This is a genomic window from Salmonella sp. NW177, from assembly GCF_051811585.1.
GTDB classification, from domain to species: Bacteria; Pseudomonadota; Gammaproteobacteria; order Enterobacterales; family Enterobacteriaceae; genus Salmonella; species Salmonella enterica.
Map to the genome: position 1 here is coordinate 99,021 of NZ_JAMMZV010000002.1, position 57,671 is coordinate 156,691.

54 protein-coding genes, 1 tRNA gene, 1 pseudogene and 1 riboswitch (1 of these 57 only partly in view) are annotated in these 57,671 nt (G+C 52.5%); of the genes and pseudogenes, 23 read left to right on the forward strand and 33 right to left on the reverse strand.

Annotated elements, in window-relative coordinates:
• Positions 1-873 precede the first annotated feature (873 nt).
• From tdcA to NA986_RS07180, 8 genes are all read left to right on the forward strand, one after another.
• Positions 874-1,812 carry a transcriptional regulator TdcA gene (gene tdcA, locus NA986_RS07145; protein ID WP_001094907.1) on the forward strand — a complete coding sequence of 313 codons (939 nt, stop codon included), beginning with the start codon at positions 874-876 and terminating at the stop codon, positions 1,810-1,812.
• Positions 1,813-1,909: 97 nt separating this feature from the next.
• Positions 1,910-2,899: a bifunctional threonine ammonia-lyase/L-serine ammonia-lyase TdcB gene (gene tdcB / locus NA986_RS07150; RefSeq protein WP_000548368.1), complete on the forward strand. Its 990-nt coding sequence runs from the start codon at positions 1,910-1,912 to the stop codon at positions 2,897-2,899.
• A gap of 20 nt (positions 2,900-2,919) precedes the next feature.
• Positions 2,920-4,251, forward strand: coding sequence for a threonine/serine transporter TdcC (gene tdcC, locus NA986_RS07155; RefSeq protein WP_000108129.1), 1,332 nt, complete (start codon positions 2,920-2,922; stop codon positions 4,249-4,251).
• Positions 4,252-4,317: 66 nt separating this feature from the next.
• Positions 4,318-5,526, forward strand: coding sequence for a propionate kinase (tdcD, locus tag NA986_RS07160; RefSeq protein ID WP_023205496.1), 1,209 nt, complete (start codon positions 4,318-4,320; stop codon positions 5,524-5,526).
• Positions 5,527-5,559: 33 nt separating this feature from the next.
• Positions 5,560-7,854, forward strand: coding sequence for a formate C-acetyltransferase (pflB, locus tag NA986_RS07165; protein ID WP_023215707.1), 2,295 nt, complete (start codon positions 5,560-5,562; stop codon positions 7,852-7,854).
• Positions 7,855-7,923: 69 nt separating this feature from the next.
• Positions 7,924-9,288 carry an L-serine ammonia-lyase gene (gene tdcG, locus NA986_RS07170; protein ID WP_023138716.1) on the forward strand — a complete coding sequence of 455 codons (1,365 nt, stop codon included), beginning with the start codon at positions 7,924-7,926 and terminating at the stop codon, positions 9,286-9,288.
• A 314-nt stretch (positions 9,289-9,602) separates the two neighbouring features.
• Complete coding sequence (locus NA986_RS07175; RefSeq protein WP_000443189.1) at positions 9,603-10,934, forward strand: amino acid permease; 1,332 nt, start codon at positions 9,603-9,605, stop codon at positions 10,932-10,934.
• Between the two features lie 25 nt (positions 10,935-10,959).
• Positions 10,960-12,270 (forward strand): L-cysteine desulfidase family protein, encoded by a 1,311-nt coding sequence (locus tag NA986_RS07180; protein WP_023215706.1) that lies wholly within the window; start codon positions 10,960-10,962, stop codon positions 12,268-12,270.
• Between the two features lie 112 nt (positions 12,271-12,382).
• On the opposite strand, the gene NA986_RS07185 is transcribed toward NA986_RS07180, so the two are convergent.
• Together NA986_RS07185 and NA986_RS07190 are read right to left on the reverse strand one after the other, a co-directional pair.
• A complete protein-coding gene (locus NA986_RS07185) occupies positions 12,383-12,547 on the reverse strand; it encodes a hypothetical protein (RefSeq protein ID WP_000039326.1) in 165 nt (54 codons plus the stop codon).
• 23 nt (positions 12,548-12,570) lie between these two features.
• A complete protein-coding gene (locus NA986_RS07190) occupies positions 12,571-13,272 on the reverse strand; it encodes a pirin family protein (RefSeq protein ID WP_000633554.1) in 702 nt (233 codons plus the stop codon).
• Between the two features lie 104 nt (positions 13,273-13,376).
• Here NA986_RS07190 and yhaJ point away from each other — a divergent pair, with 104 nt between their 5' ends.
• Positions 13,377-14,273 (forward strand): DNA-binding transcriptional regulator YhaJ, encoded by an 897-nt coding sequence (yhaJ, locus tag NA986_RS07195; protein ID WP_001041026.1) that lies wholly within the window; start codon positions 13,377-13,379, stop codon positions 14,271-14,273.
• Between the two features lie 38 nt (positions 14,274-14,311).
• On the opposite strand, the gene NA986_RS07200 is transcribed toward yhaJ, so the two are convergent.
• From NA986_RS07200 to NA986_RS07265, 14 genes are all read right to left on the reverse strand, one after another.
• On the reverse strand, positions 14,312-14,677 hold the full coding sequence (locus NA986_RS07200; RefSeq protein WP_000384139.1) for a DUF805 domain-containing protein: 366 nt from the start codon (positions 14,675-14,677) through the stop codon (positions 14,312-14,314).
• 123 nt (positions 14,678-14,800) lie between these two features.
• Complete coding sequence (locus NA986_RS07205) at positions 14,801-15,787, reverse strand: glutathione S-transferase family protein (protein ID WP_198889116.1); 987 nt, start codon at positions 15,785-15,787, stop codon at positions 14,801-14,803.
• Positions 15,788-15,854: 67 nt separating this feature from the next.
• A complete protein-coding gene (locus NA986_RS07210; protein ID WP_001592732.1) occupies positions 15,855-16,247 on the reverse strand; it encodes a DoxX family protein in 393 nt (130 codons plus the stop codon).
• 247 nt (positions 16,248-16,494) lie between these two features.
• Complete coding sequence (locus NA986_RS07215; protein ID WP_000095496.1) at positions 16,495-16,794, reverse strand: YqjK-like family protein; 300 nt, start codon at positions 16,792-16,794, stop codon at positions 16,495-16,497.
• Positions 16,791-17,189 carry a phage holin family protein gene (locus NA986_RS07220; protein ID WP_000785623.1) on the reverse strand — a complete coding sequence of 133 codons (399 nt, stop codon included), beginning with the start codon at positions 17,187-17,189 and terminating at the stop codon, positions 16,791-16,793. The genes NA986_RS07215 and NA986_RS07220 overlap by 4 nt, the downstream gene beginning before the upstream one ends.
• Before the next feature lie 2 nt (positions 17,190-17,191).
• The gene (locus NA986_RS07225; RefSeq protein ID WP_000031219.1) at positions 17,192-17,497 is read right to left on the reverse strand and encodes a DUF883 family protein; all 306 of its coding nucleotides are present in this window, start codon (positions 17,495-17,497) and stop codon (positions 17,192-17,194) included.
• Between the two features lie 41 nt (positions 17,498-17,538).
• The gene (locus tag NA986_RS07230; protein ID WP_000877297.1) at positions 17,539-17,907 is read right to left on the reverse strand and encodes a DUF1090 domain-containing protein; all 369 of its coding nucleotides are present in this window, start codon (positions 17,905-17,907) and stop codon (positions 17,539-17,541) included.
• 144 nt (positions 17,908-18,051) lie between these two features.
• Positions 18,052-18,435, reverse strand: a complete 384-nt coding sequence (gene mzrA / locus NA986_RS07235; protein ID WP_000917516.1) for an EnvZ/OmpR regulon moderator MzrA — start codon at positions 18,433-18,435, stop codon at positions 18,052-18,054.
• Between the two features lie 3 nt (positions 18,436-18,438).
• A complete protein-coding gene (yqjA, locus tag NA986_RS07240; RefSeq protein WP_000422143.1) occupies positions 18,439-19,101 on the reverse strand; it encodes a DedA family general envelope maintenance protein YqjA in 663 nt (220 codons plus the stop codon).
• 449 nt (positions 19,102-19,550) lie between these two features.
• Positions 19,551-20,795, reverse strand: coding sequence for a serine/threonine transporter SstT (gene sstT, locus NA986_RS07245; RefSeq protein WP_000235363.1), 1,245 nt, complete (start codon positions 20,793-20,795; stop codon positions 19,551-19,553).
• A gap of 254 nt (positions 20,796-21,049) precedes the next feature.
• A complete protein-coding gene (locus NA986_RS07250) occupies positions 21,050-22,018 on the reverse strand; it encodes a TerC family protein (protein ID WP_001098833.1) in 969 nt (322 codons plus the stop codon).
• Between the two features lie 269 nt (positions 22,019-22,287).
• Positions 22,288-23,286, reverse strand: coding sequence for a Gfo/Idh/MocA family protein (locus NA986_RS07255; protein WP_023215704.1), 999 nt, complete (start codon positions 23,284-23,286; stop codon positions 22,288-22,290).
• Positions 23,287-23,374: 88 nt separating this feature from the next.
• Positions 23,375-24,067 (reverse strand): SanA/YdcF family protein, encoded by a 693-nt coding sequence (locus NA986_RS07260; RefSeq protein ID WP_000937454.1) that lies wholly within the window; start codon positions 24,065-24,067, stop codon positions 23,375-23,377.
• Between the two features lie 151 nt (positions 24,068-24,218).
• Positions 24,219-24,716, reverse strand: a complete 498-nt coding sequence (locus tag NA986_RS07265) for a M48 metallopeptidase family protein (protein WP_000202966.1) — start codon at positions 24,714-24,716, stop codon at positions 24,219-24,221.
• Positions 24,717-24,801: 85 nt separating this feature from the next.
• Between NA986_RS07265 and rlmG the strand changes: the two genes are divergently transcribed.
• Complete coding sequence (gene rlmG, locus NA986_RS07270) at positions 24,802-25,938, forward strand: 23S rRNA (guanine(1835)-N(2))-methyltransferase RlmG (RefSeq protein ID WP_023215703.1); 1,137 nt, start codon at positions 24,802-24,804, stop codon at positions 25,936-25,938.
• Positions 25,939-26,018: 80 nt separating this feature from the next.
• Here the strand turns inward: rlmG and NA986_RS07275 are convergent, their stop codons facing one another.
• Together NA986_RS07275 and ygjG are read right to left on the reverse strand one after the other, a co-directional pair.
• Positions 26,019-28,037, reverse strand: a complete 2,019-nt coding sequence (locus NA986_RS07275; protein ID WP_000121522.1) for an NADPH-dependent 2,4-dienoyl-CoA reductase — start codon at positions 28,035-28,037, stop codon at positions 26,019-26,021.
• 170 nt (positions 28,038-28,207) lie between these two features.
• Entirely contained in the window at positions 28,208-29,587 is a 1,380-nt protein-coding gene (ygjG, locus tag NA986_RS07280) for a putrescine aminotransferase (RefSeq protein ID WP_001520281.1), read from the reverse strand.
• A 429-nt stretch (positions 29,588-30,016) separates the two neighbouring features.
• On the opposite strand from ygjG, the gene NA986_RS07285 reads away from it, so the two are divergent.
• Positions 30,017-31,537, forward strand: coding sequence for a methyl-accepting chemotaxis protein (locus NA986_RS07285; RefSeq protein WP_000094645.1), 1,521 nt, complete (start codon positions 30,017-30,019; stop codon positions 31,535-31,537).
• A 387-nt stretch (positions 31,538-31,924) separates the two neighbouring features.
• Complete coding sequence (locus NA986_RS07290) at positions 31,925-33,493, forward strand: methyl-accepting chemotaxis protein (RefSeq protein WP_000478462.1); 1,569 nt, start codon at positions 31,925-31,927, stop codon at positions 33,491-33,493.
• On the opposite strand, the gene NA986_RS07295 is transcribed toward NA986_RS07290, so the two are convergent.
• Entirely contained in the window at positions 33,490-34,137 is a 648-nt protein-coding gene (locus NA986_RS07295) for a PadR family transcriptional regulator (protein WP_086011941.1), read from the reverse strand. The genes NA986_RS07290 and NA986_RS07295 overlap by 4 nt on opposite strands.
• A gap of 231 nt (positions 34,138-34,368) precedes the next feature.
• On the opposite strand from NA986_RS07295, the gene NA986_RS07300 reads away from it, so the two are divergent.
• Positions 34,369-35,136 carry a siderophore-interacting protein gene (locus tag NA986_RS07300; RefSeq protein ID WP_079940862.1) on the forward strand — a complete coding sequence of 256 codons (768 nt, stop codon included), beginning with the start codon at positions 34,369-34,371 and terminating at the stop codon, positions 35,134-35,136.
• Positions 35,137-35,215: 79 nt separating this feature from the next.
• Here NA986_RS07300 and NA986_RS07305 read toward each other — a convergent pair.
• A tRNA-Ile gene (locus NA986_RS07305) sits at positions 35,216-35,291 on the reverse strand.
• 125 nt (positions 35,292-35,416) lie between these two features.
• On the opposite strand from NA986_RS07305, the gene mug reads away from it, so the two are divergent.
• Positions 35,417-35,923 carry a G/U mismatch-specific DNA glycosylase gene (gene mug, locus NA986_RS07310; RefSeq protein ID WP_000237776.1) on the forward strand — a complete coding sequence of 169 codons (507 nt, stop codon included), beginning with the start codon at positions 35,417-35,419 and terminating at the stop codon, positions 35,921-35,923.
• Between the two features lie 123 nt (positions 35,924-36,046).
• Here mug and rpoD read toward each other — a convergent pair whose 3' ends face one another.
• The 3 genes from rpoD to rpsU all read right to left on the reverse strand — a co-directional run bounded on the left by rpoD (position 36,047) and on the right by rpsU (position 40,240).
• On the reverse strand, positions 36,047-38,029 hold the full coding sequence (rpoD, locus tag NA986_RS07315; RefSeq protein WP_001120159.1) for an RNA polymerase sigma factor RpoD: 1,983 nt from the start codon (positions 38,027-38,029) through the stop codon (positions 36,047-36,049).
• 14 nt (positions 38,030-38,043) lie between these two features.
• Positions 38,044-39,789: a DNA primase gene (dnaG, locus tag NA986_RS07320; RefSeq protein ID WP_000918865.1), complete on the reverse strand. Its 1,746-nt coding sequence runs from the start codon at positions 39,787-39,789 to the stop codon at positions 38,044-38,046.
• Between the two features lie 235 nt (positions 39,790-40,024).
• Complete coding sequence (rpsU, locus tag NA986_RS07325; RefSeq protein ID WP_001144069.1) at positions 40,025-40,240, reverse strand: 30S ribosomal protein S21; 216 nt, start codon at positions 40,238-40,240, stop codon at positions 40,025-40,027.
• Positions 40,241-40,467: 227 nt separating this feature from the next.
• On the opposite strand from rpsU, the gene tsaD reads away from it, so the two are divergent.
• Positions 40,468-41,481 carry a tRNA (adenosine(37)-N6)-threonylcarbamoyltransferase complex transferase subunit TsaD gene (gene tsaD / locus NA986_RS07330; protein ID WP_001264391.1) on the forward strand — a complete coding sequence of 338 codons (1,014 nt, stop codon included), beginning with the start codon at positions 40,468-40,470 and terminating at the stop codon, positions 41,479-41,481.
• Positions 41,482-41,504: 23 nt separating this feature from the next.
• Positions 41,505-41,648 carry a hypothetical protein gene (locus tag NA986_RS07335; RefSeq protein ID WP_012219240.1) on the forward strand — a complete coding sequence of 48 codons (144 nt, stop codon included), beginning with the start codon at positions 41,505-41,507 and terminating at the stop codon, positions 41,646-41,648.
• On the opposite strand, the pseudogene NA986_RS07340 reads toward NA986_RS07335, so the two are convergent.
• Together NA986_RS07340 and plsY are read right to left on the reverse strand one after the other, a co-directional pair.
• Positions 41,604-41,747, reverse strand: a pseudogene (locus tag NA986_RS07340) (fumarate hydratase); the annotation flags it as partial. The gene NA986_RS07335 and the pseudogene NA986_RS07340 sit on opposite strands and share 45 nt — an antisense overlap.
• On the reverse strand, positions 41,731-42,342 hold the full coding sequence (gene plsY, locus NA986_RS07345) for a glycerol-3-phosphate 1-O-acyltransferase PlsY (RefSeq protein WP_001272784.1): 612 nt from the start codon (positions 42,340-42,342) through the stop codon (positions 41,731-41,733). The gene plsY and the pseudogene NA986_RS07340, both read right to left, overlap by 17 nt.
• 106 nt (positions 42,343-42,448) lie before the next feature.
• Here plsY and folB point away from each other — a divergent pair, with 106 nt between their 5' ends.
• Positions 42,449-42,808, forward strand: a complete 360-nt coding sequence (gene folB / locus NA986_RS07350; protein ID WP_000355776.1) for a bifunctional dihydroneopterin aldolase/7,8-dihydroneopterin epimerase — start codon at positions 42,449-42,451, stop codon at positions 42,806-42,808.
• 97 nt (positions 42,809-42,905) lie between these two features.
• Complete coding sequence (gene bacA / locus NA986_RS07355) at positions 42,906-43,727, forward strand: undecaprenyl-diphosphate phosphatase (RefSeq protein ID WP_001281933.1); 822 nt, start codon at positions 42,906-42,908, stop codon at positions 43,725-43,727.
• Between the two features lie 104 nt (positions 43,728-43,831).
• On the opposite strand, the gene NA986_RS07360 is transcribed toward bacA, so the two are convergent.
• Positions 43,832-45,073: a multifunctional CCA addition/repair protein gene (locus NA986_RS07360; RefSeq protein ID WP_000708449.1), complete on the reverse strand. Its 1,242-nt coding sequence runs from the start codon at positions 45,071-45,073 to the stop codon at positions 43,832-43,834.
• Between the two features lie 62 nt (positions 45,074-45,135).
• A complete protein-coding gene (locus NA986_RS07365; protein WP_001125344.1) occupies positions 45,136-45,750 on the reverse strand; it encodes a TIGR04211 family SH3 domain-containing protein in 615 nt (204 codons plus the stop codon).
• Positions 45,751-45,991: 241 nt separating this feature from the next.
• On the opposite strand from NA986_RS07365, the gene NA986_RS07370 reads away from it, so the two are divergent.
• The 3 genes from NA986_RS07370 to hldE all read left to right on the forward strand — a co-directional run bounded on the left by NA986_RS07370 (position 45,992) and on the right by hldE (position 51,735).
• Positions 45,992-47,293: a CYTH domain-containing protein gene (locus NA986_RS07370; protein WP_000046216.1), complete on the forward strand. Its 1,302-nt coding sequence runs from the start codon at positions 45,992-45,994 to the stop codon at positions 47,291-47,293.
• Positions 47,294-47,410: 117 nt separating this feature from the next.
• Complete coding sequence (gene glnE / locus NA986_RS07375) at positions 47,411-50,254, forward strand: bifunctional [glutamate--ammonia ligase]-adenylyl-L-tyrosine phosphorylase/[glutamate--ammonia-ligase] adenylyltransferase (protein ID WP_023215697.1); 2,844 nt, start codon at positions 47,411-47,413, stop codon at positions 50,252-50,254.
• A gap of 47 nt (positions 50,255-50,301) precedes the next feature.
• On the forward strand, positions 50,302-51,735 hold the full coding sequence (gene hldE / locus NA986_RS07380) for a bifunctional D-glycero-beta-D-manno-heptose-7-phosphate kinase/D-glycero-beta-D-manno-heptose 1-phosphate adenylyltransferase HldE (RefSeq protein ID WP_000867682.1): 1,434 nt from the start codon (positions 50,302-50,304) through the stop codon (positions 51,733-51,735).
• A gap of 159 nt (positions 51,736-51,894) precedes the next feature.
• On the opposite strand, the gene NA986_RS07385 is transcribed toward hldE, so the two are convergent.
• From NA986_RS07385 to NA986_RS07395, 3 genes are all read right to left on the reverse strand, one after another.
• On the reverse strand, positions 51,895-51,954 hold the full coding sequence (locus NA986_RS07385) for a type I toxin-antitoxin system Ibs family toxin (protein WP_111754053.1): 60 nt from the start codon (positions 51,952-51,954) through the stop codon (positions 51,895-51,897).
• A gap of 239 nt (positions 51,955-52,193) precedes the next feature.
• Positions 52,194-53,873 carry a flotillin family protein gene (locus NA986_RS07390; RefSeq protein WP_000342879.1) on the reverse strand — a complete coding sequence of 560 codons (1,680 nt, stop codon included), beginning with the start codon at positions 53,871-53,873 and terminating at the stop codon, positions 52,194-52,196.
• Between the two features lie 18 nt (positions 53,874-53,891).
• A complete protein-coding gene (locus NA986_RS07395; RefSeq protein ID WP_000171739.1) occupies positions 53,892-54,512 on the reverse strand; it encodes an OB-fold-containig protein in 621 nt (206 codons plus the stop codon).
• A 257-nt stretch (positions 54,513-54,769) separates the two neighbouring features.
• Here NA986_RS07395 and glgS point away from each other — a divergent pair, with 257 nt between their 5' ends.
• Entirely contained in the window at positions 54,770-54,979 is a 210-nt protein-coding gene (gene glgS / locus NA986_RS07400; RefSeq protein WP_000928927.1) for a cell surface composition regulator GlgS, read from the forward strand.
• Between the two features lie 73 nt (positions 54,980-55,052).
• Here glgS and ubiK read toward each other — a convergent pair whose 3' ends face one another.
• The gene (ubiK, locus tag NA986_RS07405; RefSeq protein ID WP_000566824.1) at positions 55,053-55,349 is read right to left on the reverse strand and encodes a ubiquinone biosynthesis accessory factor UbiK; all 297 of its coding nucleotides are present in this window, start codon (positions 55,347-55,349) and stop codon (positions 55,053-55,055) included.
• Between the two features lie 132 nt (positions 55,350-55,481).
• A riboswitch (FMN riboswitch) is annotated at positions 55,482-55,680 on the forward strand.
• Between the two features lie 105 nt (positions 55,681-55,785).
• Between ubiK and ribB the strand changes: the two genes are divergently transcribed.
• Positions 55,786-56,439, forward strand: a complete 654-nt coding sequence (gene ribB, locus NA986_RS07410; protein ID WP_001076978.1) for a 3,4-dihydroxy-2-butanone-4-phosphate synthase — start codon at positions 55,786-55,788, stop codon at positions 56,437-56,439.
• A 170-nt stretch (positions 56,440-56,609) separates the two neighbouring features.
• Here ribB and dsbI read toward each other — a convergent pair whose 3' ends face one another.
• Together dsbI and NA986_RS07420 are read right to left on the reverse strand one after the other, a co-directional pair.
• On the reverse strand, positions 56,610-57,287 hold the full coding sequence (gene dsbI, locus NA986_RS07415; protein ID WP_000345576.1) for a protein-disulfide oxidoreductase DsbI: 678 nt from the start codon (positions 57,285-57,287) through the stop codon (positions 56,610-56,612).
• A gap of 14 nt (positions 57,288-57,301) precedes the next feature.
• A protein-coding gene (locus NA986_RS07420; protein WP_000096230.1) for a thiol:disulfide interchange protein DsbA/DsbL crosses the window boundary here: on the reverse strand, positions 57,302-57,671 show its 3' portion. 302 nt of this gene lie beyond the right edge of the window; 370 of the gene's 672 nt are visible here — the last part of the coding sequence; the start codon falls outside the window, past its right edge; its stop codon occupies positions 57,302-57,304.

Below are 57,671 nucleotides of genomic sequence, written 5' to 3' on the forward strand. Positions count from 1 at the left end.
ACTGTCCACGACGCTATACCCAAAAGAAAGCGGCTTATCGGTCAGTTTCACCTCTTCATAAAACCCGCTTCGGCGGGTTTATGCTTTTACCGGGCGACAGGATGAATGACTGTCCACGACGCTATACCCAAAAGAAAGCGGCTTATCGGTCAGTTTCACCTCTTCATAAAACCCGCTTCGGCGGGTTTTTGCTTATCAGGCCGGTGAAGGGTATAGAGGGTTGCAGAAGACGCCAGCGTCACCATCCGGCAATTAATTGACAGCCGTGGTGACATAATATTATTCGTTTTTGTGATGAGAAACACAAAACGCTATAGACTGCGCTCTTTTTAGTTGAAGTGAAAAGCAATCGATTTCTTTCACAAAATTACATTCTGAAAAACAGCAAGAAAGCGGTGTAAATTATTTGTTGTAAATGAAAATTAAATGTATGAAATATTTTGGTTAAAATTTTATTAAATGTTTCTTTACAAACAAATAAGGTAAAAAAATGTGACGCGTAACGGTTTTTAAGCGCATTTACCTTCGGTTTATACTTAAATTTGAGAAATTACGCTTTAAATTTAACGCTGGAATTGCCGATAAAATGTCCCGTAATTGATTGAAATATCGTCTTCATGGGATGTCGAAAATAGGAGATAAAATAGGCTGGTTATCGCCATAATATATCGTTATCCCGACCCTATTTTTTGATTGAAATCAGGCTAAGTTACCGCCTTATTTTTGTAATCTATTGAAATAACAGGTTTTATTTATTTAATAAAGACCATTTAAAAATTGTGGTAAGTTAATTTGTGAGTGGTCGCACATAACCTTTAAGATTTAATTTGCTACACTTCCTGCCGTTCACAATGTTATTTCAGAGCGGTAGATATGAATACTCTTGTTCTCCCTAAAACACAGCATTTGGTGGTCTTTCAGGAAGTCATTAGAAGTGGTTCTATCGGTTCTGCCGCAAAATCGTTAGGGTTAACCCAGCCCGCCGTCAGTAAAATCATTAGCGATGTTGAGGCCTATTTTGGCGTTGAGCTAATTGTACGCAAAAATACCGGCGTTACGTTGACCGAAGCGGGACAGGTACTGCTTTCCTGGTCTGAATCTATCACCCGCGAAATGAAAAACATGATCAACGAGATGAACAGTATGACGTGCAATACCGTTGTCGACGTCTCGTTTGGCTTTCCTTCGCTGATTGGCTTTACCTTCATGTCCGATATGATTCATAAGTTCAAAGAGGTCTTTCCAAAAGCGCAGGTATCCATGTACGAAGCCCAGCTCTCTTCATTCCTGCCGGCCCTGCGCGACGGGCGGCTGGACTTTGCTATCGGTACGCTCAGTAATGAAATGCAGCTACAGGATCTGCATGTCGAGCCGCTGTTTGAATCAGAGTTTGTCCTGGTAGCCAGCAAGTCCCGAACATGCACCGGCACCATCACACTGGAATCGTTAAAAGACGAACAGTGGGTGTTGCCGCAAACGAATATGGGCTACTACAGCGAATTACTCACCACTCTACAACGAAATGGCATCAGCATCGAAAACATTGTTAAAACAGATTCCGTAGTCACAATATATAATCTTGTTCTCAATGCTGATTTCTTAACTGTTATTCCCTGCGATATGACCACGCCTTTTGGCTCTAATCAATTTATCACGATACCAATCAAAGACACATTACCCGTCGCACGTTATGCGGCGGTATGGTCTAAAAATTATCGTATCAAAAAAGCCGCTTCAGTATTAGTAGAATTGGCTAAACAATATTCATCATATAATGGATGCAGACGCAGGCAGTTAATAGAAATTGAATGATATGGAATAAACATATTTAGCGAAATTGACGTCACCTGTTTCTTTTGAACAGTGGGCAACGGTAACTTATTTTTAATACCCAGGTTAAGAGGTTATAATGCACATTACATACGATCTCCCGGTTGCAATTGAAGATATCCTCGAAGCGAAAAAAAGACTGGCGGGGAAGATATATAAAACGGGAATGCCTCGCTCTAACTATTTTAGTGAACGTTGCAAAGGCGAAATATTTCTCAAGTTTGAAAATATGCAGCGTACGGGTTCATTTAAAATTCGTGGCGCTTTTAACAAACTTAGCTCGTTAACGGAGGCGGAAAAACGTAAAGGCGTCGTGGCCTGTTCCGCAGGTAATCATGCACAGGGCGTTTCTCTTTCTTGCGCAATGCTGGGTATTGACGGCAAAGTCGTGATGCCGAAGGGCGCGCCAAAGTCAAAAGTGGCAGCCACCTGTGATTATTCGGCGGAAGTGGTGCTCCACGGTGACAACTTCAATGACACCATTGCTAAGGTGAGTGAAATTGTCGAAACCGAAGGCCGCATTTTTATTCCGCCTTACGACGATCCAAAAGTCATTGCCGGACAGGGCACTATTGGTCTGGAAATTATGGAAGATCTGTACGATGTCGATAATGTCATCGTGCCTATTGGCGGCGGCGGTTTAATTGCAGGTATTGCCATTGCGATTAAATCGATTAACCCGACTATTAAAGTTATCGGCGTACAGGCCGAAAATGTTCACGGTATGGCGGCGTCTTATTACGCTGGCGAAATAACCACGCACCGAACGACCGGCACCCTGGCGGATGGTTGTGATGTCTCCCGCCCGGGTAATTTAACCTATGAAATCGTTCGTGAATTAGTCGATGACATTGTTCTGGTTAGCGAAGATGAAATTCGTAACAGCATGATCGCTTTAATTCAGCGCAATAAGGTTATTACTGAAGGCGCTGGCGCTCTGGCCTGCGCCGCACTATTAAGCGGGAAATTAGATAGCCATATTCAGAACAGAAAAACGGTCAGTATTATTTCTGGCGGCAATATCGATCTTTCTCGTGTATCACAAATTACGGGTTTAGTTGACGCTTAATCTTTTCGTGAGGATAGGATATGAGTACTACTGATAGCATTGTATCCAGCCAGGCAAAACAGTCGTCATGGCGTAAATCGGACACGACGTGGACGCTGGGTTTATTTGGTACCGCCATTGGCGCCGGGGTGCTGTTTTTCCCTATCCGCGCCGGGTTTGGCGGGCTTATCCCCATTCTGCTGATGCTGGTTTTAGCTTACCCCATTGCGTTCTATTGTCACCGGGCGCTGGCGCGTCTGTGTTTATCCGGATCTAATCCGTCCGGCAATATTACGGAAACGGTCGAAGAGCACTTTGGTAAAACGGGCGGGGTAGTTATCACGTTCCTTTACTTCTTTGCGATTTGTCCGCTGCTGTGGATTTATGGCGTCACCATCACTAACACGTTCATGACGTTTTGGGAAAACCAGTTGCAGATGCCAGCGTTGAACCGCGGTTTCGTGGCGCTGTTCTTGCTGCTGCTGATGGCCTTTGTGATCTGGTTTGGTAAAGATCTGATGGTTAAGGTGATGAGTTACCTGGTATGGCCGTTTATCGCCAGCCTGGTGCTAATCTCATTATCGCTGATTCCTTACTGGAACTCGGCGGTTATCGATCAGGTTGATCTCAGTAATATCGCGCTGACCGGGCACGATGGCATACTGGTTACGGTGTGGCTGGGCATCTCTATCATGGTGTTCTCCTTTAACTTTTCGCCCATCGTCTCTTCCTTCGTGGTGTCTAAGCGGGAAGAGTATGAGAAAGAGTTTGGTCGCGAATTTACCGAGCGTAAATGTTCACAGATCATCTCGCGCGCCAGTATGCTGATGGTCGCCGTGGTGATGTTCTTCGCCTTTAGCTGCCTGTTTACGCTCTCTCCGCAGAACATGGCGGATGCGAAAGCGCAGAACATTCCGGTACTTTCCTACCTGGCCAACCATTTCGCCTCTTTGTCGGGGACAAAATCTACTTTTGCAACGGTGCTGGAGTATGGCGCGTCTATCATCGCGCTGGTTGCTATTTTCAAATCTTTCTTCGGTCACTACCTGGGGACGCTGGAAGGGCTGAACGGCCTGGTGCTGAAATTCGGTTATAAAGGCGATAAAACCAAAGTCTCTATGGGCAAGCTTAACACCATCAGCATGATCTTCATTATGGGGTCTACCTGGGTCGTAGCTTACGCAAACCCGAACATTCTGGACCTGATTGAAGCGATGGGCGCGCCGATTATCGCCTCGCTGTTATGCCTGCTGCCGATGTACGCCATTCGTAAAGCGCCGTCGCTGGCGAAGTACCGTGGTCGTCTGGATAACGTGTTCGTCACCCTGATTGGTCTGCTGACCATCCTGAATATTGTCTACAAATTGTTCTAATCCTCACGTTTAGCCTGCGTTCCGCCCCAGGGCGCGGACGCAGGCTGACATCGACGGAGGCACTACATGAATGAATTTCCGGTCGTTCTGGTCATTAATTGCGGATCATCTTCTATCAAATTCTCTGTACTGGATGTCGCTACCTGTGATGTTTTAATGGCAGGAATAGCAGATGGAATGAATACTGAAAACGCCTTTTTATCTATTAATGGCGATAAGCCGATAAACCTCGCGCACTCTAATTATGAGGACGCGTTAAAAGCCATTGCCTTTGAGCTGGAAAAACGTGATTTAACGGATAGCGTGGCATTAATTGGCCACCGTATCGCGCACGGCGGAGAGCTATTTACGCAGTCCGTCATTATTACCGATGAGATTATCGATAATATTCGTCGGGTATCGCCTTTAGCGCCGCTGCATAATTACGCTAATTTAAGCGGCATTGACGCGGCGCGGCACCTTTTCCCGGCCGTGTGTCAGGTGGCGGTATTTGATACCAGTTTCCACCAGACGCTGGCGCCGGAAGCCTATTTATACGGATTGCCGTGGGAATATTTTTCCAGCCTGGGTGTGCGTCGCTACGGCTTTCACGGTACGTCGCATCGCTATGTTTCGCGGCGCGCGTATGAACTGCTTGACCTCGATGAAAAAAACTCGGGTCTGATTGTCGCGCATCTGGGCAATGGGGCGTCTATCTGCGCGGTACGCAATGGTCAGAGCGTGGATACCTCAATGGGGATGACGCCGCTTGAGGGGCTGATGATGGGCACTCGCAGCGGCGACGTTGATTTCGGCGCGATGGCGTGGATAGCCAAAGAAACCGGGCAGACGTTGAGCGATCTGGAGCGAGTGGTGAATAAAGAGTCCGGTTTGCTCGGCATCTCCGGGTTGTCATCCGACCTTAGAGTCCTGGAAAAAGCCTGGCACGAAGGACATGAGCGCGCCCGGTTAGCGATAAAAACATTTGTCCACCGTATCGCCCGTCATATTGCCGGACACGCGGCATCGTTACATCGGCTGGATGGCATTATTTTTACCGGCGGTATTGGTGAAAATTCAGTATTAATTCGCCAGTTGGTAATTGAACATTTGGGCGTACTGGGGCTTACGTTAGACGTTGAAATGAATAAGCAGCCGAATTCTCACGGCGAGCGCATTATTTCCGCTAACCCTTCTCAGGTTATTTGCGCTGTTATTCCCACGAATGAAGAGAAAATGATTGCCCTTGATGCCATTCATTTAGGCAACGTGAAAGCACCAGTGGAATTTGCATAACTTAACGGCTGTTCTGTAGAGAGATTATTTTTCATGAAGGTAAATATCGATACCAGCGATATGCTGTATGCCGAAGCATGGCGTGATTTTAAAGGTACGGACTGGAAAGAAGAAATTAATGTCCGTGATTTTATTCAGCATAACTATACGCCCTATGAGGGGGATGAATCTTTTCTCGCCGACGCGACGCCAGCGACCACGGCGTTGTGGGAAAAGGTGATGGCGGGAATACGTATCGAGAACGCGACCCATGCGCCGGTGGATTTCGATACCAACATCGCGACGACGATTACCGCGCACGATGCGGGGTATATTGAAAAAGAGCTGGAAAAAATCGTCGGTTTACAAACGGATAAGCCGCTTAAACGCGCTTTGCATCCGTTTGGCGGCGTTAACATGATCAAAAGTTCATTCCACGCTTATGGCCGCGAAATGGACGCCGATTTTGAATATACCTTTACCGACCTGCGGAAAACCCATAATCAGGGCGTATTCGATGTTTACTCGCCGGATATGCTGCGCTGCCGTAAATCCGGCGTATTAACCGGTTTGCCGGATGGTTATGGTCGCGGGCGCATTATTGGCGATTATCGTCGTGTCGCGCTGTATGGCATCCGTTATCTGGTGCGCGAACGCGAGCTGCAATTCGCCGATCTGCAGTCGAATCTGGAGCAGGGACAGAATCTTGAGGCGACGATTCGCCTGCGTGAGGAGTTGGCGGAGCATCGTCGCGCGCTGCTGCAAATGCAGGAGATGGCGGCGAAATACGGCTACGATATCTCCCGCCCGGCGCGGAACGCGCAGGAAGCGGTACAGTGGCTCTACTTCGCTTATCTGGCGGCGGTAAAATCGCAAAATGGCGGTGCAATGTCGCTGGGAAGAACCGCCTCGTTCCTTGATATCTACATTGAGCGCGATTTCAACGCGGGTCTTCTGACAGAGCAGCAGGCGCAGGAACTGATCGACCATTTCATCATGAAGATCCGCATGGTGCGCTTCCTGCGCACGCCGGAATTTGATTCGCTCTTTTCCGGCGATCCGATCTGGGCCACCGAAGTTATTGGCGGGATGGGGCTCGATGGCCGCACGCTGGTGACGAAGAACTCCTTCCGTTATCTGCATACCCTGCACACGATGGGGCCAGCGCCGGAGCCGAACCTGACCATACTGTGGTCTGAAGCGTTGCCGGTGGCATTCAAAAAATATGCTGCGCAGGTCTCCATCGTGACCTCATCTTTGCAGTATGAAAACGACGATTTAATGCGTACCGACTTTAACAGCGACGATTACGCCATCGCTTGTTGCGTCAGCCCGATGGTCATCGGTAAGCAGATGCAGTTCTTCGGAGCGCGCGCCAACCTTGCCAAAACGTTGCTGTACGCTATCAATGGCGGCGTTGATGAGAAACTGAAAATCCAGGTTGGGCCGAAAACCGCGCCGTTAACGGATGAGGTGCTGGATTACGACACGGTAATGGAGAGCCTCGACCATTTTATGGACTGGCTGGCGGTGCAGTACATTAGCGCGCTGAACGTCATTCACTACATGCACGATAAGTACAGCTATGAAGCTTCGCTGATGGCGCTGCACGACCGTGATGTGTATCGGACGATGGCGTGCGGCATCGCCGGACTGTCGGTGGCGGCGGATTCCCTGTCCGCCATCAGGTACGCTCAGGTGAAACCGATTCGCGACGAAAATGGCCTTGCCATCGACTTCGCTATTGAAGGCGAGTATCCGCAGTACGGCAACAACGATGAGCGCGTGGACAGCATCGCCTGCGACCTGGTGAAACGCTTTATGCAAAAAATTAGCGTGTTGCCGACGTATCGCAATGCGGTGCCGACGCAGTCCATTTTGACCATCACCTCGAACGTCGTGTACGGGCAGAAGACTGGCAATACGCCGGATGGACGCCGCGCCGGAACGCCGTTCGCGCCGGGGGCGAACCCGATGCACGGTCGTGACCGCAAAGGAGCGGTAGCCTCGCTGACGTCGGTGGCGAAACTGCCGTTTACCTACGCCAAAGACGGTATTTCGTACACCTTCTCGATTGTGCCTGCGGCGCTCGGGAAAGAAGATGCGGTGCGGAAAACCAATCTTGTCGGCCTGCTGGACGGCTATTTCCATCATGAAGCACAGGTAGAAGGCGGGCAGCATCTGAACGTCAATGTCATGAACCGTGAAATGTTGCTGGATGCGATTGAACATCCGGAAAACTACCCGAACCTGACGATCCGCGTTTCCGGCTATGCCGTGCGCTTCAATGCGCTGACTCGTGAGCAGCAACAGGACGTTATTTCGCGCACCTTTACTCAGGCGATGTAACGTGAACGGGGCGATCGTGTGGATCGCCCCGCGACGGATCTTCACTGAACGGTAATCTTAGGGGGAGATATGATTAGCGCATTTGATATTTTTAAGATTGGCATTGGACCTTCAAGCTCCCATACCGTAGGGCCAATGAATGCAGGAAAATGTTTTATCGATCGGCTGATCGACAGCGGCGACCTGCCGCGAACGACGCGCATCACGGTTGATCTTTACGGATCGCTATCGCTGACGGGCAAAGGCCACGCGACCGATACCGCCGTCATTATGGGCCTGGCGGGCAATACGCCGCAGGATGTCAATATTGATAGCATTCCGGCGTTTATCCAGGAGGTTGCCCGCAGCAGCCGTTTATCGGTGGCGGGTGGCGCGCATGTGGTGGATTTTCCCGTCGCCGACAGTATTTTCTTTCACGCTGAAACCCTGGCGCGCCATGAAAACGGTATGCGTATTACCGCCTGGCACGGACAAACGCCGCTTTTACACAAAACGTATTACTCTATTGGCGGCGGCTTTATTGTCGAAGAGGAACGCTTTGGCCAGTCGCACGACGTAGAAAAATCGGTGCCGTATGATTTTCATTCCGCCAGCGAACTGTTGACGCTGTGTGAAAGACAGGGGTTCTCGGTTTCCGGCCTGATGATGCAAAATGAACTGGCGTTGCGGAGCAAAGAGCAGATTGACGCTGGCTTTGCCCGCATCTGGCAGGTGATGGCGACCGGAATTGAACGTGGCATGAATACTGAGGGCGTGCTGCCGGGGCCGCTGAACGTTCCACGCCGAGCGGTAGCGTTACGGCGTCTGCTGGTCTCCAGCGATAATCTTTCCCGCGATCCGATGAACGTCATCGACTGGATTAACATGTTCGCCCTGGCCGTGAGCGAAGAGAACGCGGCGGGCGGGCGAGTGGTCACCGCGCCGACCAACGGCGCGTGCGGCATTATTCCTGCGGTGCTGGCCTATTACGACAAATTCCGTCGTCCGGTCAATGCCAACTCTATCGCCCGCTATCTGCTGTCGGCGGGGGCGATTGGCATGCTGTACAAGATGAACGCCTCGATATCCGGCGCGGAAGTGGGGTGTCAGGGCGAGGTTGGCGTCGCGTGTTCGATGGCGGCGGCGGGGCTGACAGAACTGCTGGGCGGCAGCCCGGCGCAGGTCTGTATTGCGGCGGAAATTGCGATGGAGCATAACCTTGGCCTCACCTGTGACCCGGTGGCGGGTCAGGTACAAATCCCTTGTATTGAACGTAATGCGATTAACGCCGTTAAAGCGGTAAATGCGGCGCGAATGGCGCTACGCCGTACCTCTGAGCCGCGGGTTTCGCTCGATAAAGTGATCGAAACCATGTACGAAACGGGTAAAGACATGAACGACAAATATCGCGAGACGTCGCGCGGCGGTCTGGCGATTAAAGTCGTTTGTGGATAGGCCCGACAGGCGCAGAGTAAGCAGGCTATGGGATAACGCAGAAGACAGAAGCTGAGAAAAGGGCGCACCAACGTGCGCCCTTTTTTGTTGTGATATGCGTCAAATAGAGAAAATAACAACATTAAACCAATAGTAAATAGAAAAAAATTCTTAACCCACAAGAAATGCAGGCGTTTTATTGGTAAGTTTTTCTCTTATCGTGCGCGTATGATTTTCTTATTACAAGAAAGTACCTGCACCTCACGTTCTGCATATCGCCTTGCTGCGGCACGAAAAATAAAAAAACCTCTACCTACACATTGAGCGAGAATTCTATGGAATCGGCTAGTAATACCAGCGTAATCCTCGACGCATCAGCCCCGGCGCGTCGGGCAGGGATGACAGAAAGCGAATGGCGTGAAGCCATCAAATTTGATAGTACCGACACCGGTTGGGTCATTATGAGTATCGGGATGGCGATCGGCGCAGGGATCGTTTTTCTTCCTGTCCAGGTTGGCCTGATGGGACTTTGGGTCTTTTTACTCTCTTCTATTATTGGCTATCCGGCCATGTACCTGTTCCAGCGGCTGTTTATTAATACGCTGGCGGAATCCCCGGAATGTAAAGACTACCCCAGCGTGATCAGCGGCTATCTGGGCAAAAACTGGGGTATTTTATTAGGCGCGCTGTACTTTGTGATGCTCGTCATCTGGATGTTCGTCTATTCTACGGCGATTACTAACGACAGCGCCTCTTATCTGCATACTTTCGGCGTAACGGAAGGATTACTTTCCGATAGTCCATTTTATGGTCTGGTGCTGATCTGCATCCTGGTAGCGATTTCCTCACGCGGTGAAAAATTACTGTTCAAAATCTCCACCGGCATGGTGCTGACCAAGCTACTGGTAGTGGCGGCGCTGGGCGTCTCTATGGTGGGTATGTGGCATCTGTATAACATTGGCGCGCTGCCGCCGATGGCCCTGCTGATTAAAAACGCCATTATTACCCTGCCATTTACGCTGACCTCGATTTTATTTATCCAGACGTTAAGCCCAATGGTGATCTCTTACCGTTCACGCGAAAAATCTATTGAGGTCGCACGTCATAAAGCGCTGCGCGCCATGAATATCGCGTTTGGCGTCCTGTTCGTTACCGTCTTTTTCTATGCGGTTTCCTTTACCCTGGCGATGGGGCATGACGAAGCGGTGAAAGCCTATGAGCAGAATATTTCCGCCCTGGCGATCGCCGCGCAATTTATTAGCGGCGATGGCGCAGGCTGGGTCAAAGTGGTTAGCGTAATTCTGAACATCTTTGCCGTCATGACCGCCTTCTTTGGCGTTTACTTAGGATTCCGCGAAGCGACGCAAGGCATTGTGATGAATATCCTGCGCCGCAAAATGCCCGCCGAGAAGATTAAGGAAAATCTGGTACAGCGCGGCATTATGATTTTCGCTATTTTGCTGGCCTGGAGCGCCATTGTGCTCAACGCGCCGGTACTGAGCTTCACCTCTATTTGTAGCCCTATCTTCGGTATGGTGGGCTGTTTAATTCCGGCATGGTTGGTCTACAAGGTTCCCGCATTGCACAAATATAAAGGCGCTTCGTTGTACCTGATTATTATTACCGGTCTGCTGCTATGCGTTTCTCCGTTCCTGGCATTCTCTTGATATACCTGAGATTAAGGTTGTTGTTATGTTTGAATCTAAAATAAATCCATTGTGGCAAAGTTTTATCCTGGCCGTACAGGAAGAAGTAAAACCGGCGCTGGGGTGTACTGAGCCAATTTCACTGGCGCTGGCGGCAGCGGCGGCGGCGGCTGAACTTGACGGCACAGTTGAACGCATTGACGCGTGGGTTTCGCCTAATCTGATGAAAAATGGTATGGGCGTTACCGTTCCAGGAACGGGAATGGTAGGGCTGCCGATCGCCGCGGCGCTTGGCGCGTTGGGCGGTGATGCGAAAGCCGGGTTGGAGGTGTTAAAAGACGCTTCCGCTAAAGCCGTTGCCGATGCAAAAGCGATGCTGGCCGCCGGACATGTCGCAGTGATGTTGCAGGAGCCATGTAACGATATCCTGTTTTCACGGGCGAAAGTGTATAGCGGCGATAGCTGGGCATGTGTCACGATCGTCGGCGATCATACAAACATTGTGCGGATAGAAACCGACAAGGGCGTGGTATTTACCCAAGCCGATAATGCGCAGGAAGAAGAAAAAACCTCGCCGCTGGGAGTGCTGTCTCATACCTCGCTGGAAGAGATCCTGGCGTTTGTGAATGCGGTGCCCTTTGACGCTATTCGCTTTATTCTCGATGCGGCCAGGCTAAACGGCGCGTTGTCGCAGGAGGGACTGCGTGGTTCCTGGGGGCTGCATATCGGTTCGACGCTGGCCAAACAGTGCGATCGCGGTCTGCTGGCGAAAGATCTCTCCACGGCGATTTTGATCCGTACCAGCGCGGCGTCAGACGCCAGAATGGGCGGCGCCACGTTGCCCGCGATGAGCAACTCCGGTTCCGGCAACCAGGGGATTACCGCCACGGTGCCAGTCATGGTGGTTGCTGAACATGTCGGCGCCGATGACGAGCGCCTGGCGCGCGCGCTAATGTTATCGCATTTGAGCGCTATCTATATTCACCATCAGCTTCCGCGTTTGTCGGCTCTGTGCGCGGCAACCACGGCGGCGATGGGCGCGGCGGCGGGTATGGCGTGGCTGATAGATGGTCGTTATAACACTATCGCAATGGCTATCAGCAGTATGATCGGCGATGTCAGCGGGATGATTTGCGATGGCGCGTCGAATAGCTGCGCGATGAAAGTCTCTACCAGCGCGTCGGCGGCGTGGAAAGCCGTACTGATGGCGTTGGATGATACGGCGGTGACCGGAAACGAAGGGATTGTGGCGCACAATGTCGAACAATCTATTTCGAATTTGTGTTCGCTGGCGTGTCGCTCAATGCAGCAGACAGACAAGCAGATCATCGAGATTATGGCCAGTAAAGCGCATTAATAATAACGCCCCGGCATGTCGTCGGGGCAGCGTGCTGCCCGATGGCGCTGCGCTTATCGGGTCTATCTGTTATCAGCCGGATCGGGCGCTTGCGTCGCCATCCGGCATGATTTCAGGCTGCGGCCTCTTCTTCTGCCAGCCGGGCTTCGGCGTCCGCCACGATGGCTTCCAGTTCGGTTAGCATCTCTTCATAGCCCAGCGGCACAGTGGCGCTCATCGCCTCCTGTACGGCAGGTTTTACCACGGGCTGACGTTTCTTCGCCGATTTTTTGCTCATCTTGCGACTCCTTTTCTGGCTGGCTACACCGGTAAATCTACCAGTAATGCGCGCAGCGGCGTATCGGCAACCAGCGTAATGTTAGGTTCATCACGAATAAATGCGCCATCTCCGCAGGTTAATGCCTCGCGTTCTTCGTTGTGCGTCATCGCGTGGAACGTACCGTGAATCGACTGCAAATAGGCGCGCGGCCCGTGAAGCTGGAAATTAAGCGATTCGCCTTTCTCCAGCGTAATATGATGTACCCAGACCTGTTGGCGCAGTTGTAAGCTGTTTTGCTCACCGTCGGGCGAGGCAAGAAGCTGTTGTTGCGCCGCCAGGAGTGGGATTTTTTGTACCAGCGTGTTTTCCCGTTCAGGACAGGCGTCAAGCCACAGTTGCATTCGGGTTAACGGCTTAACTTTGCTGAGATTATGTTCGCTGTAGCTAATGCCCGGCTGCGCGGCGAGCAGCAACGCTTCGCCCGCTTTAGCCTGTACATGGTTGCCGTCGCTGTCGCGGTATTCCGCTTCGCCGTCCAGAATCAGGTTTAAAATATCCACCTTTGGATAAGTTCGAGGCTGAAAAGAGGCGCCCGGCGCCAGCACTTCCTGGTTCAGTACGCGCAACGACGCGTAGCCCAGCAGTGTAGGGTCGAAGTAGTGTCCAAAGGAGAAGGTATAGCGGGCCTGTAGCCATCCGTAGTCTGCCTGTCCACATTGTTTGGCGGTTCGGGTCGTAATCATCGTTATTAACCTCTCTTTACTTCCTTTTATGTTAAGGGGCTGGACGCTGCATTGTTAGCCAGATATTCTGCCCGGTATGTTCAAATTTCCTGAATGAGAACGTTATGGCTAAAGAGAGAGCGCTGACGCTTGAAGCATTGCGTGTGATGGACGCCATTGACCGCCGGGGCAGTTTTGCCGCAGCGGCTGATGAGTTGGGGCGGGTGCCCTCCGCGCTGAGTTACACCATGCAGAAGCTGGAAGAAGAGTTGGACGTTGTACTGTTCGATCGCTCCGGCCATCGTACAAAATTCACCAACGTCGGACGTATGCTGCTGGAACGCGGGCGGGTATTGCTGGAAGCGGCAGACAAGTTAACGACGGATGCTGAAGCGTTGGCCCGCGGTTGGGAAACGCATCTGACGCTGGTCACTGAAGCTCTGGTACCGACGCCTGCTTTTTTTCCACTGATCGACCGGCTGGCCGCTAAAGCCAATACGCAGCTTTCATTGATTACCGAAGTACTGGCTGGCGCATGGGAGCGGCTTGAGCAGGGACGGGCGGATATCGTCATCGCCCCGGATATGCATTTTCGATCGTCGTCGGAAATTAACTCCCGTAAGTTGTATACGTTAATGAATGTGTATGTCGCCGCGCCTGACCACCCTATTCATCAGGAGCCGGAGCCGCTTTCGGAAGTGACGCGGGTTAAATACCGCGGCGTAGCGGTAGCGGATACCGCGCGCGAGCGGCCGGTATTAACGGTGCAACTGCTGGATAAGCAGCCACGTCTGACGGTAAGCACGATTGAAGATAAACGTCAGGCGCTGCTGGCCGGGCTTGGCGTCGCGACTATGCCATATTCGATGGTGGAACAGGATATTGCCGAAGGGCGGCTACGCGTGGTCAGCCCGGAATCGACCAGCGAAATCGATATTATTATGGCCTGGCGGCGCGACAGTATGGGGGAGGCAAAAGCCTGGTGCCTGCGGGAAATACCTAAGCTATTCGCCGGAAAATAAATAGCGCGCGGCGCTTTAAAAGCGGCGCCGCGCCGCCATCAGGAAAAACGTTTCGGATCGGGGCCGAAGCGGTTGTCGCCCGGCGTACCATTCTGGCAGTTGAACGCGATGATGATAAGCCAGCCGATAATGGGGATAAGTAGCAACAGTAGCCACCATGCGGAGCGGTCAGTGTCATGCAGACGACGGAACTGCACGGCCCACCACGGTAAAAAGATCAGAACGCCGTAAATGGTGGTCAGAACGCCTTCACCCCCGGCGCGTTGCCAGCCAAGCATGGCGTCCAGCAGGCCCAACACAAAGGTAAAGATGATATTGACCAGAATAAACATCCAGTACTCTTTGCGTCGCGCGCGGCCGCCAAATCCCAGATAATTTTTTAAAACCTTTAAATACCAATCCATTTTCGCCTCAATAATGGTTCAATCACTTGTTTTTAAAGTAATCAAACTAAGAATAGCCGCGAATGAAATGCTGGTAAATATTTGTGGTATTTATTAATAAGGCGTCCCGGAGGACGCCTGAAATTAGCCAAAGCGCACGTCGCGCCCGTGAGGTTCGAGCAGATCCTGCCACGGTCCGATGGAAATGATACCCGTGGGGTTAATCGTTTTATGGCTACGGAAATAGTGGTGACGAATATGGTCAAGATTAACGGTTTCAGCAATGCCCGGTATTTGATAGATATCGCGCAGGAAACCGTACAGATTCAGGTAGTCGCTGATTCGGTATTTGTCGCATTTGAAATGAGTCACGTAAACCGGATCAAAGCGTACCAGGGTCGTCCATAAGCGGATATCCGCCTCGGTCAACTGGTCGCCCGTCAGATAGCGGTGCTGTCCGAGAATCTGCTCCAGGCGCGCCAGCGCAGTAAATACCTTTTCTACCGCTTCATCATACGCTTGCTGGCTGGTGGCGAAGCCTGCTTTATAAACGCCGTTATTAACGTTGTCATAAATCCAGCCGTTTAACTCGTCAATTTTGCTTTGCAGCGCGGGGGGATAGTAATCCCCGGCTTTAGCGCCCAGCCCATCGAAGGCGGAGTTAAACATACGAATGATTTCGGCGGACTCGTTGCTGACGATAGTATGATTTTTTTTATCCCATAAGACCGGTACGGTGACGCGGCCGCTGTAGTGTGGATCGGCGTGCAGATACAACTGGTAGAGAAATTCATGCTGATAGAGGGTATCGCCGGTGGCCGCCGGAAAAGTATCATCAAACGTCCAGCCGTTTTCCAGCATCAATGGATTCACGACGGAAACCGGAATAAATGGCTCCAGACCTTTCAGTTTACGGAAAATGAGCGTGCGATGCGCCCAGGGGCAGGCAAGGGAAACGTACAGATGGTAACGATCTTTTTCTGCGGCGAATCCGCCTTCGCTGGAAGGTCCGGGCGCGCCGTCAGCGGTAAGCCAGTTGCGGAAAGCCGACGCTGAACGCTGAAATTTCCCCCCGGAAGATTTGGTGTCATACCAGGTGTCGTGCCAGACGCCATCGATCAGTTGTCCCATGTCTCTCTCCTTCAGATGACAAAAGCGAGGCGCTATTCCCTCGCTTTTTTAATTGAGTATAGATTGCTTACCACTTTTTATTCAGCAGACGGTCAAGGCTGAACGCGCCAGGCCCGGTTAACGCCAGTAATAAGAATCCGCCGGCAATGGTCAGGTTTTTCATAAACATCAGCGAGTTTACACCTTCTGCAAAATTGCTATGGAAGATCAATGCCGTCAGCAACGTAAAACCAGCGGTAAAAAGCGCAGTGGTGCGGGTGAGGAACCCCAGCAGAATCGCCAGACCGCCGCCGAACTCAAGCAGTATGGTGAGCGGCAGCAGGAATCCTGGTACGCCCATCGCTTCCATATACTGCTGTGTGCCCGCATAGCCGCTAATTTTTCCCCATCCTGCGGTAATAAACAGAACTGGCATTAAAATACGCGCTATCAGTACACCAACATCTTCTAATTTTTTCATTTTATTCTCCAGGAGGCCGATTCGGCGGCTGCTGCTATTTTCATGAGCAATGGCGCGGTTTAGCGCGTCATTGTTATCGCTGGAGAGAATCATAAACGTGGCGTACAGGAATTGTTAGCAAGGAAAATTGCCAAATTTTTTCAAAAAATTTGAGTGATTGATAAAGAGACGATATGCATAAAAGTATCGCGCCACCAGGGGTAATCGGGCGATAACCTGATGGCGCGATGCTATAAAAGAAAAGATATTAACCGCGGAGCTGTTGTTGACGGAGGGTAGTTTTTACCAGGCGCCAGGCGCTCCAGATACCCAGGCCGCGTTTCGCCCAGCGTACCAACATATTAGGATGACGGATGGTCCAGATGGCCATTACGCTGCTACCGACCAGCGCCCAGGAGCGCAAGCTTAACACCGTATTCCAGCCGCGATCGTACGCGCCGGTGGTCTCCAGCCAGTCGCGACGGCTGGCGGACAGATCCAGCCGTTGCTGCTGGATCTGACTGAGAAGCAGCGCTTTACGTTTTTCGCGTTCGCCTTTGCTGCTCACGACTGATCGTCCTCCAGAATTTGCCGATCGTTAGCCAGTTCGTGCCGCGTATGGCGCAATAGCGTGGACTGACGCGCTTTGCGCAAAGTCCAGATGCCGCCGATTAGCGCAAGCACTAACAGCACAACTGTGGTAGCGATCATCGCGTTCAAACGGTACTGAGGATCGATAGCCCAGATGACCAGAACCATCAGGCTCATTAAGCCAAACGCCGCGAAGAGCATGGTAAGACCTACCATCAGCAAAAGCTGAAAGAGGTTCGCTTTCTCTTCTTCCAGTTCTACTACCGCCAGTCGCAGCCGGGTTTCCACCATCTCAACGATAATGGTGATAATCCGCTGCCCGATACCCAGTACGCTTTTGCCTGGTCCTTGTGCCTGTCGAGAGTCCGCCATAATTAACGACGCGTCAGCAGTACGCCCAACACCAGACCGACAGCGGCGCCAATGCCTACGCCTGTCCAGGGATTTTCGCGCACATAATCATCGGCGCGGGCGGCGGCGACGCGAGTCTGTTTGGCAATCACATCACCCGTTTCGCCCAGGCGGTAACGGCTCTCTTTCAGCGCGCGCTCGGCTTTGCTACGAATCTTACTCAACTCTTCTTTCGACTTTTCGCCCGAAGAGCTCAGCACTTCTTCAAGCGTATCGGTCAGGGATTTCAACTCAGCGCGCAGATGTTCCGTAGTGTTATCTTTCGACATAGTTTTCTCCAGGTGAGTGAGTATTTACATTCGGCGTTAATTTAGTAGTCTCTGGCCTCAAGTTTTTTTAGCTCATCCTGAGCCTCGGCCAGCTTACGTTCACGTTTGTCTATTTTATCCGCATCGCCTTTTGCTTTTGCCTCGGCTAAATCACGTTGGCGTTCGGCTACCTCTTCTTTTTGCTCAGCGATCTTTTTCTGATGCTCGGCGCGCAGCTTGCTGTCAGTACAATTGGCGCGTACTTCGCTGAGCGCCTTGTTCAGACCTTCAATACGGCGCTGATTGTTGTGCTTTTCAGCGTAGCTAATTTCCTTTTGTATATCCTGCTCTTTTTCCTGACAAAGCGAATTAGCGTAGCTACCGGCGCTAAGTGTAAAAAGCGTGATAGCCAAAGCGATGCGGTATTTCATTCCTGAACTTTCCCTTATGTTCGGACCCGTTGTCCGGGGCGGTGATCCCGATAATAACGCGGTGGGTTAAACACCGCTTTATTAATCATAGTCATTAAACAATGAAATCACCAAAGTGAGTGATATGATTCGGATTCCTGGAGATTAGCCAAAGCGGTGTGAGCTTTCCCGTAAGCGGGACAGCCACTGTACCGTTTCGTTGTCATCGTCCTGCTGAGCGACGACATAACCGTGTGGTAACGTTTGATCAAGCACTGTTTTTGCTGCGGCGCTTTGCGCAGGGGAATCGAAGGTAATGAGCAACATGTCATTTTTAGGCGTAATGCTTTTAAAATGAATGCCGTTCGCATCCAGATGATGCAGAACTGAGAAGCCGTCTGGCATACTGGCGCCCTGGTTAACCGCGCGAATGGCCAGCGTCGACTCTTGCTGACGCAGCGTTGACCACGTCATCATGAGTATGGTCAGCATCAGTAGAAAAGCGCTGATCCAAATGAGTTGTCGGGCAGTTATGCGTGGTTTAAGCATAAGTTATCCCCGGCTCCCATACTTCTTTTTCCACAGCATGACCAGTGAACCCGCCAGGCCAAAAAAGAGCAGCACCACGGGCAGCAGCATCAGGCATGACATTAACTGATCTTCATACTTCATAAAGACGGGCGTTTTGCCCAGCAGATAGCCCAGCGACGTCAGGATAAGCACCCACAACAAGCCGCTCATCCAGTTGAAGAACTGAAAGCGCGCGTTATTCAGGCCGGATATGCCGGCAATGGTGGGCAGCAGCGTTCTGACAAACGCGATAAAACGGCCTATCAATAGTGCCGACAGGCCGTGTTTATGGAAAAGGTGATGGGCGCGTTGATGATAATGTGCGGGGAGATGAGAGAGCCAGTTTTGCACGGTGCGGGTATTCCCCAGCCAGCGGCCCTGAATATAGCTGACCCAGCAACCCAGGCTGGCCGCGACGGTAAGCAGCAAAATGGTTTGTGGATAACCCATCGCGCCTTTGGCGATCAGCACGCCGACCAGGATCAACAGGCTGTCGCCAGGCAAAAAGGCGGCAGGGAGCAGCCCATTTTCCAGAAACAAAATCATAAATAACACAAAATATAACATGCCAATCATGGAAGGATTGGCCAGTGTTTCAAAGTCCTGAGCCCACAGGGCATTCAGCAATTGAGTCAGTAGTTCCATTCAGTATTCCTGGAGAATCGGTTAACGTCACGCCGGTGATCTGAGGTTTGCACTGCCGCAACAGAGTTGGAGTTTTTATCAGCGTTGCGGAAACGGCAAATTCGCGGCCTGAACTATTCCTTGTTAAGTTGTGAAGTAAGCAAGCACTAACACACAAAAATTCAAAATGCATCTAATTGTAACAAAGGTCAACGAAGTCCGTTATAGAAATTACGCGTCGTTGAGCTTTGATTTTGCTTATCGCAAGGGAGGGTGGCGAGAGGATTTACACAGGCTGACACTTTATACTGTACGCTGACCGAGCGCCGCGGCAGACGCCATCTACATATAACGTTACGCGAGGATGTCGCGCGTGAACATCAATTCGCTTTCCGTCACAGCCTACGGATTGGGAGATTCAGATCTATCGTTACGCCGGATGGCATACGCCATCCGGCATCAATAATCACTTAGCTACGCAAGGCGTTATTCGCCAGACGTTCGTCCTCTGCCTGGCAGGCTGCCGCAGTGAACAGAACATCGGTAGATGAGTTCAGCGCCGTTTCACACGAATCCTGCAATACGCCGATAATAAAGCCGACCGCTACTACCTGCATCGCGATATCGTTCGGGATACCAAACATGTTGCACGCCAGCGGGATCAGCAGCAATGAACCGCCTGCCACGCCGGAGGCGCCGCAAGCACACAGCGAGGCCACCACGCTCAGCAGCAGCGCTGTAGGCAGATCCACCGGGACGCCTAACGTATGAACTGCCGCCAACGTCAGAACCGTAATGGTAATTGCCGCGCCGGCCATATTGATAGTGGCGCCCAGCGGAATGGAAACGGAGTAAGTATCCCTGTCCAGATTCAGCTTTTCGCACAGCGCCATATTCACTGGAATATTGGCGGCAGAGCTGCGGGTAAAGAAGGCATAAACGCCGCTTTCACGCAGGCAGGCGAACACCAGCGGATAAGGGTTGCGACGAATTTTCCAGAATACCAACAGCGGGTTGACCACCAGCGCGACCAGCAGCATACAGCCAATCAAGACGACCAGCAGGTGCGCATAGCCCCACAGGGTGGAGAAGCCGGTGGTTGCAAGCGTTGATGAAACCAGACCAAAAATACCGACTGGCGCGAAACGGATCACCAGTTTCACCATAAAGGTCACGGCGTTAGACATATCGTTCACGAGGTTTTTGGTGGTTTCATTGCCATGACGCAGGGCAAATCCCAGACCGACGGCCCACACCAGAATCCCGATATAGTTAGCGTTCAGCAGCGCGTCGATGGGGTTCGACACCATGCTCATCAGTAGACCGCGCAGGACTTCTACAATGCCGGACGGCGGCACGATATCCTGGGCGCTACTGGACAGATGCAGCGTTGAAGGGAAGGCGAAGCTGAACACAACGGCCGCCAGCGCGGCTGAAAAGGTGCCTAGCAGGTAAAGAAAGAGAATAGGGCGAATATTGGTTTTTTGACCGTGCTGGTGGTTGGCGATCGAGGCCATTACCAGCATCAGCACCAGAACGGGGGCGACCGCTTTTAAGGCGCCGACGAACAGGGTGCCAAGCAAGCCAACCGCTTCTGCCGCAGGCTTAGAAATCCATGCCAGTAAAATCCCCAGTACCAGACCCACTAAAATTTGTTTAACCAGACTGCCTTGCGCTAAACGCTGCAGTAGCCCTGATGCTCGTTGCGTAGCCATTTCATATTCCTTGTATTGTGTTGCTGGTCATCCCCTGTACGCTCTTACGGCGCATCTTTCAGGATGTAACAAAGTGTTTGCCTGGTTGAGTATAAGGAAAGTTGAAGGTTCGGGAAGCGAAATATCCTGGATTTTTTGCTGTGATCATGTTTTATAACTTTATATTAACAGTATTGTGACATGTTAAACAAAAACGCCCGACAGGTGTGCGCTGCCGGGCGTTTTTGACGGGGCAGGTTTACCCCGATAAAAGATTATTGCGCTCGTAGTTTCTTATCGCGCTGATGGTTAACCCAGGCGTTAATCACCAGCGTAATGGTCAGAATACCAAACACTACGCCCAGCGAAATCGCGATAGGAATATGGTAGAAGTCGACGATCAGCATCTTAATGCCGATAAAGACCAGAATGACCGCCAGACCATATTTCAGCATCGAGAAGCGTTCCGCCACGCCGGACAGCAGGAAGTACATCGCGCGCAGTCCTAAGATGGCAAACAGGTTAGAGGTCAGTACGATGAACGGGTCGGTGGTGACCGCAAAGATCGCCGGAATACTGTCAACGGCGAAGATCACATCGCTGAACTCAACCATAATCAGCACCAGCAGCAGCGGCGTGGCATACAGCAGGCCGTTTTTACGTACGAAAAAGTGCTCGTTCTCGATCGTATCGGTCATACGCAGATGCCCGCGCAGCCAACGCACCATCGGTTTTTCGCCAATGCCGGATTCATCTTCCTTCGCCAGCGCCATTTTTACGCCGGTAAACAGCAGGAAGGCACCGAACACATACAGCAGCCATTCGAACTGAGTGATAAGCCAGGTACCGGCGAAAATCATGATAGTACGCAACACGATCGCGCCAAGAACCCCATACACCAGCACCCGGCGTTGCAGAGCCGGAGGGACGGAGAAATAGCTAAACAGCATCAGCCAGACAAAGACGTTATCTACGGCCAGCGACTTTTCAATCAGATAGCCGGTAAGGAACGCTAATGCCTGCGGGTCAGCAACTTCGCGCCCTTGCGTTTCAGCCAGATACCACCAGAAAGCGGCGTTAAACAGTAGCGAGAGCGTTACCCACAGGATTGACCATCCTGCCGCTTGTTTCATCGACATAGCATGTGCGCCACGGCGTCCCTGCAACAACAGGTCGATGGATAGCATTATCACCACAACAACCGCGAATCCACCCCATAATAATGGCGTACCAACAGTATTCATTATTTCTCCCCATGCAAAAAAAAACGGCTAACGCCGAATGGCATTAGCCGCTGCTTTTATGCATAGACCTTGCCATTCGGCAAGGTCTCACTTACAACAATAAAGGAATACGCTGACGCATTCCTTTATGGCTGCCCGGTGACCGGATGTGGTTTTGCACACATCGTAATGACGATCGACCGGCAATGAAGTTACTCCCCTTTGCGCGTAACAAAGTATGACAGGCCACGCGTAGAGTCAATGACCTGTAACATATGATTTACATAATTTTACGCAGTAAGGGGATGGGGCAGATCGTCCGCCGGGAAGATGACCCCGGTTTGACGGCGTATTTCTGTCAGCCATTTTGCCGTGGCGCGACTTAGCGACAACCCCGGATGTTCCACGGCGTGGTTTTCAATAAGCTGGGCAAACGCCCCGGCTTCATACAGCATGGTATTAATATGCTGAGGCTGGGTCAGATCCTGCATCAGCGCGCCGCGCGGCGCAAAACACACTTTCTGGCATTCCGACAGCTTTTCAATGACCAGCGATCCCCTCTCGCCCTGAATTTCACTGGCCAGTACCGAGTCGCTGACTTTGGAATGCTGTAGCGTGACGCTAAAATCGCCGTAATCCATAACCACGACGCCGTGTGCATCTACTCCGCTTTCCAATAAATTCGCCGACGCCTGAACGCTGCGCGGCTCGCCCCATAGCGCGATCGCCGACGCCAGACAGTAATACCCGATATCCATAATCGAACCATTGGAGAAGGCCGGATTAAACGTATTCGGATTTTCACCGTTCAGATAGCGCTGATAACGTGAAGAGTACTGGCAGTAATTTAGGAATGCTTTATGCATTCTGCCGATTTTCGGCAACGATTCCCGCAGCAGCAGGAAATTGGGCAGGCAGGCGGTTTTAAAGGCTTCAAACAGTATCCGCTGATTATCGCGCGCGCAGGCGATAGCGGCATCAACCTCCGCCAGGTTAGAAGCCAGCGGCTTTTCGCACATGACATGTTTTTTATGCTGCAAAAAGTGCTGCGTCTGGGAGAAATGCAGGGAATTCGGGCTGGCGATATAAACCGCCTCAATCGCGTCGCTTTGCGCCATCGCTTCCAGCGAGGTAAACAGATGCTCGACGGGATAATCATTTGCGAAAGACTGCGCCTGTTCAAGACTACGGGAGTAAACGGCGGCGAGCCTGAATTTGCCGGTTTCATGGGCGGCGTCGACAAACTGGCGCGTGATCCAGTTAGTCCCAATTACAGCGAAACGTATCATAAACGTCAGCGGACTCCAAAAAGGGATTTTTCGTCAATGTAGCACGCCTTTCCGCCCTTGCCAGTGCGCTGCGACGCACTCTGGCATTTTACTGGCGAGAAGGGCACCCGTGTGCGCTATCAGCCCCAATAGTGACGCCAGCGCCCAGATATTTAGGCTGACGATGCAAAATTTTGGCATCCAGCACTGCGCTAACCCGCGCCAGCTTTTCCCGAAGTCGTGTGTAGGTTCCGTGCCTTTTATTCAGATCCGGCGCGTTAACGCCGATAGCGTCAATGCCATATTGTTGCGCTAGCCAGATCGCCCGTTGATTATGAAATGCTTGCGAGATAATCGTAATGCGGCTTTCGCCAAACACTTTCCGGGCGCGAACTACGGAGTCCAGCGTGGAGAATCCGGCATAATCACAAAAAATGGCCGCTTCCGGCACACCTTTCGCTATCAGCGCCTGCTGCATCGCCGAAGGTTCATCGTACTCTTTTTTGCCATTATCGCCGCTGACTAACAGCCACTTCACTTTACCGGCGTGATACAACGCGGCGGCAGTATTAATCCGCCGGGTAAAATACCGATTGCCGGGTTTAGCGCCTAACACCAGCCCGACGTTGCGGGCGGGAACGGTCTGAATATCATTCCATGTCAGATGCTGTGAGGCGTTGACGATAAGCCAGTTAGAATAGAAAAGCGCGACGCCTGCCGCGACAAGCAGAAAACACGCCACTGTTAACGCCCGGCGTGTAAAACAGAGGCGGCGGATAAAACGGGCACATTGTGGGAGCATGGTCGTTGCGCGGTTCCGTTGGCGGTGGATAAAAAATACCCTCTACAGATCGTCATCCTTGACGTGGCGGCAGGCAATGAGCGAAATGTGAACGCGCCGATTTTATGCCCACGCCGTTAAAAAGATACGGGGGAAGGGGCATTTTCAGAATTTATTGTGCCGACAGCGCCTGATGCGTCAGCCACAGTCGCGTATCAAACTCCAGTTGATGGTACTGCGGTTCCATATGGCAGCAGAGCTGATAAAACGCTTTGTTATGATCTTTCTCTTTCAGGTGCGCCAGCTCGTGAACCACAATCATCCGTAAGAATGGCTCCGGGGCGTTACGAAACACGGTGGCGACGCGGATCTCCGCCTTTGCCTTGAGCTTGCCGCCCTGAACGCGCGAGACAGCGGTATGCAGTCCCAGCGCATTTTTCAGCACATGGATCTTGCTGTCATACATCACTTTATTGATGGGCGGCGCATTGCGCAGAAACTGACTTTTCAGTTCCTGAGTATAGTGATATAGCGCTTTGTCAGTGGCGTAATCATGCGCGCCGGGATAACGTTTTTCCAGCACCGCTCCCAGGCGCTGCTCGGCGATTAAGGCGCGCACCTGGGCAAGGAGATGTTCCGGATACCCCTGAAGGTAAGTTAGTGAGGTCATCAAAGCTCCATGTTGCTGATAAAAAGTGTATACTCACGCACCCTTTTCAGGGATAACGCCGCAATTTTACCATTCAGGAGGCCTAATGAGCCACGTAGACGACGGTTTCCGTTCACTGACGCTGAAACGTTTTCCGCAAACGGATGATGTTAACCCGCTTCTGGCGTGGGAGGCGGCCGATGAGTATCTGCTGCAACAGTTGGATGAGACGGAAATTCGCGGCCCGGTGCTGATCCTGAATGATACGTTTGGCGCGCTAAGCTGTGCGCTGGCGGAGCATTCGCCATACAGTATTGGCGATTCGTATTTAAGCGAACTGGGTACGCGAGAGAATTTACGCCATAACGGCATCGCGGAGTCCAGCGTAACGTTTCTCGACAGTACCGCTGACTACCCGCAGGCGCCGGGCGTGGTATTGATTAAGGTACCGAAAACGCTGGCGTTGCTGGAACAGCAGTTACGCGCTTTGCGTAAGGTCGTTACGGCGCAAACGCGTATTATCGCCGGCGCGAAAGCGCGTGATATTCATACCTCTACGCTGGAACTGTTTGAAAAAGTGCTGGGCCCAACCACGACGACGCTGGCGTGGAAGAAAGCGCGCCTGATTAACTGTACCTTCAGTCATCCGCAACTGGCTGACGCGCCGCAAACGCTAAGCTGGAAACTGGAAGATACAGGCTGGACGATTCACAACCACGCGAATGTGTTTTCTCGTACCGGATTGGATATCGGCGCGCGCTTCTTTATGCAGCATTTGCCGGAAAACCTCGACGGGGAGATTGTCGATCTCGGCTGCGGCAATGGGGTGATTGGCCTGAGCTTACTGGCGAAAAATCCGCAGGCGAACGTGGTATTTGTCGATGAGTCGCCGATGGCGGTAGATTCCAGCCGTTTGAATGTAGAAACGAACCTGCCGGAAGCGTTCGAACGCTGCGAATTTATGATCAACAATGCGCTCTCCGGCGTGGAGCCGTTCCGTTTTAACGCTGTGTTCTGCAACCCGCCGTTCCACCAGAAACATGCGCTGACGGATAATATCGCCTGGGAGATGTTCCATCACGCCCGCCGCTGCCTGAAAATCAACGGCGAACTGTATATTGTGGCGAACCGCCATCTGGACTATTTCCACAAGCTGAAGAAGATTTTCGGTAATTGCGCGACGGTAGCTACCAACAATAAATTTGTTATTTTGAAAGCGGTGAAGCAGGGACGCCGTCGATAAGACGCTCAAGCGTCATACCGGCCTATAAAACCGGTATGACGGCGTAAGCCCGATAAGCGCAGCGCCATCAGGCAAAGTCGTTAAATCTCCAGCGCCAGTCGGGTGCCCTGGGCAATCGCCCGTCGGGCATCCAGCTCCATCGCGACATCGCATCCGCCGATAAGATGTACCGTTTTACCTGCGGCGCGTAACGGGTCCGCCAGCTCGCGGCGGGGTTCTTGTCCGGCGCAGATCACCACATGATCCACTTCCAGCAACTGCGGTTCGCCGCCGATCAAGAGATGTAATCCGTCGTCGTCGATCTTCTGGTAACTGACTGCCGGGATCATCTTCACGCCGCGCGCCAGTAACGTCGCGCGATGGATCCAGCCGGTGGTTTTACCTAACCCTTCGCCCGGCTTGCTGGCTTTGCGTTGCAGCATGACGATTTGCCGTGGACTACGTGCCAGGCGTGGGCCTTCCGGGCGCAGACCGCCTGCCTGTTGCAGGCTGGTATCAATTCCCCATTCCGTACAAAATTCAGCAATATTTTGGCTGGTGGATTCGCCGTGCTGGCTCAGATACATGGCCGTGTCAAAACCGATCCCGCCGCAGCCGATGATCGCCACTCGTTTACCAACCGGCGCCTTATCGCGCAATACCTCCAGGTAGGTCAATGCCTTTGGATGATCAATACCGTCTATCGGCGGGCGTCGCGGTACTATTCCGCAGGCGAGGATCGCTTCGTCAAAGGGCTGAAGATCCTCTGCGTTCACCCGTTGGTTCAGTTTCAGCGTAACGCCAGTAACATCGATCATTCGACGGTAGTAGCGCAGCGTTTCGTAAAACTCCTCTTTACCCGGGATCTGCCTGGCGATAGTAAACTGACCGCCAATTTCACTCTGGGCGTCAAACAGCGTGACATGATGGCCGCGCGACGCGGCGTTAATCGCGAAAGCCAGCCCCGCCGGGCCTGCGCCGACAACGGCCAGGTTCTTTTTGCGTATGGCCGGCGTTATCGGCATGTGGGTTTCGTGACAGGCGCGCGGGTTCACCAGACAGGAGGTCACTTTGCCGATGAAGATCCGATCCAGACAGGCCTGATTACAGCCGATACAGGTATTGATCTCATCTGCGCGTCCGGATTGCGCTTTAGTCAGGAATTCAGCATCGGCAAGGAAGGGACGCGCCATCGACACCATATCGGCATCGCCGCGCGTCAGGATCGTCTCGGCGACCTGCGGATCGTTAATGCGATTGGTCGCGATCAGCGGAACCGAAACATGACCTTTGAGTTTCCGCGTCACCCAGCTAAAGGCGCCACGCGGTACTGGCGTGGCGATGGTCGGGATTCGCGCCTCATGCCAGCCAATGCCGGTATTAATTAGGCTTGCGCCTGCGGCTTCAATGGCTTGCGCCAGTTGTACCGTTTCGTCGAACGTGCCGCCATTTTCCACCAGATCGAGCATCGACAGGCGATAGATAATAATAAAGTCGTTCCCTACCCGCTGGCGTACCGCGCGTACTACCTCAACCGCGAAGCGCATACGACTGGCATAGTCGCCGCCCCATTCGTCATCACGATGGTTAGTTCGCCGGGTGAGAAATTCATTAATCAGATAGCCCTCTGATCCCATCACCTCTACGCCGTCGTAGCCTGCTTCCCGCGCCAGTTGCGCGCAATGCGCGAAGTCGTCGATTAACTGCAAGATTTCATCATGCGTCAGTTCATGCGGCATAAAGCGGTTGATTGGCGCCTGAATTGCCGACGGCGCGACCAGGTGCGGCTGATAGCTGTAACGTCCAGTGTGCAGAATTTGCAGCGCGATTTTACCGCCTTGCGCATGTACGGCATCGGTCACCACGCGGTGAGGCGTTAATTGGCTGGCATCGTTCAGCATCGCGCCGCCGGTCATCACGACCCCGGAGGGAACGGGCGCAATACCGCCGGTGACGATTAACGCTACGCCGTGTCGCGCGCGCTCGGCATAAAATGCCGCCAGGCGCTCGGCGCCATCAGGATGTTCTTCCAGACCCGTGTGCATCGATCCCATCAGCACGCGGTTTCTGAGAGTAGTAAAGCCCAGATCGAGCGGGGCGAACAGCGATGGGTAGCTCATAAGCGTATCCAGTATGTAAAATTATTGTTATGTGGTCGGATGAGTTACTACTGTAGCCGTCGCGAGGTAAAAGGGAAAAGGGGAATGTGGTGATTGTGATGGGATTCAAAAAAGAGGCCGCGACCCGGGGAAAACAGGCCGGATAAGCATAGCGCCATCCGGCATCGTTTTTAAACCTCTTCAACGCTCACCTGCATCGCCGCCAGCGCATTACGCGCTGATTTCAATACCTGTTCGCACAGTTCAATGGTTAGCGTGAGCGGTGGCTCGATACGAATTGTTTTCGCATTATTCAGCGTACCAGCGACCAGCACGCGTTGACGGAACATCTCACTGGCAAAACGGTAGCCCGTTTCGTTATCGACAAATTCAATGGCCATCAACATACCTTTGCCGCGCGCATCGTGTACCAGATTGGGATATTCACGCGCAAGTTGTCGAAAACCATCCAGGAGCGTATCGCCTTTTTGTTCCGCCTGGGCCGGGAGATTTTGTTCCAGCAGGACGTTAATGGTCGCCAGCGCGGCAGCACAAGCCAGCGGATTACCGCCAAAAGTGGTGGTATGCAGGAAGGGGTTGTCGAACAGAACCGAAAACACCTCTTCAGTCGCGATGGTGGCGCCAATCGGCATCACGCCGCCGCCCAGGGCTTTCGCCAGACACAGAATATCAGGCTGCACATTTTCGTGCTCACAGGCAAACATCTTGCCGGTACGCCCCATGCCGGTTTGTACTTCATCCAGAATCATCAGCGCGCCGAATTCGTCACAGAGCTTACGTACCTCTGTCAGGTATCCCTGCGGCGGCAGGATCACGCCGCCTTCACCCTGAATAGGCTCCAGAATCACGGCTGCTATCTCGTCGCCCGTTTTTTTGCCTTCGCTAAATGCCATGCTCATCGCGTCGATATTGCCAAACGGCACATGGCGGAAGCCCGGCAGTAAAGGCATAAAGGGTCTGCGGAAGGTGGATTTGGCCGTGGCGGAGAGCGCGCCCAATGATTTGCCGTGAAATGCGCCGCTGGTGGCGATAAAGGTAAACTTGCCGCGCGGCGACTGATACGCTTTTGCCAGTTTTAGCGCCGCTTCGACGGATTCGGTGCCGCTGTTACAGAAAAAGCTGTACTTGAGTTTCCCCGGTGTCAGCGCCGCCAGCGTTTTTGCCAGCATCGCCCGCAAGGGATCAAGTAACTCCTGGCTGTGGAGAGGTTGTTTTGCGAGTTGATTCTGGACGGCGGATACCACAACAGGATTACGGTGCCCCACGTTAAAGATGCCAAACCCCCCAAGACAGTCGATAAACTCCTGCCCCTGGGTGTCGACAAGCGTATTCAAACTGCCCGCTTGCCACTCTACGGCTCCGTAATCCCCGCCGGCGGTAACAGATTTCCGGTATTCCAGAAATCCTGGATTTACATGCTCTTTAAAGTAGTCAATGACCTCTCGGTTTAGTGCTTTCATTTCCTCATGGTTTAGCGTTCGCTTCTCGATGAGATTCAGTGCGTGCGCGCTACAGGCCAAAGCCGATGCGCTGGAAGGTAACCTGTTCAAAATGAGCTCCAGAGGGCCGTGTATCACATGATACTGAATTAAGTATTGCAGGGATTAGCGGGGGTCTAAGCCCATAGTGAAAATCGGGATAAACACCAGGAATAATCACATTTACACAACATTTAATGTCATGTGTTAACAATTGGATGCATTTTGAGCAGATCTTGTTTTACGGTTTACGGTGTGTTGCGGTAGCGGCGGCGTGAGAAAAAGGTGAGCCAGGGCAGATTTTAAAGAAAAAGGTTGTCCACGCTAAACAATTTCATAATGAAAATAAGGCGCAGGATGAGGTGAAAATCGTACAAATATTAAGGATTAATCGCAAATTGCGATCCAGAGCAATTTTAACAACTAAAGATAAATAGATTAGCGCCGAAATAACATCTGAGCGAAAAATTAACATCCAGATAACCTGCACAGGACGCTATCATGTCTTCTCATCCCTACGTCAGCCAGCTAAATACCCCGCTGGATGATGATACCACTCTGATGTCTACGACCGACCTGGAAAGCTATATCACTCACGCCAATGACACTTTTGTCCAGGTGAGCGGCTATCAGTTAAACGAGTTACTGGCGCAGCCACATAATCTGGTGCGTCATCCGGATATGCCGAAAGCTGCCTTCGCAGATATGTGGTACACCCTAAAACAGGGCGAACCGTGGAGCGGCATTGTGAAAAACCGGCGTAAAAACGGCGACCATTACTGGGTGCGGGCCAACGCGGTACCGATGATACGTGAAGGGCGTGTGACGGGATATATGTCGATCCGTACCCGCGCCACGGATGATGAGATTGCCGCCGTCGAGCCTTTATATCAGGCGCTAAATGAAGGGCGGTGTAGTAAACGTATTCATAAAGGCCTGGTGGTTCGTCAGGGCTTGCTGGGCAAACTACCCGCTATGCCTGTTCGCTGGCGAGTGCGTAGCATTATGGGGCTAATGGCCGTAATGCTGGCGTTGGCGCTGTTCGGTACGGATGCGTCATGGCAGGCGTTGCTGTTGGGCGCGTTGGCGATGCTGGCAGGTACGGCGCTATTTGAATGGCAAATTGTGCGTCCCATTGAAAATGTGGCGACGCAGGCGCTGAAAGTGGCGACCGGCGAACGCAACAGCGTACAACATCTTAATCGTAGCGATGAGTTGGGGCTGACGCTGAGGGCCGTGGGGCAGCTTGGCTTGATGTGCCGCTGGCTGATCAATGACGTATCAAGTCAGGTTTCCAGCGTCAGAAACGGCAGTGAAAGGCTGGCGAAGGGTAACAATGATCTGAACGAACACACCCGTCAGACCGTGGAGAATGTTCAGGAAACGGTAACGACCATGAACCAGATGGCGGAGTCCGTGAAGCTCAATTCCGAGACGGCTTCCGCTGCGGATAAGCTTTCCATGGCGGCCAGTAGCGCGGCGACTCAGGGAGGTGAGGCGATGGATACGGTGATTAAAACGATGGATGATATCGCTCACAGTACGCAACGTATCGGGACGATCACCACGCTAATTAACGATATCGCTTTTCAGACGAATATCCTGGCGCTGAATGCGGCGGTAGAAGCGGCGAGAGCGGGCGAGCAGGGGAAAGGGTTTGCCGTGGTTGCTGGCGAGGTACGTCATCTTGCCAGCCGTAGCGCTAATGCGGCGAACGATATTCGTAAATTAATTGACGCCAGCGCAACAAAGGTGCAGTCAGGCTCCGAGCAGGTTCACGCCGCAGGCCGTACCATGGATGACATTGTAGCCCAGGTGCAAAATGTCACCCTGCTTATCGCACGGATCAGCCAGTCGACGCAGGAACAGACAGATGGGCTTTCCAGCCTGACTCGCGCCGTGGACGAGTTGAACCGCATAACCCAGAAGAATGCGGCGCTGGTGGAAGAGAGCGCACAAGTCTCCGCGATGGTAAAACACCGTGCCAGCCGGCTGGAGGATGCGGTCACGGTACTGCATTAAGTTTATTTGTAGGTCGCAACGGTAATGACATCCGCCCGGTAGCAACAAGCTTACCGGGCGGATGTGCTCTGATAGAAGGCGGTGCCTGCCATCATAGAGAGCACCAGTGGCCTGTGATGTTAAAAATAATGTGATATTTATTCCTTCTCCCTTGTCTACCTATTAATAGGTATAAACTCAGTTAATAAATAAGAAATGGTTAACCTTTTAGCGTATTTCTTTCATTATTAGTGCCAATTTATGTCACTTTTGGTTCATCTTTCTGTGAACAATAAATATTACTTACTAATAATGTTCCGAAATAAAAAGCGATCAATATCATAAAGTTAGTAACATTATTGCCGATAAATCTTCCTGTATGAGGATATGCAATCCCAGGGAGAAAATATGTTTTTGCATAACATTAAAATACGTTCAAAATTATTTATGGCCTTTGGCTTATTCATTGTTCTCATGGTGGTGAGTTCCGCTCTGTCTTTGTTTAGCCTTGATCGGGCTAATACGGGTATGCAGGACATTATTACCAATGATTATCCCACCACGGTAAAAGCCAATCTGTTAATCGATAATTTTAATGATTTCATCATCGCGCAGCAGCTCATGTTACTGGATGAAGAGGGGCGCTGGAGCCAGAGCTCGCAGAAAGAACTCAGTGAGATAAGCCAGCGCATTTCGGCTTTACTGGATGAGCTTTCCAGGGAAAATAGTCACGATGCGGATTCACAGAAAATCATTAATGAGATCCGTGAAGCGCGCCAGCAATACCTGGAGTCCAGATTCCGTATTTTGAAAGATATTCAAAGCAATAATCGTCAGGCGGCCATTCAGGAGATGATGACCAGAACGGTGCAGGTGCAAAAAGTCTATAAGGACAAAGTCCAGGAACTTATCGCTGTTCAGGACGCGCAGATGCATGAAGCGAGCGTGCAGGTCAAAGAGGATTTTAAAAATAATCGGACGCTGTTAATCACTTTGGCGCTGATAAGCATCGCCGCCGGAGGCGTAATGGGATGGTATATTGTGCGTTCTATTACCCGGCCGCTTGATGACGCAGTACGCTTTGCCGAGGCGATTGCCGATGGCGATCTGACTCGTCATATCACCACCGACTATAAAGATGAAACAGGTGTACTACTGCAAGCATTAATGGCGATGAAAACGCGTCTGCTGGATATCGTACAGGAAGTGCAAAACGGTTCGGAGAGTATCTCCACGGCGGCGGCGCAAATTGTCGCCGGTAACCAGGATTTGGCGGCGCGTACGGAAGAGCAGGCCAGCTCGGTTGAAGAAACGGCGGCGTCGATGGAACAGATTACCGCCACGGTTAAAAACACAGCCGATCATACCAGTGAAGCGACCAAACTCTCTGCCGGCGCCGCCAGCGTGGTGAAAAACAATGGGGAGATGATGAATCAAGTGACGCAGAAAATGCGCGTCATTAACGATACGGCAAATCGTATGTCGGATATCATCAATATCATTGATTCTATTGCCTTTCAGACCAATATTCTGGCGCTGAACGCGGCGGTTGAAGCGGCGCGCGCGGGCGAACATGGGCGTGGTTTTGCCGTTGTCGCCGGAGAGGTTCGCCAGTTGGCGCAAAAGAGCGCCTCGTCAGCCAGTGAAATCCGTAATTTGATTGAAGATTCAACCAGTCAGACTCAGGAAGGGATGCACCTGGTGGAGAAAGCCAGCGCCCTGATTAATGGCATGGTGGATAACGTCGAAGAGATGGATGTGATATTACGTGAGATTGGGCAGGCCAGCCGCGAGCAAACTGACGGTATTTCGCAGATTAACAGCGCGATTGGCCTGATTGACGCCGCCACGCAACAAAACTCCTGCCTTGTGGAAGAGTCTGTTGCCGCCGCGGCGTCGCTGAACGAACAGGCGTTACATTTAAAAGAGCTGGTTAACGTGTTCCGCGTCCGCGAAGAGGACACGCAGCCCGCTTAATCCAGTTCGGCGATTTCCAGCGCCGCGCGATCAATCACGCCGATAATGCGTTTGATTTGCGCGTCGTTGATATCGCTGTGGTTTATCCGCAGATCCAGCACGGCCTTGAAGTTATCCAGCGCCCGCTTCATCTGCGGATTTTTACGTAACTCCATGCCTACACAACGGGCTTTTAGCCGCGCCTGAATATGCGTCAGGTGTTCGCGATTTTCATCAAGCCATTGCGCGCCGTTCGCGGTAATCGCGATTTTTTTCCGCCCGCCTTCTTCGTCGCTAATCGTGATAAATTGCTGATCCTGTAAAAAATCCAGCGTAGGGTAGATCACGCCAGCGCTTGGCGTATAGCCGCCCCCCGTCAGGTTTTCTATCGCTTTAATCAGTTCATAGCCGTGGCTGGCGTCCCGGGTCAGGATATCAAGAATGACCAGCCGAAGTTCCCCGTGGCCAAAAAATCGCTGGCGTCGACCACCGCCCTGTCCATGACGACCACAGCCGTGTCCGTGACGGTGTTCGCCGCCGCAACTGGCGTTCTCATGCTGATGCGCGCTATGGCAGCCTTCATGCTGATGTTCTCGATCTTTGCAGCAACCATCGTGCTTATGATCCTGGTTTTTGCAACACCCTTCATGTTGATTTTGCATCATTGTCTCCTGCTTATTTAGATATATCTAATTTATATCTAAATGATGGATTTTAGCAAGGGCAAAAGCGCTTTTTGCAATAATATATTAATTTATAAGGTTTTATCTTAAGGTTATAGTTAGCTACGCGTTGCCAGAACACTATCAAAAAACAGTTGCATTTTTACTGATTAACAATCATTATCATTTAAAACTTTAATTTAGATATATCGTATTACTTCACGAAGGCAAAAAATGACGACATCATCCGCACACTATCCACAGCGTGTTCGTAACGAACTGCGTTTTCGCGAGCTAACCGTTCTGCGGGTAGAACGTATTAGCGCAGGATTTCAGCGGATCGTACTTGGCGGCGAGGCGCTGGACGGTTTCACCTCCCTGGGCTTTGACGATCACACGAAAGTTTTTTTCCCTGAGCCAGGCTGTCGCTTTACGCCCCCGACAGTCACTGAGGAAGGCATTATCTGGGGGGAGGGCGTTCGTCCGGTCTCCAGGGATTACACGCCGCTGTATGATGAGGCGCGTCGCGAGCTGGCGCTGGATTTCTTTATCCACGATGGTGGCGTAGCCAGCCGTTGGGCAATGGAAGCCCGTGAAGGCGATACACTGACGATTGGCGGGCCGCGCGGTTCGCTGGTGGTGCCGGAAGATTATGCCTGTCAGGTTTATGTCTGCGATGAGTCCGGTATGCCTGCGCTACGTCGTCGTCTGGAATCGCTTAGTCGTCTGCCTGCGCGCCCTGCGGTAACCGCGCTGGTGAGCATTCAGGATGCCGCATATCGCGATTATCTCGCCCATTTGACGGATATTACTGTGGAATATGTTGTTGGCGGCGATGAACAGGCATTGCAAACGCGCCTGTCGCAGCTGGCAATACCAGAATCAGACTATTTCATCTGGATTACTGGCGAAGGCAAAACGGTAAAACGTTTAAGTCAGTGCTTTGAAAAGGGGTTTGATCCACACCTGGTACGTGCGGCAGCCTATTGGCATCGTAAATAGCGGTATGGGGCGAGCCCTGTCAGAAACAAAAAAGCCACTCTTTAGAGTGGCTTAATTATATGATTTTAAAGCTAAAATTTGGTGGCCCCTGCTGGACTTGAACCAGCGACCAAGCGATTATGAGTCGCCTGCTCTAACCACTGAGCTAAGGGGCCGTGGCGGTGGATTATAATGTAACTTTACGCTGTAATCCAGCCGTAACCGTGCGGGTGCTGTTTTTATAAACAATGTGTTTTCAACCCGTTATACTTAAAGAACGTTGTATTGCTCAGGAGTAATAATGGTTAAGGACATACTGGCGCCAGGGCTACGGGTGGTTTTTTGCGGCATCAATCCGGGACTCTCCTCGGCGAATACCGGCTTTCCGTTTGCGCATCCCGCGAATCGTTTTTGGAAAGTTATTCATTTGGCCGGTTTCACCGATCGACAGTTGAAACCGGAAGAGGCGGAAAAATTACTGGATTTTCGCTGCGGGGTAACGAAACTCGTCGACCGACCGACGGTACAAGCGACTGAGGTGAAGTTGCATGAATTACGTAGCGGCGGACGCAACCTGATTGAAAAAATAGAGGACTACCAGCCCGCGGCGCTGGCGGTGCTTGGTAAACAGGCTTTTGAACAGGGATTCAGCCAGCGCGGTATCGCCTGGGGTAAACAAAAGATCGCCATTGGCGCGACGATGGTGTGGGTGTTGCCGAATCCCAGCGGCTTAAACCGAATTAAAACGGAAAAACTGGTCGAGGCCTATCGCGAACTGGATCAAGCGCTCATTATGCGTGGGCTATAGCAATGGGGAATGAGGGCGCGAATACTCGCGCTGTGTAGAAATTCTGCAGGCCAAATAGGGCGCTTGCGCATGGCCTGATAAAAAAACGCCGCCTTGCGGCGGCGTTTATACGTGTGCGGCGAATTAATCGTCGAGGAAGCTGCGCAGCACTTCAGAACGGCTCGGGTGGCGCAGTTTACGCAGCGCCTTCGCTTCGATCTGACGGATACGTTCGCGGGTAACATCGAACTGTTTACCCACTTCTTCCAGCGTGTGGTCGGTGTTCATATCGATACCGAAACGCATACGCAGCACTTTCGCTTCACGAGCGGTCAGGCCAGCCAAAACGTCGTGAGTGGCGGCACGCAGGCTCTCGGTAGTGGCTGAGTCCAGCGGCAGCTCGAGGGTGGTATCCTCGATGAAATCACCCAGATGCGAATCTTCATCGTCGCCGATCGGCGTTTCCATTGAGATAGGCTCTTTGGCAATCTTCAGCACCTTACGAATTTTATCTTCCGGCATCAGCATGCGTTCAGCCAGCTCTTCCGGCGTTGGCTCGCGGCCCATCTCTTGCAGCATCTGGCGAGAAATACGGTTGAGCTTGTTGATGGTCTCAATCATATGCACCGGAATACGGATGGTGCGCGCCTGATCCGCGATAGAGCGGGTGATCGCCTGACGAATCCACCAGGTAGCGTAGGTGGAGAACTTGTAACCACGACGGTATTCAAATTTATCAACCGCTTTCATCAGACCGATGTTGCCTTCCTGAATCAGGTCAAGGAACTGCAAGCCACGGTTGGTGTATTTCTTGGCGATAGAAATAACCAGACGTAAGTTCGCTTCAACCATCTCTTTCTTCGCACGGCGGGCTTTCGCTTCCCCGATAGACATGCGACGGTTGATGTCTTTCACCTGTTCGATGGTCAGACCGGTTTCTTCTTCAATCTGCCGCAGTTTTTGCAGGCAGCGTTGCACTTCTTCCGCGACATCGTGCAGTTTTTCCGACCACGGTTTGTTCATCGCGATAGCGGCGTTGAACCAGGTTTCGCTGGTTTCGTTACCGGTAAACAGCGTGATAAAGTTCTTCTTCGGCATTTTGCACTGCTCGACGCAGAGCTTCATGATCAGACGTTCCTGAGTACGCACGCGATCCATCATCACGCGCATACTGTTGACCAGATAGTCGAATTGCTTCGGTACCAGACGGAACTGTTTGAACACTTCAGACAGCTTCAGAATCTCTTCCTGCGCGGCAGCATGGCTGCGGCCTTTCGCTTTGATGGTGTCGCGCGTAACGACGTATTGCGCGCGCAGCTCAGCGAATTTTTCGCGTGCCAGTTCAGGGTCAATGCTGTTGTCGTCATCGGCGGCGTCATCGTCGCCGTCTTCTTCATCTTCGTCTTCGTCATCATCCAGGTCTTCCTGGGAGAGTTCAGAACCGACGTGAGTTGCGGTCGGCGCCATCTCTTCTTCCGCGTTCGGATCGACAAAGCCGGTGATAAGATCGGACAAACGAGCCTCTTCAGCCTCAACGCGATCGTACTGTTCCAGCAGATAGGTAATGGCTTCCGGGTATTCGGCAACGGAGCATTGAACCTGGTTGATCCCGTCTTCGATACGTTTAGCGATGTCGATTTCGCCTTCCCGGGTCAACAGTTCAACAGTGCCCATTTCACGCATATACATGCGTACCGGGTCAGTCGTACGACCGATTTCAGACTCAACACTGGACAGAACTTGTGCAGCAGCTTCTTCCGCATCTTCATCGGTGCTGGTGGTATTTTCAGCCAGCAGCAGATCATCGGCATCAGGCGCTTCTTCCATTACCTGAATACCCATGTCGTTGATCATTTGGATGATATCTTCAATTTGATCTGAATCGACGATATCTTCCGGCAGATGGTCATTGACCTCAGCATAGGTCAGATAGCCTTGCTCCTTACCACGGGTGACAAGAAGTTTCAGCTGTGACTGCGGGTTTTGCTCCATAAGACGGTATCCACACTTATTCGTTTGATTGGTGTCGACGGTATAGCTGTCGACATTTAAAGCGAGGGCATACTTATATTTTGGCCGCTGCCTCTCACTGCGGCTGTCGGGGGCTTCCCGATCGATATGCGGCATTTAAGCCGTTAAATTCATTTTCTGGCCAGCTCCTGGTTTAACGTCCAGAGCTCTCGGCGTTCTTCGCTGCTTAAACCATGAGTGCGATCGCGAGCGATCAGCTCTTCTTGTCGCAGTTGCAGCAGCGAATCAAACATATGGTTGAGTGAGTCGGTAAAGGTCTTTTCGGCAATCGCCTTATCTGCTATATCGTCCCACATCGATAATTTTTCAAGGGTCGCAGCATCATTTGTGCCACGGTAGAGTTCCAGAAGTTGTCCGGTAGTAAGACCTGGCTGAGCCAAACAAGTTTTGACCAATTCTTTAAATAAGCCAAGTCCAGGCAGCTTATTCTGATCCAGCGCGTCTAAGGGCGGTACTAACGGCGCGAGATCCGGATTTTGCACCAGTAATCCTATCAGTATACGCATGGTCGTGCGTTTTAGCTGCGGAGCCGGGCGGGAAACGCCGCTTTCCGCCTGTTTTGGCACTAAACGATCAAGCTGACTATCATCGAAAATGCCTAACTTCAGCCCCAACGTCTGGCGCAGCTGAATACGGTGCGCGTCGCCAGGCACCTGATTAATGAGCGGCAGCGCCAGTGCGGCTAACTGCGTGCTGCCATCCGGCGAGCTTAAATCCACCTGCGGCAGGAGGCTATTAAACAGAAACGTAGAGAGCGGCTGCGCCTGCTCCATCCGCGCTTCAAAAGCCGCCTTGCCTTCTTTACGCACCAGTGTATCCGGGTCTTCGCCGTCAGGTAAAAACATAAAGCGTACCTGCCGACCGTCGGTCATATAAGGCATTGCTGTTTCCAGCGCTCTCCAGGCGGCATCACGGCCAGCCCGGTCGCCGTCGTAACAGCAAATCACGTTGTTCGTCGCCCGGAATAACATATGCATATGGTCTGCCGTGGTTGAGGTACCCAGCGAAGCGACCGCATAGTTAATGTCGTATTGCGCTAGTGCGACGACATCCATATAACCTTCGACCACAAGCAAGCGTTGCGGTTCAGCACTATATTGCTGAGCCTCATAAAGACCATATAGCTGGCGGCCTTTATGGAAAATGTCCGTTTCCGGAGAGTTAAGGTATTTCGGCGTGTCGTTCCCCAGAACTCGGCCGCCAAAACCAATCACCCTGCCGCGTTTGTCCCGAATAGGGAACATGACCCGATTACGGAAACGATCGTAAGTGCTGCCCTGCTCGTTATTGACCAGCATCCCGGCATCCAGCAACAATGCCTTGTTATCGCTGTTATTACCGAAGCGCTTTAACGCGTTATCCCAACCTGGCGGCGCGAAGCCAATGGCGAAACGCTGAATAATTTCAGCGCTCAGACCGCGCTTTTGCAGATAGTCACGCGCAGGTTTTGCCGCAGGATGGGTAAGCGACTGCTGATAAAAGTCATTCAGACCATTCATCAACTGATAGAGGTTTTGCCGTTGATGGCGCTCTATCTGGCTAAGCCCGGTGCCTGCTTCATAGGGAATTTCCAGGTTATGCATGGCCGCTAATTCTTCGACGGTTTCGACAAATTCGAGCTTGTCGTAATTCATCAAAAAGTCGATCGCATTGCCATGCGCGCCGCATCCAAAGCAGTGATAAAACTGTTTTTCACCGTTTACAGTGAAAGAAGGGGTTTTCTCATTATGGAATGGACAACACGCGTGATAGTTCTTGCCCTGTTTCTTGAGTTTTACGCGCACGTCGATCAGATCGACGATATCGGTTCTCGCCAGCAGGTCATTAATGAATACGCGTGGGATTCGTCCAGCCATATGCCCCTTTTATACACGTCATTCTTCAGGCTGCCGTAGTGTTGGCTACGTTCGCTCACCCCTGTCGCTGACTTGCGTAAGCGCCGGGGACTTGCTCTCTTGCCGCCTGGACGCAGCATGAATGATTTTGTGTATATGCTAATGCATAAACGAAAACAAGCCGCGCATTCCTTTCGGAAGCACGGCCTTACAACTACAACTCGATCTGAATTGAGAGCAGCCCGCTCTCAAAAGATTAGTACAGACGAGTACGGCGTGCGTTTTCGCGAGCCAGTTTCTTCGCGTGACGTTTCACTGCAGAAGCTTTAGCGCGCTTACGTTCGGTCGTCGGTTTTTCATAGAACTCACGACGACGAACTTCCGCCAGAACACCTGCTTTTTCGCAGGAACGCTTGAAGCGACGCAGAGCTACGTCGAACGGCTCGTTTTCACGTACTTTAATTACCGGCATGTGCCTCTCACCTTTGATTAATTCGGTTTGCCGCTGGCATCAACGCCAGCTTATTTCAAAATGGTGCGGAATTTTACTGCAATTGCTGCTGCTTTGTAAAGCACCGCGGCCTTTTTTGAAAGGGACTTTTATAAGGGGAGGGAGTATACACGAAGTCGGGACTGAGGGTATACATCCACCCGCATTCGACCTACACTGCGCGGTATTAGAGCGAGGTAAAACAAGTCATGCGTGTACTGGGTATTGAAACATCCTGCGATGAAACCGGCATCGCTATTTACGACGACAAAAAAGGTCTGTTAGCCAACCAATTGTATAGTCAGGTGAAATTACATGCTGACTACGGCGGCGTAGTGCCTGAACTGGCTTCCCGCGATCATGTGCGTAAAACCGTGCCGCTGATTCAGGCGGCATTAAAAGAAGCCGGTTTGACGGCGAGCGATATCGACGCGGTGGCCTATACCGCAGGTCCGGGCCTGGTCGGCGCGCTGCTGGTCGGCGCAACCGTCGGGCGTTCGCTGGCATTTGCCTGGAATGTGCCGGCCATTCCTGTACACCATATGGAAGGTCATCTGCTGGCGCCGATGCTGGAAGATAACCCTCCGGAGTTCCCGTTTGTGGCGCTACTGGTCTCCGGCGGACATACGCAGCTCATTAGCGTGACCGGAATCGGTCAGTACGAACTGCTGGGAGAGTCGATTGACGATGCCGCCGGTGAAGCGTTTGATAAAACCGCCAAATTGTTGGGGCTGGATTATCCTGGCGGCCCGATGCTGTCGAAAATGGCGTCGCAGGGGACGGCGGGGCGTTTTGTCTTTCCGCGCCCGATGACCGATCGTCCGGGGCTGGATTTTAGTTTTTCCGGTCTGAAAACCTTTGCCGCTAACACCATTCGTAGTAATGGCGACGACGAACAAACTCGCGCTGATATTGCGCGCGCTTTTGAAGATGCGGTCGTGGATACGCTGATGATCAAGTGCAAGCGCGCGCTGGAAAGCACCGGTTTTAAGCGTCTGGTCATGGCGGGCGGCGTCAGCGCTAACCGCACGCTGCGCGCGAAGCTTGCCGAAATGATGCAAAAACGCCGCGGCGAAGTGTTCTATGCGCGTCCGGAGTTTTGTACTGACAACGGGGCGATGATCGCCTATGCCGGAATGGTGCGGTTTAAGGCGGGCGTTACGGCGGATCTTGGCGTAACGGTACGTCCGCGCTGGCCGCTGGCCGAGCTGCCGGCGGCGTAAAAGCGGAAAAGGGGGGCGACATCATGCCGCCCCAACGGGTTTACAGCAAAACGACGGGCATCCACAACAGCCCGGTGACGATCAGCAGCACCAGGAAGATCAGGCCGAAAATCGCGCCTAACCACGCCAATGGTGGAAGAGTGACGCGCGGCGGATTCGATATGTAAGCCCATCACCGAGCTATTGCCGGTCAACCCTTGTGGGCCGATCCCCAGACGGTTGCGGCCCTCTTCCAGACGCAGCTCCAGCTCAATCTTTCTGGCGTTTCTTTTTCAGCTTCGTCCAGATTTTCGTCTCCTGACGACGCCACAGACGCTGGATGTTGTCATGATGGCGCAGCAAAATGAGACATGACAGCATCGATACCGGGAAGGTGAACTGCGGTTTAAACCACCAGACGTAAAACGGCGCAATCAAGGCGCTGACAATCGCCCCTAACGATGAATAACCGCTTAACAGGACCGTCAGCAGCCAGGTGCCAGCCATGACGCCGGTTAAATCCCAGCCGATAGGCGCAATGGCGCCAAATGCGGTTGCTACGCCTTTCCCACCTTTAAAGCCAAAAAAGACCGGCCAGATATGCCCCAGACAGGCGGCGATAGCGATAAGCCCCAGCCAGAAAGGGGTAACGCCTAACGCATACGCGCCCCAGACGGGCAACATGCCTTTAAGGATGTCAAAAATAAGTACCGCGACAGCCGCTCCCTTGCCACCGATTCGTAATACGTTCGTCGCGCCCGGGTTGCCGGAGCCGCTTTCACGCGGATCGGGCAGCCCGGCGATGCGGCAAACCAGAATGGCACTGGAAATTGAGCCGCAGAGGTACGCGAAGAGGATCATTCCAGGCGCGATTGCACTCATAAGCTGTTCCGTATTGAAAGTGTCGTTTTATTTACTATTTCTGTGGATAATACGCACATTTCGCCGGAAGTGGTATCCGGGTTAGCCAAAAAGCAGGCAGGTCGTGATGGATATTGTATTTATAGAGCAACTTTCGGTAATCACCACTATCGGTGTTTACGACTGGGAACAGACTATCGAGCAAAAACTGGTGTTCGATATCGAAATGGCATGGGATAACCGCAAGTCGGCGAAAAGCGATGATGTCGCAGATTGTCTAAGTTATGCGGATATCGCCGACACGGTGATAAATCATGTCGAAGGCGGTCGTTTTGCTCTGGTCGAACGCGTGGCGGAAGAGGTGGCGGATCTGCTGCTTAGCCGATTCAATTCTCCGTGGGTTCGCATCAAACTGAGCAAGCCTGGCGCCGTCGCGCGCGCGGCGAACGTAGGGGTAATTATTGAGCGTGGCAATAATCTGAAATAAAAATAAATAATTTTATATTTTTTAAACCAAACGGTTATATATGGGGTCTTAACGCGAGATCCATTTTTGCAGTGTTTTTCATTTTAGGGGTTTATTGATGAGCGATATGCACTCGCTGCTGATAGCGGCAATTTTGGGTGTGGTCGAAGGATTGACGGAGTTTTTGCCGGTATCCAGCACGGGCCATATGATTATTGTGGGTCATCTGCTGGGGTTTGAAGGCGATACGGCCAAGACATTCGAAGTGGTGATTCAACTTGGATCTATTCTGGCGGTCGTGGTGATGTTCTGGCGGCGGTTGTTTGGTCTCATCGGTATTCACTTTGGCCGCCCGCTACAGCGTGAAGGTGAAAGTAAAGGTCGATTAACGTTGATTCACATCCTGCTGGGCATGATTCCGGCGGTGGTGCTGGGGTTAGTCTTTCATGACACGATCAAGTCGCTATTTAACCCAATTAACGTGATGTACGCGCTGGTGGTAGGCGGTCTGTTGCTGATTGCCGCCGAGTGCCTGAAGCCGAAAGAACCGCGCGCGCCGGGGCTGGATGATATGACGTATCGTCAGGCGTTTATGATTGGCTGTTTCCAGTGTCTGGCGCTGTGGCCGGGCTTCTCGCGTTCCGGAGCGACCATTTCCGGTGGGATGCTGATGGGCGTCAGCCGTTACGCCGCCTCTGAGTTCTCGTTCTTACTGGCTGTGCCGATGATGATGGGCGCAACGGTTCTGGATCTCTACAAAAGTTGGTCATTCCTGACCGCAGCGGATATTCCGATGTTCGCAGTGGGCTTTGTGACGGCGTTTGTGGTGGCGCTGATCGCCATCAAGACCTTCCTGCAACTGATTAAGCGTATCTCGTTTATTCCGTTTGCGATTTACCGCTTTGTGGTGGCGGCTGCCGTTTACGTTGTCTTCTTCTGATGATTGACCGTGCCGGATGGCGGAGTACCGCCTTGTCCGGCCTAACTGTTTTGTCGGTCTGATAAGCGCAGCGCCATCAGGCAATTTATCGTGCCGGATGGCGTTTAGCTGGCGGGGTTCGGGCAGCGCTTCTCTTTCCAGCTGGCGACCGCTGCAATTCGTCGCTTGGTCAGCTCCTCGCGAATCTCAATGCCCTTAAATCCGGCCTCCACCACCTCTTTCGTCGGTACCGCTTGGGCCACCTGCCAGGCTTCGCGCAGCCAGCGCCCCTGCGGGTAATCCGACGCTTCAAATCCGGTACGTCCACGGACATCGGCTTCGCTGGTCAGCGCAATCTGCTCGACGCGCTGCGGTTTACGCCATGCATCAATGGCGTCAAACAGCTTAACGATCGTTTTCGGCTGGAGTATCGGAAAGGTGTGGATCAGATCGTGGTATTCGGCGACCAGTTTAGCTAAATCACGCAGGTCATTGGGGACGCGCAAACGCTGGCATAACTGTTCGACCAGTTTCACGCCCGCCGGGCCGTGGCCATGATGGCGCGGCCAGAGGTTTTTCGGCGTTAAGCCTTTGCCCAGGTCATGACAAAGCGTGGCGAAACGGACATCAAGCTGCGGACTGAGCATGGCGGCCATCGACAGCGTCATCAGCGTATGAACTCCGGTATCAATTTCCGGATGCCACTTTGCCGGCGCGGGCACGCCAAACAGGGCGTCGATTTCCGGAAACAGGACGCGCAGGGCGCCGCAGTCGCGCAATACCTGGAAGTAAACCTGCGGATTGCGGGTGGTAAGCGCATTTTCCGTCTCTTTCCATACCCGTTCCGGCGTCAGATGTTCCAGCTCGCCTGCTGCGGTCATTTCGCGCATTAGCGCCAGTGTTTCATCGGCGATACGGAAACTCAGATGAGCGTAACGGGCAGCAAAACGCGCCACGCGCAATACGCGCAAGGGATCTTCGCCAAACGCGGGAGAGACATGGCGCAGTAGACGTGCCTCCAGATCCCGGCGCCCGTGGTAAGGGTCGATAATCTGGCCGTCATCGTCGCGCGCCAGAGCATTAATGGTCAGATCGCGACGCTGGAGATCGGCTTCCAGGGTAACGTCCGGCGCGGCATAACAGGTGAAGCCCGTGTAGCCGGAACCGGATTTACGCTCAGTACGCGCCAGCGCGTATTCTTCGTGAGTTTGCGGATGGAGAAACACAGGAAAATCACGGCCTACCTGCTGGTAGCCCGCATCAAGCATCTCCTGCGGCGTGGCGCCGACAACGACCCAATCTTTATCTTTAACCGGTAGCCCTAACAACGCATCCCGAACCGCACCACCGACCAGATAAATCTTCACGCCACTTTCCTTTTAAAAACGATCATCCTCTAATGATAAGACAGTGCCGCAGAGAAGGCGATTTAGTTCATCCAGCGGTCTTTGCGTTTACGGCTTGGGATCATATGCGGCAGCACCAGCCCTAACAGCAAGCCAATACCCAATACGCCGCCGCCATACATAAACCACTGCATAATAATGGTGCGCTGTTTGTCATCCAGTTGCAGATTCGCGGCGCTCACTTTTTTCTGCGCGACAATCAGCTCGTTTTTCAGCTTCTGGTTCTCTTCTTTTAGCCCGTTGATGACGCTGTCGCTTTGCGCCACTTTCTGCTGCATATCGGCGGTGCGCTGATTCCACGTGGTATCAATATTGTTGAGTTTATCGGTCAACGTTTTGACCTGATTTTCCAGATCCGGCACGCGGGTACGCAGGCTTGGCGTAGTATTCAGTTCTTTTAACGGTATCCAGGCAGTACGACCAGAACTGTCTTTGATTTGACCATAGTTGGCATCGCTCTGTAAGAGCGTGACTTCCTCGCCGGCGTTGACGGTACCCACAAGGCGATAATTATCTCCCGGACCGCTGCGGACCCAGGTATTCAGTTCATCAGAAACGTAACGCGTCTCTTCAGCATGAGAGACGGCGGTGGCGCTAAGCGCAAGTAAAGTTAGTCCAATCAGGCGTAATTTTGGCATCAGGCTGTCGTTATTGTCAGAGAAAGTGGAACGATAGTAACGGCATCAGTGTCGCTACGCAAAGTAGTCGACATCAATCGGAATCATCTGTGTCGCCTTTGCCGCTACGTCAAACTTTTACGCCCGTCAAATTGCTCGTTGCATGGCAATTTGGCGCAAAATACTATCTACTGACAAAAATAATGCGGGTAAGTTCGCCAAGAATCTTCCCAGATGTGACATAACCCATAAGTACAAGGCCATGGCTCAGGAAATCGAATTAAAGTTTATCGTCAATCACGACGCCGTAGATGCGCTGCGAAATCATCTTCATACGCTCGGCGGCGAGCATCATGCGCCCAGCCAGTTGCTGAATATCTACTTCGAAACGCCTGATAACTGGCTACGCCGCCATGATATGGGGCTGCGTATTCGTGGTGAAAATGGGCGCTATGAAATGACCATGAAAATTGCCGGCCGGGTAACGGGCGGGCTGCACCAGCGACCCGAATACAATGTTGCGCTAAGCGAACCCGTGCTGGATCTGACGCAACTTCCGGCGGAGGTCTGGCCGGATGGCAAACTGCCTGTCGGCCTGGCATCAAGCGTACAGCCGCTGTTCAGTACCGATTTTTACCGGGAAAAATGGTGTCTGGACGTTGACGGCAGCAGGATTGAAATTGCGCTCGATCTCGGCGACGTAAAAGCGGGCGAGTTTGCCGAACCGATTTGTGAGCTGGAGCTTGAGTTGCTTCGCGGCGATACGCGCGCCGTGTTAAAACTGGCGAAGCAACTGCTGTCGCAAACCGGTTTGCGTCAGGGCAGTCTGAGTAAGGCGGCGCGAGGTTATCACCTGGCGCAGGGGAATGCGCCGCGAGAGAATACACCAACGGCAATTCTGCGGACTGCCGCGAAAGCCACGGTAGAGCAAGGGCTGGAGGCCTCGCTGGATCTGGCGTTGTCACAGTGGCAGTACCATGAAGAGCTCTGGCTGCGCGGCGACGAGTCGGCGAAAGAACACGTGCTGGATGCTATGGGATTAGTGCGCCATGCCTTAATGCTTTTTGGTGGCATTGTTCCGCGTAAAGCGAGCGCTCACTTACGTGATCTACTTACCCAGGCGGAAGCGACGATGACATCCGCGGTGTCCGCCGTCACAGCCGTTTATAGTACGCAAACGGCGATGGCGAAACTGGCATTGACGGAATGGCTGGTGACGAAAGCCTGGCAGCCATTTCTGGACGCGAAGGCGCAGGCCAAAATGGCCGATTCTTTTAAGCGTTTCGCCGACATTCATCTTTCTCGTCATGCTGCTGAATTAAAAAAAGTTTTTGGACAACCGCTGGGTGATAAGTATCGCGACCAGTTGCCGCGTTTGACTCGCGATATCGACAGCGTTTTACTGCTGGCCGGGTATTATGATGCGATGGTCGCGCAGGCATGGCTGGAAAACTGGCAGGGATTGCGTCACGCCATTCTTACCGGACAACGTATTGAAATTGAACATTTCCGTAATGAGGCCATTAACCAGCAGCCGTTCTGGTTGCACAGCGGAAAACGATAATCAGAACCGTAGAAAGCGCCTGATGACGCTGCGCTTATCAGGCTTACGGTATGCGGACTTGTAGGCCGGGTCAGGCGAAATGCCGCCATCCGGCATTATTTAAAGGATATCCCCTAAATGACGCCGCTCTCTTCACCCTTATCGCAGTACTGGCAGACCGTTGTTGAGCGCCTACCAGAAGGATTTACTGAGACATCGCTTAGCGTGCAGGCGAAGTCAGTACTTACATTTAGCGATTTTGCGCTGGATAGCGTGATAGCGCATCCGGAGTGGCTTGCCGAACTGGAATCCGCATCGCCGCAGGCTGATGAATGGCGACATTATGCTGGCTGGTTACAGGAGGCGTTGGCAGGTGTCTGTGACGACGCCTCGCTGATGCGTGAACTGAGGCTTTTTCGTCGTCGCATCATGGTACGCATCGCCTGGGCGCAGACGCTGTCGCTGGTGGACGATGAGACTATTTTACAACAGTTGAGCCATCTGGCGGAGACGTTCATTGTGGGGGCGCGCGACTGGCTGTATGCCGCCTGTTGCCGCGAATGGGGAACCCCCTGTAACCCGCAGGGCGTTCCGCAGCCGCTGTTGATTTTAGGCATGGGCAAGCTGGGCGGCGGCGAACTGAATTTTTCGTCTGATATCGATCTGATTTTCGCCTGGCCGGAACATGGCGAGACCCGGGGCGGGCGTCGTGAACTCGATAACGCCCAGTTTTTTACGCGTCTCGGGCAGCGGCTGATCAAAGCGCTGGATCAGCCCACAATGGATGGTTTTGTCTATCGGGTGGACATGCGCCTGCGACCGTTTGGCGACAGCGGCCCGCTGGTACTGAGTTTTGCCGCGCTGGAGGATTACTATCAGGAGCAAGGACGCGACTGGGAACGCTACGCCATGGTGAAAGCGCGGCTAATGGGCGATAACGACGACGCCTGGTCTCGTGAATTACGCGCCATGCTGCGGCCTTTCGTTTTCCGCCGCTATATCGATTTCAGCGTCATCCAGTCGCTACGTAATATGAAAGGGATGATCGCCCGCGAAGTGCGACGCCGCGGTTTGAAGGACAACATTAAACTTGGCGCGGGCGGTATTCGGGAAATTGAGTTTATCGTGCAGGTATTCCAGCTCATCCGCGGCGGACGCGAGCCGTCGCTACAGTCGCGTTCGTTACTGCCGACGCTGGATGCTATCGCTGCGCTGCATTTGCTGCCTGAGAATGACGTGGCGCAACTGCGCGTGGCCTATCTTTTTCTACGTCGTCTGGAGAATCTGCTGCAAAGCATCAATGACGAACAGACGCAAACGTTGCCTGCCGACGATCTGAATCGGGCGCGGCTGGCCTGGGGAATGAAGGCGGAGAACTGGCCGCAGCTTGTTGGCGAACTGACGGATCATATGGCTAATGTACGCCGCGTATTCAACGAATTAATTGGCGATGATGAAGCCGATACCCCGCAGGAGGAAGAACGTTCAGAGCCGTGGCGTGAAGTATGGCAGGATGCGCTACAGGAGGATGATTCGACGCCAGTGCTGGCGCATTTAGCCGATGAGGATCGGCGACAGGTTCTGACCCTCATCGCTGACTTCCGTAAGGAACTGGATAAACGCCCTATCGGCCCGCGCGGGCGGCAAGTGCTGGACCAACTGATGCCGCACCTGCTTGCTGATGTCTGCTCTCGCGAAGACGCCGCTGTTACGCTATCGCGGATAACGCCGTTGCTGGCGGGGATTGTCACTCGCACCACCTATCTGGAGCTGCTGAGCGAATTTCCTGGCGCGCTAAAACACCTGATTATGCTCTGCGCCGCTTCGCCAATGATAGCGAGCCAACTGGCGCGTTATCCGTTGTTGCTTGATGAACTGCTCGACCCCGGCACGCTTTATCAGCCGACGGCTACCGACGCTTACCGCGACGAATTACGTCAATATTTACTGCGCGTGCCGGAAGAAGACGAAGAACAACAACTGGAGGCATTACGCCAGTTTAAACAGGCACAGCTTTTGCGAATTGCGGCGGCGGATATTGCCGGTACGCTGCCGGTGATGAAAGTGAGCGATCACCTCACATGGCTGGCAGAGGCGATGATTGATGCTGTGGTGCAGCAGGCGTGGACGCAAATGGTTGCGCGTTATGGTCAGCCAGCGCATCTGGATGAACGCCAGGGGCGGGGGTTTGCGGTTGTCGGTTATGGCAAGTTGGGCGGATGGGAGCTGGGCTACAGTTCCGATCTGGATCTCATTTTCCTGCATGACTGTCCGATGGACGTCATGACCAACGGCGAACGCGAAATCGACGGGCGGCAGTTTTATCTGCGCCTGGCGCAGCGCATTATGCATCTGTTCAGTACGCGCACCTCCTCCGGCATTTTGTATGAGGTGGATGCGCGTCTACGCCCCTCTGGCGCGGCGGGAATGCTGGTGACTTCAGCGGACGCGTTTGCCGATTATCAGCAGCATGAAGCCTGGACCTGGGAACATCAGGCGTTGGTACGCGCTCGCGTGGTATATGGCGACCCGCAGCTTACCTCACAGTTTGATACGGTGCGCCGCACTATCATGACGACGGCGCGCGACGGCAAGACATTGCAGACTGAAGTGCGTGAAATGCGCGAGAAAATGCGGGCGCATCTCGGCAATAAGCATCGTGATCGTTTTGATATTAAAGCTGATGAAGGCGGTATTACGGATATTGAGTTTATCGCGCAATATCTGGTACTGCGCTACGCTCATGAAAAACCTAAATTAACGCGCTGGTCTGATAACGTGCGCATCCTGGAGCTTCTGGCGCAAAACGGCATTATGGATGATCACGAGGCGCAGGCGCTGACGGTAGCCTACACCACACTGCGTGATGAACTGCACCACCTGGCGTTGCAGGAGCTTCCCGGTCATGTGGCGCAGACGTGTTTTAGCAAAGAGCGCGCGCTGGTGCAGGCAAGCTGGCGGAAGTGGCTGGTAGCCGTTTGAATTATGCTATTATCGCGCGCAAATTTTGAATCTCTCAGGAGACAGGAATGAAAGTAAATCTGCCAGCGTTTGAACGTGCAGGCGTCATGGTTGTGGGTGATGTAATGCTGGATCGCTATTGGTATGGCCCCACTTGCCGTATTTCACCGGAAGCGCCGGTGCCCGTGGTTAAGGTAAATACCGTTGAGGAACGCCCGGGCGGCGCGGCGAACGTGGCGATGAACATTGCGTCTCTGGGAGCGAACGCCCGTCTGGTCGGCCTGACGGGTATTGATGACGCCGCGCGCGCGCTGAGCAAAACGTTGGCAGAGGTCAATGTGAAGTGCGACTTCGTTTCTGTGCCGACGCATCCGACGATTACCAAACTGCGCGTGCTATCACGTAATCAGCAGCTCATTCGTCTTGATTTTGAAGAAGGCTTTGAGGGCGTGGACCCACAGCCGTTGCATGAGCGTATCAACCAGGCGCTGGGATCGATCGGCGCGCTGGTATTGTCCGATTATGCCAAAGGCGCTCTGACCAGCGTGCAGACTATGATTTCCCTGGCGCGCCAGGCGGGCGTGCCGGTGCTCATCGATCCGAAAGGAACGGATTTTGAACGTTACCGCGGCGCCACGCTGCTGACGCCAAACCTTTCTGAATTCGAGGCGGTTGCGGGGAAATGTAAAAGCGAAGACGAACTGGTTGAACGCGGCATGAAGCTCATTGCCGATTACGACCTTTCCGCGCTGTTGGTCACGCGTTCCGAACAGGGAATGACGCTGCTGCAACCGAATAAAGCGCCGCTACATATGCCGACGCAGGCGCAGGAAGTTTATGATGTTACCGGTGCGGGCGATACGGTGATCGGCGTGCTGGCGGCGACGCTGGCGGCGGGAAATACCCTGGAGGAGGCGTGTTATTTCGCCAATGCGGCGGCGGGCGTAGTGGTAGGTAAACTCGGGACGTCAACGGTTTCCCCTATTGAGCTGGAAAACGCAGTGCGCGGACGCGCGGATACCGGCTTCGGCGTCATGACCGAAGAGGAGTTGAGACAGGCCGTCGCCAGCGCGCGTAAGCGTGGCGAGAAAGTGGTCATGACCAACGGCGTTTTCGATATTCTGCACGCGGGCCATGTCTCTTATCTGGCGAACGCGCGCAAACTGGGCGACCGCCTGATTGTTGCGGTCAATAGTGACGCCTCGACTAAACGCCTGAAAGGCGAAAGCCGTCCGGTTAATCCGCTCGAACAGCGTATGATCGTGCTGGGCGCGCTGGAGTCAGTCGACTGGGTTGTCTCTTTTGAAGAGGATACGCCGCAACGACTGATTGCCGGTATTCTGCCGGATCTGCTGGTAAAAGGCGGCGACTATAAGCCGGAAGAGATCGCGGGCAGCGAAGAGGTCTGGGCCAACGGCGGCGAAGTCATGGTGCTGAACTTCGAAGATGGTTGTTCCACGACCAATATCATCAAAAAGATCCAGACCGAGAGCGAGAAGTAAAACCGCGACATCAGGCGTTACAGACGCGGCGGGCGCTGATTTTGAAGGCGCGTCGGACATTTTGTTTCGACGCGTATCTCGCGGTTGACGCTGCTTTTTTTTCGACCTAAAGTAAAGGAATAAGGGTGAGAGGGGATCTCTCCCCCCTCTGATTGGCTGTTAGTAAGCTGCGAAACTTATCAGTAACAGAACAATCAGTATGATGACCTGTTGCATCATAACCCTTTCCTTATTAAAGCCCCTTCCTCGGGAGGGGCTTTCCCGTTTCAGCCCCTTGCTGACATCGCGATTGTTGGTGAGTGGCCTGTCTGGCGCAAGGGCTTTCTCCCGCCGATTTTGCGTTACTGGATCGCCCACGCAAAATGGCCTGCTGGTCATAACGCTTTGTACAGACAAGGTGGAAAAAAGATAAAAAAATCCCCGGCCTTATGGCCAGGGACAGGAGATATAGCGGGGGGTTATTGCTCTTTTACCGTTGCTTCGCGATTAATCTCATCCGTTGCCGATGAAACCAACGGCGTGGTCAGCGCCTTTAGCGAGCCGCCAGCGATGCCAATCTCGTTTAACAGCGAATCGATCAGCGGCGCCTGGGTACGATAGGTGAGCGCGGCAGATAACGCTTGTTCCGCCAGGTTTCCCCCGTTAGCGCCGCCAGCGGCGACGTCGCCCGCCGTCGCGCCGCGATTGAGGCCATCGACCTGAATAATCTTAATGCCGTCGATGGATTTCATCGGTTCAACAGACTTCTCAATAACAGCAGGCAACGATTGTAAGAGCGCTAGTTTAAATTTGAGGCTGGTTTGTTCGTCAGAAAGCACGTTGATAGCGTCATTCAGCGCCCGTTGCGCTTCGGCTTCCGCCAGACCTTTTTTACGCGTTGCTTCCGCCAGTTCGATGATAGCGGCGGCTTGCAATTCTGCCGCTTCTTTCTCTGCTTTTGCCCGGACGGTCAGTTCGACCGCTTTGGTTTCCGCATCCTGCGCCGCGGCGATCAGAGCGACCTGCTTGGCGCGATCCGCTTCGGCGGTCTGGCGGGTGGTTTCTACGTTTTGCTGGGCGCGAACCGCATCGGCCAGCGCGTCGTTGGCGCGCGCTTCCGCTTGTGATTGCTGCTCGGATTTGGCGGCAATGGCGATAGATTTCGTCTGGTTGGCGATTTCTGTCACCTGTTGCTGTTCGATCTCTTTAATACGTACTTCACGCTCGGCCTCAACTTTCCTGGACCGTACTGCTTGCTCACGTTCGATCTCCGTCTCCTGGATCTGCCGCTCAGCAAGAATGCGCGTCTGTTCTGCTTCACGATGGCGCTCGGCCTCAAAAGCGGCAATTTTGGCGTTTTGTTCGGCGGTGCGGGTTTTAACCTGTTGCTCCTGCTCCAGAGTCATAAAGGCTTCTTGCTGCTCGATTTCCAGCTTGCGTTCAAGCGCGTCGCGGTTCTTTTCGCGCACCGCCACTTCCACATCCTGTTCCACTTCATTACGTTCACGACGGCGGCGTTCGGTTTCCTGCGTCAGTTTCGTCAGACCTTCGGCATCAAAGGCATTGTTTGGATTGAAATGCTCTTTGGACGTTTGGTTAAAGTTGGTTAAGGAGACGCTTTCCAGCTCCAGGCCGTTTTTCGACAAATCTTCCGCAACGGTGTTTTGTACGCCCTGAACGAAGTTTTCACGCGTATCCTGTAGCTCATGCATCGTCATCTGGGCTGCGGTAGCGCGTAAGGCGTCAACGAATTTATCCTCAACCAGCATACGCAGATCTTCCGGCGACAGCGTTCGCTGGCCAAGCGTTTGTGCGGCGGTAGCAATACCTTCAACAGAGGGTTTTACACGCACGAAGAAAGCGACGACCACGTCAACGCGCATACGATCTTTGGTGATCAGGCTATCGACGGTAGCACGGCTGACTTCAAGTTTTAGGGTATTCATATTGATCGGAATAATTTCGTGAAAGATTGGCATCACAATAGCGCCGCCGCTCATCACCACTTTTTGCCCGCCAAGCCCGGTACGGACAAACGCCTGTTCCGCAGATGCGCGGCGATAGAGGCGAGCAAAAATGATCCCGATAATTAGTAAGACGATAACCGCCACGATGGCGGTAAACATCCATGATGGCAATATGCCAAAAACATCATCCATTATGTAAGTTCCTCTCAATTAGACATAGAAGGTACGCTCAGCCAAATAACGCGTTGCGGAAAGTCGGCAGACAATCAGCACCTTGTCTCCTTTTTTAAATTCTTTTCCCTTTTCGGGTTCCAGCAGTAAATAGTGAATCTGGCCGAACTTATCGGTAAATTTTCCTTCGCAAGGTGTACCGGCGACGGCGGCGTGGCCGGTAATAATCGCCATGCCGCCGATAAATTCCTCTTCCCGGAGGGCGGAGCTTTCATCTCTGGGTAGCCAGGGCGCGAGGATTTTTCCGCTGTAATGCACGGCAAAGACCGACAGGACAATGCTCAACGGGACCAGCAGCAGATTGCTGAGTGGCGCCTGCCAGAGCATGATCCCGCCATGCTGGATGAGGATGCCGAAGAGGCCGAAATAACCGGCCAATAGACAGAGGACGACCAGGGCGGGAACGCGTCCAATATTCAGATAATGAAGCGCCTGGCCCGCAGGGCCGGATGACAGGGCGTCATAATGATCGAGATGGGCGTCGAGCGCGCCTGAAAGAAAGTGGCCAAAAATCAGAGAAATCATCTCCAGCACGCCGATAAAGAAAACGAACGCGATGGCAAACAGATAGGGGCTGTTATACTCCGCAAATAAGGTCATATTTTCTATCCTTGTCGCCGCCTTCAGAAGGGTGTTCGCGTGATAATTTTCATGCTTGTTATTTCACTGCGTTACAATATCATGTGACCCATATCTCCTTAAGTCCGAAAAGCGATTTATCCGTCGTTATCTTTGGTGAATATTGTGATTTTGCGCATTAAATTTGCGCACGTTATGTATAAAACCGCCGTACATATAGGGAAATACTGAAATCAGAAAAAGCATATAGCCTTAACAGAATTCAATAACTGGAGGGTATGCTGATGAACAACAATAACGTCTATTCATTAAATAATTTCGATTTTCTGGCGCGCAGTTTTGCCAGAATGCAGGCGGAGGGGCGTCCTGTTGATATCCAGGCGGTAACCGGCAATATGGACGAGGAGCACCGCGACTGGTTTTGCAAGCGTTACGCGCTTTACTGCCAGCAGGCGACTCAGGCGAAAAGGTTAGAATTAGAACACTAATGCAGGCTCCCTTTACAGGCGCAGGGCATTATTCAGATCTTATATGAGCGGGCCGTCAGGCCCGTTCACGTTTTTACTCTTGTGGATCGACTGGCGGGATGGCGGGCGCAGGTTTTACTTCTTCAGGCTTGTCGCGAGCTTCCAGTTCGCTGAGGCGTTGCTCCAGCAGCGCCAGTTTTTCCCGGGTGCGCAGCAAGACCTGAGTCTGGACATCAAACTCTTCGCGGCTCACCAGATCGAGACGCGTCAGCTGAGATTGCAGCGTTTGACGGATTTTTTTCTCGATATCTTCCCCGAACTCGCGAATACCTTTCGGCATTGACTCATGAACCTGGCGTGCGATTTGCTCAATTTTTTTCGGGTCAATCATTGTGGTTTCCCTGAACTGGTAAGTGTTAGCTCTTATTGTAGTGCGATATGTGGACGCCATAAACCAGAATTGTGTGACGTCATACGGAGTAAAGGCGTTGATGAAGGTAATCAATAGCGTTATAGTTAACCCGCTTATTCTCAGGGCGGGGCGAAATTCCCCACCGGCGGTAAATCAGCGATGTTTAACGCATTTCTCATCACGGCGCGCCGTGACGGAACGCGGAGAGCAGGTTGAAAGCCCGCGAGCGCTTTTTGCCATAGCGAAAAGGTCAGCAGATCCGGTGTAATTCCGGGGCCGACGGTTAAAGTCCGGATGGGAGAGGGTAACGATCCAGTCGGGCATGGACCCGCTCACGTTATTTTTTTGCCGCTTGTCGGCACTCCTAAGACTGCCCTGATTCTGGTAACCATAATGTTAATGAGGTTTTTTTACCATGAATCAGACGCTACTTTCCTCTTTTGGTACGCCTTTTGAACGTGTTGAACTTGCACTGGATGCGCTGCGTGAAGGACGCGGTGTGATGGTGCTTGATGATGAAGATCGTGAAAACGAAGGCGATATGATTTTCCCCGCAGAGACGATGACCGTAGAACAGATGGCGTTAACCATTCGTCACGGTAGCGGTATTGTTTGCCTGTGTATTACTGAAGATCGTCGTAAGCAGCTCGACTTGCCAATGATGGTGGAAAACAACACCAGCGCCTACGGCACCGGTTTTACCGTGACCATTGAAGCCGCAGAAGGCGTGACCACTGGTGTTTCCGCCGCTGACCGTGTCACTACGGTGCGTGCGGCAATTAAGGATGGCGCAAAACCGTCCGATCTTAACCGTCCGGGGCACGTTTTCCCACTGCGCGCTCAGGCGGGCGGCGTGCTGACGCGCGGCGGTCATACGGAGGCGACCATCGATCTGATGACGCTGGCCGGTTTTAAACCTGCAGGTGTACTGTGCGAGTTGACTAACGACGATGGGACGATGGCGCGCGCGCCGGAGTGTATCGCGTTTGCAGGCCAGCATAATATGGCGGTAGTCACGATTGAAGATCTGGTGGCTTACCGCCAGGCGCATGAGCGCAAAGCCAGCTGATCGAACGGATCATGGTTGAAAAAAGCCGATGAGATGTCATCGGCTTTTTTGTATTCCTTCGGTGCCATATTGTTCAGTTTCAAAGAACGACGAATAAGCTGAATGGTAAAATTATTGTGAGAAAAGCAGAGGCCTGAATGCAGACCTCTGCTTTGGTTTATCTATTCAGGTTATTTGCCTCTGGCCAGTTTCAATGCCCAGGCGCCGCTCATCACCAGCAGCAGAATCAGGCACAACCCAAAGGCCAACATACATGCCTGCGCCATGTTCATAAAGTGCCAGGGCGGAAGCAGATACCAGCCTTCGGACTGCTGGTAGAGATCGACAAACCACTGCTGTACGCTACTGAGCGTTACGCCATCAGGGACGATAGGCGCGTCATAACCGCAGTCTCCGGTAGGTTTAAACCACTCCGGTGCCCATTCCGCCAACGGTAAGTTGAAAGGAAAGGTCGGGTCAGTCGAACATCCTTGCACGCCAAAAAGTGAATCGGGGTCCGCATTATGTACCGCATGATGGATACCATTAAGCTTAATAGAAAACTTAATGCCCATAATGCTGCCATAAAACGCCGCGATGCAGCCAATCAGCTTCAGCACGATATTTTTGGGATTTATCGCCGCAATCACCCCGCCAATTACCATCACAAACATCGCGTAACGAATGTAAACACACTGTTCGCACGGCGCCATGTAGAGATAGATTTGGAAGAACGAGTGCGCCAGGATAATTAACCCTCCCATCGCGATGGCCATTAACAGCCACAGAAAGCGCTGTTCCTGCCATCTCACCAGCGTATCTACTGGTCTTGCGCGTAGGTCTCGCCATAATCCCTTAATAAAATCCATAATCGTTTCCCTGCTTATTTTTTAGTGGCCAGTTCCCGAACGAGCTCAGCCATAGAATCGATGGATTTGATGTTTTTGGTATAGATAAGGTACTTGCCGTTGACGACGTAAGCCGGAACACCCTGAATTTTGGCAACGTCATAGGCGGCTTTCCATTTTTCCAGCGTCTCCTGAACGGCAGGATCTTTCAGCGCCGCTTCAAAATCAGCCTGGCTCATGCCTGCGGCGTCCAGCCCGGTTTTAATAAATGCCGCCGGATCTTTCCCATCTGACCAGCGCTCTTTCTTATCATGGTAAGCCGCGTACCAGGCGAACTTCGCTTTTTTGAATTGTGATTTAGCATCAAATAACGAAATCCCGGCAGCTTTATCTTTGGCGATCAGG

Coding starts and splice junctions, on each gene's coding strand:
- tdcA (WP_001094907.1), top strand. CDS start 874: ATGAATACTCTTGTTCTCCCTAAAACACAGCATTTGGTGGTCTTTCAG.
- tdcB (WP_000548368.1), top strand. CDS start 1,910: ATGCACATTACATACGATCTCCCGGTTGCAATTGAAGATATCCTCGAA.
- tdcC (WP_000108129.1), top strand. CDS start 2,920: ATGAGTACTACTGATAGCATTGTATCCAGCCAGGCAAAACAGTCGTCA.
- tdcD (WP_023205496.1), top strand. CDS start 4,318: ATGAATGAATTTCCGGTCGTTCTGGTCATTAATTGCGGATCATCTTCT.
- pflB (WP_023215707.1), top strand. CDS start 5,560: ATGAAGGTAAATATCGATACCAGCGATATGCTGTATGCCGAAGCATGG.
- tdcG (WP_023138716.1), top strand. CDS start 7,924: ATGATTAGCGCATTTGATATTTTTAAGATTGGCATTGGACCTTCAAGC.
- NA986_RS07175 (WP_000443189.1), top strand. CDS start 9,603: ATGGAATCGGCTAGTAATACCAGCGTAATCCTCGACGCATCAGCCCCG.
- NA986_RS07180 (WP_023215706.1), top strand. CDS start 10,960: ATGTTTGAATCTAAAATAAATCCATTGTGGCAAAGTTTTATCCTGGCC.
- NA986_RS07185 (WP_000039326.1), bottom strand. CDS start 12,547: ATGAGCAAAAAATCGGCGAAGAAACGTCAGCCCGTGGTAAAACCTGCC.
- NA986_RS07190 (WP_000633554.1), bottom strand. CDS start 13,272: ATGATTACGACCCGAACCGCCAAACAATGTGGACAGGCAGACTACGGA.
- yhaJ (WP_001041026.1), top strand. CDS start 13,377: ATGGCTAAAGAGAGAGCGCTGACGCTTGAAGCATTGCGTGTGATGGAC.
- NA986_RS07200 (WP_000384139.1), bottom strand. CDS start 14,677: ATGGATTGGTATTTAAAGGTTTTAAAAAATTATCTGGGATTTGGCGGC.
- NA986_RS07205 (WP_198889116.1), bottom strand. CDS start 15,787: ATGGGACAACTGATCGATGGCGTCTGGCACGACACCTGGTATGACACC.
- NA986_RS07210 (WP_001592732.1), bottom strand. CDS start 16,247: ATGAAAAAATTAGAAGATGTTGGTGTACTGATAGCGCGTATTTTAATG.
- NA986_RS07220 (WP_000785623.1), bottom strand. CDS start 17,189: ATGGCGGACTCTCGACAGGCACAAGGACCAGGCAAAAGCGTACTGGGT.
- NA986_RS07225 (WP_000031219.1), bottom strand. CDS start 17,497: ATGTCGAAAGATAACACTACGGAACATCTGCGCGCTGAGTTGAAATCC.
- NA986_RS07230 (WP_000877297.1), bottom strand. CDS start 17,907: ATGAAATACCGCATCGCTTTGGCTATCACGCTTTTTACACTTAGCGCC.
- mzrA (WP_000917516.1), bottom strand. CDS start 18,435: ATGCTTAAACCACGCATAACTGCCCGACAACTCATTTGGATCAGCGCT.
- yqjA (WP_000422143.1), bottom strand. CDS start 19,101: ATGGAACTACTGACTCAATTGCTGAATGCCCTGTGGGCTCAGGACTTT.
- sstT (WP_000235363.1), bottom strand. CDS start 20,795: ATGGCTACGCAACGAGCATCAGGGCTACTGCAGCGTTTAGCGCAAGGC.
- NA986_RS07250 (WP_001098833.1), bottom strand. CDS start 22,018: ATGAATACTGTTGGTACGCCATTATTATGGGGTGGATTCGCGGTTGTT.
- NA986_RS07255 (WP_023215704.1), bottom strand. CDS start 23,286: ATGATACGTTTCGCTGTAATTGGGACTAACTGGATCACGCGCCAGTTT.
- NA986_RS07260 (WP_000937454.1), bottom strand. CDS start 24,067: ATGCTCCCACAATGTGCCCGTTTTATCCGCCGCCTCTGTTTTACACGC.
- NA986_RS07265 (WP_000202966.1), bottom strand. CDS start 24,716: ATGACCTCACTAACTTACCTTCAGGGGTATCCGGAACATCTCCTTGCC.
- rlmG (WP_023215703.1), top strand. CDS start 24,802: ATGAGCCACGTAGACGACGGTTTCCGTTCACTGACGCTGAAACGTTTT.
- NA986_RS07275 (WP_000121522.1), bottom strand. CDS start 28,037: ATGAGCTACCCATCGCTGTTCGCCCCGCTCGATCTGGGCTTTACTACT.
- NA986_RS07285 (WP_000094645.1), top strand. CDS start 30,017: ATGTCTTCTCATCCCTACGTCAGCCAGCTAAATACCCCGCTGGATGAT.
- NA986_RS07290 (WP_000478462.1), top strand. CDS start 31,925: ATGTTTTTGCATAACATTAAAATACGTTCAAAATTATTTATGGCCTTT.
- NA986_RS07295 (WP_086011941.1), bottom strand. CDS start 34,137: ATGATGCAAAATCAACATGAAGGGTGTTGCAAAAACCAGGATCATAAG.
- NA986_RS07300 (WP_079940862.1), top strand. CDS start 34,369: ATGACGACATCATCCGCACACTATCCACAGCGTGTTCGTAACGAACTG.
- mug (WP_000237776.1), top strand. CDS start 35,417: ATGGTTAAGGACATACTGGCGCCAGGGCTACGGGTGGTTTTTTGCGGC.
- rpoD (WP_001120159.1), bottom strand. CDS start 38,029: ATGCCGCATATCGATCGGGAAGCCCCCGACAGCCGCAGTGAGAGGCAG.
- dnaG (WP_000918865.1), bottom strand. CDS start 39,789: ATGGCTGGACGAATCCCACGCGTATTCATTAATGACCTGCTGGCGAGA.
- rpsU (WP_001144069.1), bottom strand. CDS start 40,240: ATGCCGGTAATTAAAGTACGTGAAAACGAGCCGTTCGACGTAGCTCTG.
- tsaD (WP_001264391.1), top strand. CDS start 40,468: ATGCGTGTACTGGGTATTGAAACATCCTGCGATGAAACCGGCATCGCT.
- NA986_RS07335 (WP_012219240.1), top strand. CDS start 41,505: ATGCCGCCCCAACGGGTTTACAGCAAAACGACGGGCATCCACAACAGC.
- plsY (WP_001272784.1), bottom strand. CDS start 42,342: ATGAGTGCAATCGCGCCTGGAATGATCCTCTTCGCGTACCTCTGCGGC.
- folB (WP_000355776.1), top strand. CDS start 42,449: ATGGATATTGTATTTATAGAGCAACTTTCGGTAATCACCACTATCGGT.
- bacA (WP_001281933.1), top strand. CDS start 42,906: ATGAGCGATATGCACTCGCTGCTGATAGCGGCAATTTTGGGTGTGGTC.
- NA986_RS07365 (WP_001125344.1), bottom strand. CDS start 45,750: ATGCCAAAATTACGCCTGATTGGACTAACTTTACTTGCGCTTAGCGCC.
- NA986_RS07370 (WP_000046216.1), top strand. CDS start 45,992: ATGGCTCAGGAAATCGAATTAAAGTTTATCGTCAATCACGACGCCGTA.
- glnE (WP_023215697.1), top strand. CDS start 47,411: ATGACGCCGCTCTCTTCACCCTTATCGCAGTACTGGCAGACCGTTGTT.
- hldE (WP_000867682.1), top strand. CDS start 50,302: ATGAAAGTAAATCTGCCAGCGTTTGAACGTGCAGGCGTCATGGTTGTG.
- NA986_RS07390 (WP_000342879.1), bottom strand. CDS start 53,873: ATGGATGATGTTTTTGGCATATTGCCATCATGGATGTTTACCGCCATC.
- NA986_RS07395 (WP_000171739.1), bottom strand. CDS start 54,512: ATGACCTTATTTGCGGAGTATAACAGCCCCTATCTGTTTGCCATCGCG.
- glgS (WP_000928927.1), top strand. CDS start 54,770: ATGCTGATGAACAACAATAACGTCTATTCATTAAATAATTTCGATTTT.
- ubiK (WP_000566824.1), bottom strand. CDS start 55,349: ATGATTGACCCGAAAAAAATTGAGCAAATCGCACGCCAGGTTCATGAG.
- ribB (WP_001076978.1), top strand. CDS start 55,786: ATGAATCAGACGCTACTTTCCTCTTTTGGTACGCCTTTTGAACGTGTT.
- dsbI (WP_000345576.1), bottom strand. CDS start 57,287: ATGGATTTTATTAAGGGATTATGGCGAGACCTACGCGCAAGACCAGTA.